Raw genomic sequence first — 55,372 nt, forward strand, 5'->3', positions numbered from 1 at the left:
AAGGTCTTGTTGACGAACGACCCCTTCACGGTCCCCGCGAGAAGGGCCGGGACGACCTCGTGGATCTCGCGGGCGAGGCTCTCGATGTCCAGTGCCCGGAGCCGTGCCTCCATCAACGGCCGGGCTATCGCCTCGCCGGTGGAAGTCGCCGTCAACACCGTCGTGCCGTGGTAGGAGGCGGACTCGATGAGGCCGACCTGCCTGAGCGCAAAGAGCGGCCCGGACGTGTAGGCATAACAGCTCTGTTCGACCACGCCCGCCCCTTCTCCCCGGGACGACGCGCTGTTCTGGGCGATGTAGATGTAGAGGAGCGTCTCGACGATGTCGCGAACCTCCTGCAGCCGGAAGTCCCGCAGGTACTCGGTGACGGCAGGAGGGAACGATTCCATCAGGGCCGGAATCTCGACATCTGCATAGCCTGTGGCTTTGAGTGCTTTGGCAAGGTCTGTTGACACGGATTCACCAGCGGGTGCGTTCTTCTCGTGATGCCGGGCAGTGACGGCACGGTGCGCTGCACGATACCGCGTCACGTGACGCGGCCCTGCAGGCAACCGCATCGGTGAAGCGGGTAGTTGGAATAGTTTCGCTCTACGACCTATTAAACATAGGCAGTTTGAAGAAAACCGGCCGGATGCGGCAGAATGCTCCCTTACCGCGGAAGCGCTCCGTTGCCCCTCTCCGGGAGACGCGGCGGCCACAACCCGGCAGATCTCCTATTTCCGATCTCGTCAAAAATCGCCCAACAAACCCCGATTTCCGAAAAATCGTCGGAATCCCGCGGCATTGCCAATACTCACAATTATATATTATTGCAATTATATATTCATCCAGCCGAGGTGGGTACCCCGTGACTACCCTTACCGAATACCAGCGAGTGGCCGTCGTCCTGGCGCTCCTCGCAATATCGGTCTTCCTGACCTACTACTTCCACGCCATCCTGATGCTCGGGACCGTCTTTTCGCACTTCTTCTACATCCCGATCATCCTGACCGCGCTCTGGTGGGAGAAGCGAAGCATACTGGTCGCGATCTTTCTCGGCGGGCTCGTCGTCATCAGCAGTTTCCTTTATCGGCCCGATCTCCTGTCCCTGAACGACTACGGACGGGCGCTGATGTTCGTCGTCATCGCCTTCGTCGTCGCGTCCCTCTCCGAGCAGCTCAAAGGACGGGAGCAGGAGGTGAAGAGACAGAGGGATCTCGTACAGCGTTACCTGGACGTGGCAGGCGTCCTCTTCGTCGTCATCGGCACCGACCATACCATCCGGCTCGTCAACCGTCACGGATGCGAGTTGCTCGGTTACCGGGAAGAGGAACTGCTCGGGAAAGACTGGTTCGATACGGTTGTTCCCGAAGGAGTCCGGGGGACGCGGCGGCAGGTCTTTAATGAAGCGATTGCCCGGAAAACCGCCCTTCCAGGGCAGCGGGAGCACCCTGCCGTCACGCGGAGCGGCGACGAACTGATCCTCGCGTGGCAGGACACCGTGCTTACCGGCGACGACGGTCGGCCGATCGGGGTGATCGGGTCGGGAGCCGACATCACCGATCGTATCCGGGCCGAAGAGGAGATGCGGGAGGCCCACGATGAGGCGAACCTCTACCTCGACATCATGACGCACGATATCAACAACGCGAACGCCGTCGCTCTCGGATATGCCGACCTGCTGGAAGCGACGCTCCACGGAGGGGAGCAGGAGATGATCAGAAAGCTCAGGGCCGGCGTCAGCCGGAGCATCGAGATCATCCAGAACGTCACGACGATCAGACGGCTGCACTCCCGTGAGACGGCGACGAAACCCATCGACCTCGACGCTGTCGTCAGGGCCGAGATCGCCCACCATCCCGGTGCCCGGATCACCTACGGGGGAACGGCGGCCGGAGTCATGGCCGACGACCTTCTCTCCGAGGTCTTTGCAAATCTCATCGGCAACAGCATCAAGTTCGGAGATCCGGGAGTCGAGATCACCGTCAGGGTCGAGGACCAGGACGGCGAAGTACTGGTCTCGGTCGAGGATACCGGGCCGGGAGTATCCGCTGTGGTCAAGCCGATCCTCTTCACCCGCTTTGCGCGGGGGACGAGCAGCAGGAGCGGGAAAGGGCTCGGCCTCTACATCGCCCGCACCCTGATCGAACGCTACGGCGGCCGGGTATGGGTCGACGACCGGGTTCCGGGGTGTCCCGAATGCGGCGCGGCGTTCCGGTTCACCCTCCCCCGGTCGAGCCGGACACGGGAGCCGCCGGCCTCTTCCGCACCGCCGGCTGCCTGCCGGATAGTCACTGCCAGACCTTGACCGGATCGATGGCTGCGTCGATGATCAGGTCGAAGTCGAACGTATCGAGCCAGCCCATCTTCTGAAACATCCGCATGAAACAGATGCCCACCACCTTCGCCCCGGGATGGGCCGCGACGGCCGCCTGCACCGCTTCTTTCTCGACCGGGACGCCCGGCATCGAGAGCCCGCCCATCAGGACGATCACCTTCGGGTCGAGGCTGACCGCGTCGCCGGAGACCTGCATCCCGACACCCTCGACGGGGCGAACCGCCTTCGCCGCCGCCTCGTTCACGTACGGCACGTAGACCTGCTCGAGAGGGAGATCCCGGACCGCGAATCCCAGGAGTTCGATGAAGGGGGTGCAGGTGCCGGGGCAGCCGTAGTAGACGACCTGATCGCCCGCTTCGAGCCCGGCCTCGCGGAGGTATGCCTTGAACGGCCGGAGCATCCCCGGAACGCCGGAAAGTTGCTCTTTTAATTCCATAAGGGTCTGGTTGTCGCCGGGGCATATACCGTTTCCGGATGCGGCCAATACCTAAAGCATCCCGCACCCGGAGAGGTGGTAGAGCCGTTCGACCCTCCCGGCCGCCTCCTCCGATACAGCCTCCCGGATACGGACGAGAACGGTCTCGATATCCTCCTCGGGCATGCACCCGAGGTCTTCCCGGCCGGAGAGGATCTGGTCGGCGAGATATCTCCAGTCCTCGTCCGAGAGCCGGGCGACCCGCTCCGCGAAATCTTCCTCGTCCGCTGCGATGTGGTTGGAGACCGGCGGGAGGATCGAGTGGAACTCGTGCCCCGATTCCGGGCAGAGAATACCGCTGTACTCGGGCGCCAGCTTCCGCAGGATGGCAAAGTCCTTCTCGTCAAGTTCGCGTGCCATGATTCCGTCCGTTCACGGGAGGAGTCTCCCGGCAAAAAAGTATTCGACGCTCCGGGGGCTACGACTCCGAGAGGAGTTTTCCTGCCCGGGCGATGCTCTCGGTCTTGAGTTCCTCGAAGAAGATGGTGACCACCTGCGGCTCGACGCCGAACGTCTTCGTGACCGCGGCGGTGATCTCGTCTGCGAGTATCCGTTTTTGTTCAAGTGTCCGTCCTTCGGCCATACGGATGGTTATTACCGGCATGATCTCTCTCACAGGAATATGGGGCGGGGCGGTATTTATCGTTGCGTAAGATCTCGAACCGGGAACGGCGTGCCGTCAACCGGCAGGCACTTCTCCCGCCATCGTGAGCCCCACGATATCCCTGACCGCCTGCCCGAACGGTTCCCACCCTTCCGGGGGGACGCGCCGCCGTCCGGCATCCGCGATCCGGGCGGCCGCACCGCTCACCTCCCGCTCGAGAATCATTCCCAGCGTCTGCCGGGTTCCGTTACCCCCCGGGACGCACCGGAGGAGGAGCGCCTCCGACCCCGGCCGGGAGTCGCGGGCCCCCGCGCCGGGTGCGCGGAGATCCGCGATGTCGTCGGCGACCTGCATCGCCTTCCCGGCGGCGAGGCCGAACTCGCCGAACGCGGCGACGACCGTATCCTCCTTCCCCGTCGCCATGGCGCCCCAGGCGGCCGCGAGCGAGAAGAGGCACCCCGTCTTTCTGGCGATGATCGCGTCGTAGAGTTCGGCCGCCGGGAGAACCGGTCCCCCGAGCATCTCCCAGGCCACGCCCCGGGCCATCTTCCGCTGGGCCGACGCAAGCATCGTCACGTACCCGGCACCGTAAGGAGCGGCGAGCGCGTAGGGGAGGGCGAGGATGCCGACGGCGTCGAGGACGGCCCGACCCTCCCCCCGGGTGAGGTGGAGGGAGGGGACGCCCCGCCGGGCGGTATCCCCGTCCAGCATGTCGTCGAGGATGAGGCTTGCGGCGTGGGCGAGCTCGACAGCGCAGGCGAGGTCGAGCGCCTGCCGGGTGGGCGCCGCCGTACGGGCGAGACCGGCGTGGATGTAGAGGAGGAGTCCTGCCCGCATCCGCTTCCCCTTCGAGAGAAGAGGGAGGACGGCGGAGTCGATCTCGCCCTCGCCTCCTGCCGTCTCCGCGATCCGGCGGTCGACGGCAGGCCGGATCTTCTCAAGAAACTCGCGAAACGGTATCATGGCTCGTCACCCACGCCGATGCCGGTGCACCCGGTTAAGACGTCGGGACGGTAAAAAGGTGTGGGTCTGGTGCCGGGGGTACCTTCATTGCCCTGCAGAACCCCGGGACCCCCGGTGGTACGGCAGTTGATCACCAGGAAAGGATACCTGAAGGCCGACGATGCGTTCGGGAACTGGCTCGCGGAAGTCCTGGCCGACCGGTTGTCCGGGTGGAACGGTAAAACCCGGGTCTATCGGGTAGAGCCTGCATCGCATGTCGTCTGCCGGTACGAGTTTCCCGGAACGGGATTGAGCGTAGTCGGCAAATTCTTCGGCGCGCCGACCGGTGCGAGAACCCGCTACAACGCGGACACGGCGATGAAGAACGAGTTTTCGCGGCTCCGCCGTGTGTCCGGCTGGATCCGCGTCCCCCATGCCATCGCCACGAACAGCCGGTTTAACTCCGTCCTCGTGACCGAGTATGTTCCGGGCCCGACCCTGCGGGAACTCCTCGATGCAGGGGCATCCCTGTACGACCCCCTGACCGGCGTTGCACACCTGCTCCGCCGGCTCCACGACGGAACGCGGGTCTCCTGCAAACGGGAGCGCGACTTCGCCTACTTTCACGCGATTCTCGACCAGAACAACCTCCCGGATTCCCGGAGAAAGCGGTTCGACCGCCTGCTCGGGGCGTGGTGGCACAGCACGCGGCTCAACCGCGAGGGGTGCACGGTCCACGGCGATGCCACGCTCAGTAACTACCTCTTCGACGGCGGGATCTGTGCAATCGACTTCGAAGGGGCCCGGAACCACACCCACCCCGTCCGCGACCTCGGTATCCTCGCCGCGGAGCTCAGAGCATCGGGCGGAAGCATCTCGACTGCCGAAGACTACATCGGCCACCTGCTCTGGCACTACAGCCGTAGTGTTGAGGAGTTCCGGCGCCATACCGCTGTCCTCCCCTTCTTCATGGCGCTCGGGCACCTCAGAATCGCACGGCTGCCCTGGCGGGCGGCGGAACGCGACCGGCTTTTAGCGGAGGCGGAGGCATGTCTCGGCGCGATCCACCGGTAACGGGAGTCCTCTTCGACTGCTACGGGACGCTCATCGACATCCTGACCGACGAGCGGGATATCGAGACCTACCGGTGCCTCTCGCGGTGGCTCATCTATCAGGGGGTCCGGATCGCTCCCGAGGACCTGCAGGGTCTCTACACCTGCCGGGTCAGGGAAGCGATCGAGCGGACCGCAGAGCCTTACCCCGAAGTTCGGGTCGAGGAGGTCTTTGCCGGCATCTGCGTCGAACATGCCGTCTGGGAGATCGACCCGAAGCGGCTCGGCATCGAGTCCGCCCGGGCGTTCCGGGCCGCATCGCTCCGGCGTCTCGGCGTCATCGAAAAGAGCCGGAGGCTGCTCGACCTCTTCGGCGCAAAGAAGACGGGGGTCGTCTCGAACGGGCAGCGGGTATTCTCGGAACGCGAGATGCGGGCGCTCGGGCTCTACGACCGTCTCGGCTTCGCCGTCTTCTCCTCAGACCTCGGCTACCAGAAGCCGGATGCCCGGATATACGCGGCGGCGCTCGAGCGGATGGGAGTTTCCGCCCCTGAAGTTCTCTTCATCGGGGACAACGCCGAGAACGACGTCGATGCTCCACGGAGGTTCGGGATGCAGGCGCTGCACGTCGAGGAGGCGTGGGAGCGCTATGACATCTAGCGGTAGCGGACCGCTTCACCGCATGGCCGCGGGTTTCATGAGATCCCGGGGTGCATAGGCCCGAGCAATGGACGAACAACGGTGGCTGATCGGTTTGGGGACGGCCCTCATCCTCCTCTCGGTCGTGCTCTACGCCCTGCATTTCCTGATCTTTCGGGACATCTTTCACATCAGCATCTACACGCTCGGCGACATCGCGTTCCTCCCGCTCGAGATCCTCCTGGTAACGGTCGTCTTTCACCAGGTGCTGGCGTCCCGCGACCGGCGGCAGAGGATGGAGAAACTGAACATGGTCATCGGGACGTTCTTCTCGGCGATCGGGACACAGCTCCTGACTTACGTCTCCGACAACGATCCCGATCTCGACGGGGTCCGGCCGCTGCTCCTGGTCGACGACACCTGGACCGACGAGACGTTCCGGGAAGTAGAATCGCGGCTGAAGCAGCACCCGTGCCGTGTCGGGATGGAGAAGATCGACCTCCCCGCCGTCAAGCGGTTCCTCGGGTCGCGCGAGGATTTCCTCCTGCGGCTGCTGGAGAACCCCGTACTCCTCGAGCACGAGGCGTTCACCGAACTCCTCATGGCGGTCTTTCACTTCAACGAAGAACTGCAGCGCCGGCCCGGATTCTCCGATCTGCCGGAGACCGACACGGCGCATCTCGCAAGAGACCTCGAGCGAATCTACGGCCTCCTGATCCGCGAATGGCTGGACTACATGCGCTACCTGCAGAAGAACTACCCGTATCTCTTCTCGCTCGCGATGCGGACAAACCCCTTCGACGAGAAGGCATCGGCAGTTGTTGAGTAAACGACTTCCACTTTGCGCCGTCAGGTGCGAAGGGAAAGGAGTTCGAGAAGCGGTAAGGCTTCAAATGCGACGCGTGCCCCAGAGGGGCAGGCGGAGCAGGAGCACCAGAGAGTTTCGAATCCGGGAGCTCCCCCTCTACGCCATCTGCGCCCGGATGTGCTGCACCGTCTCGGGATACTGCTTCTCGAGCCGGTTCTTCTTGAGGTTCTCTCTCACGATCCACCGGATATCCTGATCGTCGAGGGTCGCAAGCTGCCGCAGGTACTCAAAGCCTATCGCGGGAAGGGCGACGACGACCACGCTGAGCGTGTAGCCGAGCGCCTTCCGGAGCGTACGGAACGCCTCGGACTGCCTCTCTTTCGCGGTGTAGACGCGGATCAGGATCTTCCGGTGGAACCGGAGCGCCGTCTCCGCGAGGTCGGGCTCGGCCAGAAGATCCGGTTCGGCAATCCCCGCGACCGCGGCCCGCATGGCAAGCCAGGAACCCCCTTCCACCCAGCCCTCCAGTTCCGGGACCACCGTGTCCCGCTGCCGGGAGAGGAGATCCTGAAGCCCCATCGCCACCGCTTCCCTGATTCGCCACCGCGGATCGACGGAGGCCTCCGCGAGGTGCGTGAGCGCCGCCTCGACGCATCCCGGCGATACCGACCCGATCGCCCCGATGCCCCGAACACCGCAGAACCCGAGAAACTCATGCGGATCGCCCGTCGGGGCATCTTCCGGAGAGACGCAGGCCAGCTCGACGCAGAGGTTCCACAGGATCCGCAGATCGCCGGGATCGGCAACGGCAAACTCCTGCACGGTCCCGGCAAACGCCGCCGCAAGCTCGAGATTCGCCCGGGGTCCGGGAAGACGGCTCTCCGCGATCAGGTAGGCAAGCAGACTCCCGGCGTCGCCGCTCGAGAGTAAACCCGTGAGCAGCCGGGCAACCTCCCTGACATGGGTCTCTTTGCGGGTCATTGTCCGTAGAGAAGAACGACCTCGAGGCAGTAAAATTGATCGCTACCTGGCGGGCAGAGTCGCGACGAAGGCGTCAAGAGCCGCATGGACGTTCTCGCCGTTCCGCGCGGAGATCGGATGCACCATCTCCCCGGGGAGGTCACGGCTGACGGCCTCGGGCACCGCACCGGGACTGTCGCACTTGTTCGCCATGAACGCGAGCGGGACCTTGAGGGCCTTCAACTGGTCATAAAGATGCCGGGTCATTGCGTCCACTCCCGTTGTGGCGTCCACGACGATGATCGCGCCGTCCATCCCGCGCGAGAGGATCTGCCGGACAAACTCGAACCGCTCCTGCCCCGGCGTGCCGAAGAGGAAGATGGACTTGTCTCCCACCATCAATCTGCCGAAATCGAACGCAACGGTCGTGGGACCCTCTTCCGAGGACGCCTCGATGTGACGGCTGCGGGGGTCGAGTGCCTGGATGAAGCTGGACTTGCCTGCATTGAAGGAACCAAAAACGACGATCTTGAGCCTGCCTTCTGCCATTAGACTTCTATCTGTATCAGGATGTTTTAGGGTTTCGTTATGGTGGCGCCGTGGCGAGGATAAAGACGTATCCGGCCAACGATGAGAAAAATAATTTCCCATTGTGCCGATAGAAACGAAACAATAATTCTCCGCTCTGCAGGGGCCTTTGCGCCCTCACCGGCGCAAGCGCCCAACATCCATATAGCCGGTAAATCCAAGGTACAGGTATGGAGCCGGACGAAGTGGATTCGGTCGCACAGGAGATCATGGCTACCCTGGACAATCTCTTCCTTGCAGAGAAACAGGCGCGGCTCCAGGTATCCGCACTCGAGGAACAGCAGTACCCCCTGGCCGCGACATTCGAGATGGTCAGCGACATGGGTACGGACACCGCCATCGAGGAGGCGCTTGCCGGATTCGGCTTCGAGTACCATACCATCGACGAAGACGCCGAACTCTGGATCTCGGACGAGCACGGGCTGATGGTCTTTCTCTTCTTCACCGATCCCGATGGGCGGTACTACAACTACAGGATCGTCGCGTTCGACGTCGTCGGCGAGGAAGAAGAGATATCAGCGTAACCGGCGCTGACGGCGGCGGGATGATGCCGTGCCAGATGCTATATACCGTAAACGACATCTGGTGTGCGGGGAGAATCTGGAGGGATTGAGATGGAGCGCTCGGTAAAACGCCTCATGGAGGACAGGGAGAAGCGGCGCGAGGAGAACATCGGCAAGTATATCGAGCAGCTCTCGGACGAGAGCACCCCCTACCGGCTGCGGGCGGCCGAGGCGCTCGGGGAGTGCGCCGATCCCCGCGCAGTCGAGCCGCTGATCGCCGCCCTCGCGGACCGCGAGAACGAGGTCAGGTGGGTCGCCGCGCAGGCGCTCGGGAGACTTCACGACGCGCGGGCGGTCGAACCGCTCCTCCTTCTCCTCGAGGACCGCGACCGGTGGGCGCGGCGCGGCGCCGCCTGGTCGCTCGGCGAACTCGGCGATCGGCGCGCGGTCGAGCCCCTCCTCCCCCTTCTTGCGGACAAAAAGAAGGACGTCAGGGTGGCCGCCGCCGAAGCGCTCGGGAAACTCCGCGACCGGCGGGCGGCAGACAACCTCTCCGCCGCGCTCGAGGACGAGGAGGAGCCCGAAGTCCGGACGGCGATCCGCCGTGCCCTCCGCGAGATCACCGGCGAGGCGGGATTTTGACCGGAGAAGGCGGAGAGCGGAGGCTCTTTCGCTACTACCCGGAGGACTTCGGGGCGCTCCCCGTCCGGGTCGTCCACATGGACCTCGTCTTCGACGTCTACGACGGCCACACCCGGGTCGTCTCCGCCCTCACCGCCGGGACCCTCGACGCACCGCTCTCGTCGCTCTCCCTGAACGCCCGCGATCTGGACATTCTCCGCGTGGAGTCCGCCGGACGTGCCGTCACCCATACCTACGACCGGGACGCGGCGACCCTCACCGTCGCCTTCGATCCCGCCGTCCCGCCCCGGACACAATTCACCCTTGAGACCGAGACGATCTGCCGGCCGAGCACCCACGTTCTCGAAGGCCTCTACTATGACGGGCTCTGTCCCGGCGGGCCGCCCACCCAGATCACCCAGTGCCAGCAGTGGGGGTTCCAGCGGCTGGTTCCCTGCCTCGACGACATGACCGCGAAGTGCACCTACACGACGACGATCGTCGCGGACAACGGGTACACGAACACCATATCGAACGGCGACCCGGCAGGAGATCGGATCCCCTGCGCTCCCGGCCGCTCCGTGCAGAGATACGAGAACACCAGAACCCCGATGGCGCCCTACCTCTTCTTCCTCGGGGTGGGGTGCTACGACACCCACCGGCGCGAGTTCGAGTACCCCGACGGACGGACGTTCGCCCTCGAACTCCTCGCGAAAACCGGCTCGGATGCAGCGGCTGCGGAGCGTGCGCTCGATATCCTCGCGGACGGGGTGATGTGGGTCCACCTCTTCACCGGCCCGGAGCAGTACCGCGATCGCGAGACCCGGGAGGAGGTGTGGCGTCTTACGCGGGTGCGCGACGAGGCGAAACGCTCCGGGGATCTTGAAGCGCTCGAAGAGACCAGGAAGACGCTCAAAGAACTCATCTCGACCATCACGCCGGGCTACGCCTACACGGGGGCGGTCTACCGGGAGATCGCCATGCAGAACTCCGACTTCGGCGGGATGGAGAACGTCGGGAACACGACGATCGCCGCGAACCGGATCATGCCCGGGCCCGATACCACCGACCCGGCCTTCGAGTACCTGATCCGGGTGAAGATTCACGAGTACTACCACAACGAGAACGGCTCCGAGGTGACCGGGTGGAGCCCGTTCGAGATCTGGCTGAACGAGGCCGTGACCGTCCACGTCAAGAACCAGCACCATGCCTTCCTCTTCGGCGAGGCCTACTCCCGTATCAAGACCGTGCTCGACCTCCTCGACCCCGCGGCCGGGACGCTCACGCTCGATCGGGGCGCAGGGTCGATGCCGATCGAGCCGGACGGTTTCAACGACCCGAACGACCTCATCACCGGCGTCACCTACGTGAAAGCCCCCGAGTTCGTCAGGATGATCGAGACGCTGATGGGGAGGGAGGCGTTCGCCGAGGCGCTCGGCCGCTACCACGACCGGTTCCGGCACGCGAACGCCTCGCGGGCTGACTGGCTGCGCTGCATGGAGGAGGTCTCGGGGCAGGACTTCTCGGGAATGGCTGCGGTCTGGCTGAAGGAGAAGGAGTACCCGGTACTCGCGGTATCCCCCGCATACGACCCGGCCGCCCGGCGGTTCACCCTCGCCTACCGCCAGAGCCGCTCGCCCGGAGGCCGTCTCCGGCAGTTCCCGTTCCGGTTCGCGCTCGTCGACGCCAGGGGCGGGGAGATCCGGGAGACGACCGTCCGGATCGCCGACGAGGCCGGAGAGATCGTCCTCGACGGCGTTGACCGCCCCGCGTTCCTCTCGCTCAACCGCGGCTACTCTTTCTATGGGAAGACGGCATACCGGGCGCCGGAGGACGAACTCTACCTCCAGGTCGAGAGAGACCCCGATATCGTCGGCCGGTTCACCGCCTTCCTCGCGCTCGCCGACCGGGAGATGCTCCGGATTCTCGAGGAACCGGGTGCAGCCGTCTCCGACCGGTTCGCCGACCTCTGCGCCGCCCTCCTCGCCGACGACTCTCTCATGAACGAGGCGGGCGGGCAGTTCCTGACCATCTTCCCCTCGGTGGAGGACGAGCGGTTCGCCCATCGTTACCGGGCGCTCCATGACGCGCGGCAGGCGATCTATGCCGCCGTCGCCGCACGTGGCGGCGAGACCCTCCTCCGCATCTACCGGCAGGCGGCAAAAGACACTCCCGCCGGGCCGGGCAGCCTGGAGGAAGAGGCCGCGGCGATCCGGAACCGGCAGAGGAAGAATACCTGCCTTTCGATCCTCGCGACACTCGACACCCCGGAGGTTCACCGGCTCCTTCTTCACCAGTTCCGGGAAGCGACTGCCGCAACCGACCGGCTCGCCGCGTTCTCGCTGATCCTCGAGAGCAGCGCTCCGGAACGGCAGGAGATCCTCGAGGCGTTCGGAGCCTTTTCGACAACGAGCCCCGTCGCGTGGGAGTCGTTCCTCGCCGCCGTCGCCGGGAGCGACTGCGACGACCTCGTTCCCATTCTCGAGCGGATCGAGTCCTCGCCCGCCTTCGCATTCGAGCAGGCCGACCAGCAGCGGGCGCTCTACGGGCGGTTCGCGCTGAACAGGAAGCGGTCGCTCGAGACCGAAGAGGGGAGGGACTACCTTGCAGAGGTGCTCCGGCGGCTCGCCCCGGTCAACGAGTACAGCACCGTCCGGGCTCTCGATGCGTTCGCGTTCATCGACAAAATGGAGCCCCGCCACCGTATTCCGGTGGTCGGGGTGCTCGCCGGCCTCCTCGCCGGTCTCGATCCCGGTGCATACCCCGCGGTCTACAACAACGCCCGCCGCTTCCTCCTCGGCGCCCCGGAGGCAGTCCGCGCCTACGAGGAGGAGCACGGAGCGATCCCGGCCCTCCGGGAACCCGGCCCCTGACCTACCCGTACTCGAGGTGCAGCCCGACACCCGTCTCCCGGACGTCCGCGACCTTTGCGAGGGCAATCTTCGCCGCGAGGTCGGTGCAGTGGCAGGGGTGGAGGGCTGCCGGCCGCACCTCTGCAAAATAGTCGAGGATTCCCCGCATCTGTTCCGGCGGCGCATCGAGGAGATGGAACCCGCCGATGACGTCGGCGACCCGATCCTCGTTGCAGACCTCGCGGGCCTGCTCGACGATCGAGCAGATCCCTGAATGAGAGCAGCCGGTCATCACGACGAGCCCTTCCGGGGTTTTGCAGGCGAGCGCGGTGTCGTCGACGACGGTGTCGTCCCGGATGCCGTCGGGGGTGTAGACGTAGCCGCACGGGAGTGTCCTCTCGAACTCGAACCGCCGCTCGATCTCGCCGAGGAAGACCAGGTTCTCGGTCAGCCGGAGGGGGGCCGGCGTGAGGAGGACTTTCCCGTGCCGGAAGAGTTCCTCGACCGAGAGGTGGCACCCGATCTCCCCGACGCCGTCGCAGCTCCGGGTGAGGAACGCATCGGGATGGGCGATGAACGTGGGTTCGACACGCTCGCGGCCCTCGAGGATAGCCTCGGTATGGAGCCGGATGAGGGCGTCGAGACCCCACGTGTGGTCGAGGTGGCCGTGGGAGATGACGATGTCGTCGACGCGGAGAAGGTCGATCCCCATCTTTCGGGCGTTGGCGACGAGGATGCCCGAGTATCCGGCATCGAAGAGAACCCGGGTCCCGCCGTCCTCGATGTGGATCGAGAGCCCCGGTTCCGCGAGGAAGTAACGGTCGGTGAGAGTGGCGTTATCCACGAGGACGGTCACCTTCATCCGCAGCGCCTCCCGAACGCTGCACCCACCGCGAACGAATCCATGCAGATAGTGGGCACAGCGCGGTTAAGAAAGTATCCCGGAGGCGTATAGAGCGTGCCACCGGAGAAAAGAAGGTAATCCCCGTGAAACGCTATGGAGGAGGAATACCATGATGGAATCGGGTTATGAGACCTTCTCGCCCGGAGAGCCGGAGGAACTCAAGGCGCTCGGGCTCGCAGTCGGCGGGCGGCTCGGGCTCGATCGCCTGAAAGACCTGCAGGAACGCCTCAATGTAGAGATCATCCTCTACTTCGACGAAGACCTCGCCCGGAACTCGACGCCTGACGCAGATTACGAGGACTTCCGGATCGTCCCGGTGCAGGCCCGGCCGTTCATGCCGTTTGCGATCTTCCTGCGGACGATGGCGGAGCACGATCCGGGGTTTGCAGACCGCATGCGGCGAGAGCCTCCGACGGCCGAGGTTCTCGAGATCGGGACGCTCGACCGCGGCTCGGGGTGCGTCGCCTGTACGCGGCCGTACGTGAAAGCACTGCTGCTGTAACTCCGGTCTACCGCCGGGCCGCCGTCCCGCCGCGCCCCCCGTGCGCCCGAAGACCGAGATCGAACACGGCAAGGATCCGTCGGCAGGTACAGTGGCTCCCGAGGTGGCAGAGAGCGGCCTTCGTCACCTCGAACCGGATGGGGAAGTCGATCCCGGGAATGATCTCCGGGAGGTCGCCGAACCCGATGGTGATGTGCGGCGAGTAGCGCTCGTACACGGAGGTCTTCGGGAACCGGAGAAGGCAGTCGACGGACGGGGCGGACGCCTCCCCGGCAAACATCTCCGGGCCGGTCGCCGGTGCCGGGTAGGGTTTCAGGGAGTTCATAACGCTCTTGTGAAAGAGCTGGAGGATCTCCGTCCGGAGAATATGAAAGACGGAGATGGTCCCTCTCGTGCTCGAACGGTGTTTCGCAACGGCGTCGATGGCCAGGGCCATGGGGGAGCACTGTCGCGTAATCCGCTCCACCTTCGCGACGATCTCCGGGATATCCCCGCTCCTTGCCGGGAACATTGCGACCGAGATGTGCGGAAGGCAGTTCTCCCTGTCGAGACGTATCCCGCCGTCCGGGTAGCCGGCGAGCAGTGTCCGGTTCGCGCCGATCGCCATATCCATGATCGGGCCGGGCGGCAGGAGAACAACATCGACGGCGATCGTTTCGGGAAGTTCATACATGGGGCCGAAGAGAGCGGTGGGGTAAAAAAGCGTTTTCCTCCGGACATTTACTTCCCGCCGCGTGACGCCCATAGACACGCCCCGGCCGCGATCACCACCTCACGCCGAAGATCGGCTCCTCCTCGACAAGGTTCGTAATCCTTCGGACGCTCGCCTCCACCGGAACCTCCTTTCCGCTGCAGAGATCCTGTTTGAGTTGTTCCAGGCCTGCAGCCACCGAGTCGTCCTTCGAACGAACGCCGCTTACCGTCACCCTGAACGTCAGCGTCACCAGCCATTGGGTCGTCTCCATCTCTTCCCCCTCACGATGTGGACGGAGTATACCGCCGGCGGGTCATAAAGACAGCTCATAACCGGGGAGGCTGTGCGCCGGATACCCCGTGCGGGAGGACGGTCTTTCGGCGGAAATAGCAAAAAACGGGGGACTGATGAGCGAGAACGGAGAGCAGCACGGGAGTATGAGAACGTACAGAGAGTGTTGAAGCGTTGCATCACGAATGGAGGTATCGTTGCAGTCACGCATCCGGTCCGTACCGGCTCACCCGTATCCCGGACGTAATATATTGTGCAGCCAATAAAAATGTTTTCGCGATACCCGGCGTATCGTCCCACCCGGAGCAGGCGAGAGCAGCCATGCACAACGATTATATATAAACACCAGGGACTCCAGGACTCCGAAGATCTGCCCGGGAGGAATGAGGGATGATTCAGGTATCCGTGGCTGCGCCCCAGAGAGACGTAAGACGGCAGACGATCGGTTGTCTCGCGGGCGCACTCATTCTCGTTCTGCTGCTCGCCCCGGCAGCGGCGTCCGCGGCCACCCCGTCGGTGATCGTCTCCAACTTCACCGTCACCCCTGCCGTCCTGATGCCCGGCGACGAAGGGACGATCACCGTGGTGCTCACGAGCACCGCCCTGCCGGCCGCGGGATCGCCGCTCAACATCATGCTTGACCCCGGCACCGGGGAGATGAACACCTCGGAGGAGACGGAAGAGAACGCCTACATCGAGAACGTGCTCCTGCACAGTACGGACGTCGAGGTCATGAGCGGGAGCTTCCAGGATATCGGCGAGATCGGCCCCGGCCAGTCCTTCCCGCTTACGTTCCGGATTCGCGCCCCGGGAGAAGAGGGGATCTACTTCCCGGAGGTCTGGGTCGGCGTGCGGGACGGGGCCGATGTGCGGTATCCCGTGCCGGTGAACGTCAACTCCGCGCACGCCCTGATCAAGAGACCCGCGCTCCGGGTGGAGAGAACCGTCCCGGCGTCCGTCGACCCGGGCGACGCCTTCAACGTCACGCTGACCATCCATAACGACGGCCAGGCCACTGCAAGCGACATCTCCATCGGCGTCAACGCCACCTCCGGCGGGATCGCCCCGCGGAACTCGGAGAACTACTACATCCCCGAGATCGAGGCGGGGAATGACGCCGTCCTGAACCTGACCTTCGAGACCGACACGAGCGCACGGCTCGGGCTTACGCCGATCCTCGTCACCGTCGATTACCGGGGCGCCGACCTCGCGCTGTCTAGAGAGGTCGCGACGATCGGGATCCCCGTCGTCGGCAGCGCCGAGATGGGCGTCGCCTCCATCAGGACCGAACCCGCCCGGATCGCCGCCGGGGACACGGTCGACCTGACGATCCGGCTGGAGAACACCGGGACGGCGGATGCGGAATCGGTCCGGGCGACCATCGAGGATCTCACTCTCCCGGGCTCAAAAGAAGCGTTCCTCGGGACGATCGAGCCGGGGAACGACGGGCCCGCCATCTTCTCACTCGTTGCCGACGAGGCCGGGGAGTTCGGCTACACCCTCGTCGTCCGGTATACCGACGACTACGGCGAACATACGACGAGACAGCCCCTGCAGGTCGTCGTTGCCCGGCAAAGCCCGGTTCCGACGATTGCGGCCGTCGCTGTCATCCTCGTCATCGCCGTCGCGGCCGCGATCTACTGGTACCGGCGGCGAAAGGAGGAGTGACCGCGGTGTTTTCGGGCATCAGGGTCTCCGCGTTTCTGGCATGGAAGTCTATCCAGCGCGGGAGCCAGGGGACGCTCGCCCTCACCATCATGATCATCGCTCTCATCTTCGTGAACCTGGTCTTCCTCCCCTCCATCATCTCCGGGGTCGTCGTGACCTTCGATACCCAGTCGATCGACTTCGACGTCGGAAACCTGGTCATCGAGCCCCGGGAAGGCAGCCGGTACATCGACGGCGTGGACGGCCTCCAGAAGAAGGTCGAGCAGATCCCGGGGATCACGGGCACATCGCCCCGCATAACCGCCGGAGCGACGTTCTTTTACCGGGGCCGCAACGCCGCGAGCACGCTCTACGGCATAACCCCGGAAGACGAGCGGTCGGTGACCAGGATCGCCGAGTACATGACTGCAGGCGAGTTCCTCTCGGGCGGCGATACCGACGCGATCATCATCGGCGCGACCCTCGCGGGGACGGAAGGGGTGGAGGAGGGGGGCCTTCCCTCGCTTGAGGGGGTCGAGGTCGGCGATTCGGTGGAGGTGGCCTACCCGAACGGCGAGACGCGAACCTACCGGGTGAAGGGGATCTTCGAAACCCAGTCGTTCGGCGTCGATACGGCGGCGTTCGTCACCACCCGCGAGATGAGCGGGGTACTCGGGCTCGATGATCAGGCGTCCGCGATCCTGGTGAAGACCGCGGTCAACGGCAGGGAAGAGGCGTACAAGAGGGAGATCCTCTCCTACGGCGTCCAGGAGGATGTCCTGACGTTCCGGGAGAAGTCGGGAGGGTTCGTCGAGCAGGCGATCCAGAGTTTCAACATCATCAACGCCATCTCGACGCTCGTCAGCCTGATCATCGCCATCGTGGTGGTCTTCATCGTGATCTTCATCAACACCGTGAACCGGCGCCGCCAGATCGGGATCCTGAAAGCCATCGGCATCGACCAGCAGATCATCATCAACTCCTACGTCCTCCAGGTGCTCTTCATCACCGCCGTCGGGGCGCTCGTCGGGATCGGGCTGAACGCCGGGGTGACGACCTACCTGACCGCCTACCCGCTCGTATTCCCCGGCGGCCCGGTCTACCCGGACGTGGAGGCGTCGGCCATCCTCCGGAGCATCGCGAGCCTCTTCGCGGTCTCGGTGGTGGCGGGCTACATCCCGGCATGGCGGATTGCACGGGAGGATATCCTCACCGCAATCAGAGGTTGAGAAGATGATCGTCGCGGAAAACCTCACGAGGGTCTACACGATGGGGAGGGTGGAGGTCCGCGCCCTTGCGGGCGTCTCGCTCGAGGTCGCCAGGGGCGAGTTCGTCGGGATCATGGGGGCGAGCGGCAGCGGCAAATCGACGCTCCTCCATATCCTCGGGCTCCTCGACCGCCCCACCTCCGGGAGGGTCACGATCGACGGGACGGATGTCCTGGCCCTCTCCGACCAGCGGCGAACCCAGTTCCGGCTGAACCGGCTCGGCTACGTCTTCCAGGACTACGCGCTCATCGGGGAACTCACCGCGCTCGAGAACGTCTACTTAACGTCGCTCGTCCGGGGAGCACCGAAAGCCGAGTATCTCGAACGGAGCACCGATATCCTCCGGCGGGTCGGCCTCGGCGACCGGATCGATCACCGGCAGAGCGAACTCTCGGGCGGCGAGCAGCAGCGTGTCGCGATAGCCCGGGCGCTCGTGAACAATCCGAGCATCCTGCTCGCCGACGAACCCTGCGCGAACCTGGACAGCCAGACCTCAAAGAGCATCCTCGACCTCTTTGCACGGTTAAACGAGGAACTCGACCAGACGATCGTGATGGTCTCGCACGAGGACTGGCACAAGGAGTACTTCTGCCGGATCGTCACGCTCCGGGACGGGCTGATCGGGGAGATGGTGGAGTGCAGGAAGGAGCCGCACCCGGGGGGAGGGGCGTAACCCTGCCATCCCCGGAAGAAGAAAAAACGGCGGGGATATTATTATATTGTTCCCGGCATACAACCCCGGCCGGTGAGAGAGATGCAGGAACAGAAGACGTTCAGGTGCAAGGACCTCGGCCTCGAGTGCGAGTTCGAGGAGAAGGCGGAGAACGAGAACGAGCTGATGAAGCGGATCGAGGGGCATGTCCAGACCGCCCACCAGATGAACCCGGAACAGCCGGACGTGCAGGAGAAGATCCGCAAGGTGATGAAGTGAGGGAGCCCCGCGCTCCCGAATCTCTTTTCCGGTTTTTGCCGTCGAGTGTCCCCGGAACTCTGCCGTAGAGATCTCCGGCACTCCCGCCGGGAGACGGCAGGTTCATCTGGGGTGCGTGCCATCGTGACCGCGTATGGTGCAACATCCGCGTTCCCAGAGACACCTGCCCGAGGATGAAGCCGCCCGCCGGCGCTGGCAGCACCCCGAGTCCATCCTCGATGGGATCGGGCTTGCTCCCGGAGCGACCTTCATCGACGTCGGATGCGGGGAGGGATTCTTCGCGCTTCCCGCCGCCCGGACGGTCGGGCCGCACGGCCGCGTCTGCGGGATCGACATCGATGCCGAAGCGCTGGATCTCCTGCAGGAAAAAGCGTTTCGCGAGGGACTCGACAACGTCGTCCTCCATAAGGGGATGGCCGAGGAGATTCTTCTCTGCGACGGCTGTGCGGACGTCGTCTTCTTCGGCATCGACCTCCACGACTTCGTCGATCCGGTTCGGGTGCTTGCAAACGCGAGAAGGATGGCAGCACCGGAAGGCCTGATCGTAGACGTGGACTGGAAGAAGGAGCCGCTCCCTCTCGGCCCGCCGACGGCAAAGAAATTCAGCCCGGAGCATGCGGCGGCGCTGATGGCAGAGGCGGGGCTCCGGGTCAGGACGGTCGCGGAGTCGGGGCCGTACCACTACATCGTCACGGCCGTACCGGGGAATAAAAAGAAGGGTTAGGGGTTACTTCAGGTTCGCGATGCCGCCGTAGTTAACGGCGTTTACGAACGCATCGAGGTCCTGCTTGGCACCGCCTTCGACGCTGACATAGACCATGAACCGTTCGTTCACGCCGATCCAGGTGCCGTAGGAGTCGGGTTTGCTGTAGTACTCCCAGGACGGGTGGCCGCTGACCGTGCGCTGCTTGTAGTAGCCCTCGGTCGTCTCGAACGAAACAAACGAGTCCCAGGACTCCCAGTAGCCCACGTCGTAGTGGGCCGAGTCCTGAATTATGATTGTCGCCCAGGCATCGTCCTTGCTGTAATCACGAGACGCCCAGGTCCACTGGCCGTCCTCGACTGTCCATGACGCCCCTACAGGCTCTTCTGCAGTCCATCCCGCGGGCGCATTCGGGAGGAACGGGATCAACGCCGTATACGGAACCGCGGTCACGCTGCCCGCTGTGGCCCCGGAGGCGGTGGTGCTGGCGGCGGCAGGAACCGTCGTGCCGGTCGCCTGCGGCGTGTCCGTATCCGACGAACTCGACGTACAGCCCGCCGTCATGAGACAGAGCGCGAGTACCGCGACGAGTGCCAGAATTATTGCTGGAGAGTTGTTTCTCACAATAGTTCCCTCAAAACGTCCTAAAGGAAAGATAAATATTTATATGTTGCCGTTTTGCAGCACCGACCGTTTAAATCAGCCTGAAACCGTTTTGGAGCGTGCATGAATTTCGCGTTAAATGGCCGGTTACGAAACGATCGGATCAGGATGCGCCAAAAGAGTGAATGGCATCTCCATGGGTTTAAGAAAAGTATTTAACAATTCCGGGAGACCTTATCGCATGGTTCAGAGAAAGAGCATCTTTAGCGTCCTGGTGGCAGGATTGCTGGTCCTGTGTCTCCTCGGTGCCGGCTGCACGTCGCAGCCGACGGAGGAAGGGACCCCGACCGCGACGCCCACTCCGGCAGAGACCGCGACGCCCGCGCCCGCCGCAGAGTACGTCTTCAACGAGACGAACAACAACGAGACCGTCACCCTCCCGGCAGGGAGCGAGATCACGATCAGCCTTGACGAGAACCCGACGACCGGCTACGAGTGGAACGTCACCTCGTCCGCCGGACTCGAATACGTGAACGACACCTACATCGCGCCGGAGACCGGACTCGTGGGCGCCGGGGGCGTGCACGTGTGGGAGTACACCGCGGCTGAGAAGGGCGCCGGTGAGTTCTCCGCGATCTACAAGCGGTCCTGGGAAGAGACGACCGGAAACGAGACCACCTTCTCGATGACGTTCACCATCGAGTAACAACCCACCCCCTTTTTGCACATCCCCCGTCACCGGCCGTTCCCGAAACGCCCTGACACTTCCGCCCCCGACCACGGGCCGCCGTGCGCCGCGTAGATCCGTTCCACCCCCAATGCAAGAAGTCCCCGGATGCTTCTCCTCGCCGCGGCAGGGTCGCCCGTCCTGAACGGCAGCCGGGCCCTCCCCCCCGGAAACAGGGCAGAGAGCAGGTCGCCGACGATGGCGGTCCCGCCGGCGACGAAGACCGAGACCGAGCCGGGAGTATGCCCCGGCGTGGGGATGACCCTGCCCCTGATCCCGAAGGCCGCAAGGTCGGCAACGCCCCCGATGACGATATCGGGGTCAACGCCACCCGGGCCGGAGGCGACGTTGCCGCCCGCAAGCCCGATCAGGCGCGGGACGACCCCGCCGGGAAAGCGCAGGCCGCCGACCCCGAGGCGCATGGCACCGGCATCGGCCTCGTGAACGGCGACCGGGGCCCCGGTCAGTTCCCGGAGCGCGTCGGCACTCCCGTAATTCTCCTGATGCCCGTGCGTGACCAGGATCAGGGTAATTTCATCAGGCCCGATGCCCGCCTGCTTCATCGCGGCCAGAACGGCCGCCTCATCCCCGGGTTTACCGGTATCGACCAGGAGCACGCCCCGGTCCCTGACGATGAACGCAGAGGTCACGCCAAGCGGCACGGCGACGACCGCCGGAAGGCGGCGGACGGCGGGACTCTTCGTCTTCTGTCTCATAACCCGCCCGCTCCCGGCAGGATCTCCCGCATCCGGACCGTCGGCTTTCATGGCATCCTCACCATGGGATGCCCTCGCCCTACATCAATGATTCGGTCGGGAAAGGAGAGAATAGATGGGGCAGAGGATAAAACGGCTGGATAGCGTGGAGATTCCCCGGAGGGGGAACGAGAGCCCCGACAGCATTTCAATATACATATATATAGTAAAAACAAGTTTGGAATTATGGCGTATGAGAAACTGACACCCCGACATCTCCTCGCGATCCTCGTAGTCCTCTCCCTGGCGCTCGTCGTCCCGGCAGCCGCACAGGAGACCGGTATACGGCTGGTGAAGCCCGGCGACACGATTGAGGTGGGAGCCGAACCGATCGTCCTCGACCTCATCGGCCTCCGCAATGCGGATTCGTTCAACGCAATCTCGGAACTCCGGAAGTACCAGGACGATAACCCCGCAAAACCGGTCCAGCGGGTCATCGGCGTGGCGAAAGACAGTCACTTCACGATCAACGTCTATACGTTCAAAGGACATTACGGACGGTATTTCGCGTACAGCAGGTCGGACGGCGTGCTCCATGATAACAGCATCGTGTTCGTCCATGCTTCAACGCCGACGCCCACGGAGACCGTTGCCGAGGTAACGGCGACGGCCACGGCCACGGCGACGGTCACGGAGACACCGGAACCAACGCAGGCGGCGCTCCCGGGAGTTATCGCGATCGCCGCCCTCGGCCTCTGCGGGCTGCTTGCAGCGGCACGGAGACAGTAAACATATTCGCGGCGGGACGGTCCCGCACTATTTTTTATCGAAATCACCGCGCGCCCGTCGACGGGCGGGGGAAAAATGAAAAGGGAGGGTATATCGATACTCGTTACGCCAGGTAGTCGTCCGGGCGCGGAATCTGCTCTTTGAGACCCTTGCGCCGGCGGATGCCCTTGACGACTTCGTCGACGATGCCGGCGGGAACCAGTTCGAACCCGGCGAACTCGGTGCTCCACATCGCGCGCCCTTCGGTTGCGGACCGAACATCGCCGGCAAACCCGAAGAGCTCGGCGACCGGGGCCTTACCGACGATCGTCATCGTGTCGCCTTCGCTCAGCATATCGAAGACCTGACCGCGCCGACCCTGGATCTGCGAGGTCGCCGCGCCCATCTGCTCGCTCGGAACCGTGATCTGGATCTTCTGGACGGGCTCGAGGAGCGAGTCGCCGGCCATCAGTATGCCGGCCTTGACGGCGCTCCTGACCGCCGGAATGACCTGTGCGGGGCCGCGGTGGATGGCGTCCTCGTGGAGTTTCACGTCCACCAGCCGGATCTTCAGGTTCTGGACCAGCTCGTCGGCGAGCGGCCCGCCGCGGAGCGCTTCGCGCCAGCCGTCGAGGACCAGTTCCATCGTCTCGTTCAGGTACTGGATACCCTTCGTCATGTCGATGAACATGTTGGTGCCCTCGATCGCCTTGACGTTCTTGGCCTCGTCCTTGTCCATGCCCGCCGCAGCGAGGGCGTCACGCCGCTCGATCGCCTGCTGGTTCATCGAGACCTCGCCGTCCTGGATCAGCTTCACGATTGCCGGGTCCATCGGCTCGAGCTCGATATAGAACCGGTTGTGGCGGTTCGGCGACTTCCCTTCGACCGGGCCTGCCGAGCCCGTGGCCGTCTCGCGGTAGACGACGATCGGCGGGGATGTGATGATGTCGACGCCCTTGTCGCGCTTGATACGGCCGGTGATGATCTCGAGATGGAGCTCGCCCATGCCGCTGATCAGGTGCTCGCCGGTCTCCTCGTTGATCGAGACCTGCACCGTCGGGTCTTCCTTCCCCACCTGGCGGAGAACCTCGACGAGTTTCGGGAGGTCCTTCATGCTCTTCGCCTCGACGGCGACGGTCATGACCGGCTCGGAGTAGTGCTTCAGCGACTCGAACGGGGTCATCTCAAGGAGCGTCGTGACGGTCGAACCGACGATAGCGTCCTTTAAGCCCGTCACGGCGGCGATGTTGCCCGCCGGGAGCGCTTCCACCTCGATCCGCTCGGCACCCATGAAGATGCCGACCTGGGCGAGACGGTTGGCGCGCTTCGCGGCGCCGATGATGTAGCACTCGGTGCCCCGGCGCAGCGTCCCCGAGAAGAGACGGCCGGTGGCGACCTCGCCCGCGTGCGGGTCGAACGAGATATCGGTGACCATCAGGCAGGCGGGGCCGTTCGGATCGCAGTTGACCATGGCCTTGCCCTCGGCGGAGGTATAGTCGCCGTGCCAGATGATGTGGATACGCCGGTCCTGGGCCTGAAGGGGGTTCGGGAGGTGCTTGACCACCATATCGAGGAGGACGGCGTGCAGCGGGCTGTTCTTCCCCAGCCACTTCATGTCGCCGGCGTTGCACTTGTCAAAGACATCCTTGAACGAGACACCGCTCTTCTTCATGAAGGGAACGGAGACGGCCCAGTTGTAGAGCGCGGAGCCGAAGGCGACGGTGCCCTTCGCGGCGTCGAGCTTCCAGCCGTCGTTGTACATCTTCTCGTTCATGCCCTTGATCAGCTTGTTGACCTTGTCGATCACCTTCGCAAGGCGGATCTGCATCTCCTGCTCGTCCACCTTGAGCTCGTTGACCAGCCGGTCCACCTTGTTGATGAAGAGAACCGGACGGACGCCCTCCTTCAGGGCCTGCCGGAGCACGGTCTCCGTCTGGGGCATGGTGCCCTCGACCGCGTCCACCACGACGACGGCGCCGTCCACCGCACGCATGGCGCGGGTCACGTCACCGCCGAAGTCCACGTGGCCGGGGGTATCGATCATGTTGATGAGATACTCTTCCCCGCCGTACTCGTGGACCATCGAGACGTTGCTCGCATCGATGGTGATACCGCGTGCCTGTTCCTCCTCGTCGGAGTCCATGAAGAGCTGCCGGCCGGCGAGCTCCTCGCTGATCATCCCTGCGCCGGCGAGCAGGTTGTCCGAGAGTGTTGTCTTTCCGTGATCGATGTGGGCGACGATACCGATGTTCCGGATGCGCTCCGGTTTGTCCATCAGCTCCGTCACCCGCTCTACCATCTTCTTTCGTCTGGTCATGAAAATACACCGAAAAAATAATAGGGAATTTTAGCGGGCTGCCTTTGCAATACGTTCTCTTTCTTCTTTCTTTGAGACGGCATACGAGCGGGTATCCCCGTTCGCCGCAGCGATCAATTCATCGGCAAGCGCTTCGCTCACGCTTCTCTTCTTCTTGTGGCTCGCCTGCAGAACACCGGCGGTGATGAACCGGAGCGCGGTATCGACACGGCGCTGGGGTGCGGTATCGACCGACTTCGGGACGTTGATGCCGCCGTATTTCAGCCGGACGGTCTCCTCGCGGGGGCCGGTGTTCGCGACCGCGTCCACCAGCACCTGAACCGGGTTCTTCTTGGTCTTCTTGTTGACGATCTCGAAGGCGTCCCGGACGATGCGGATGGCAAGTTCTTTCTTGCCGGTGTTGTTCTCGGTCTGCATCATCTTGTTGATCAGCCGCTCGACGATCAGCATGTTGCTCTTGTTGAACTGCTGGCCGACGAGCTTGCCGCAGGAGTGCGGCACGATCATCGTGTGCAGGTTCACGTAACGGGCAAGGCTCGGATCCTGGATCTCCACCTCGCTCATGTCCCAGCGATTGAAGAGGAGCTGCTGGGGCTGCTCTGCTCCTGCCTCTGCTTCTACCATACCACTTACCTCCGCGGCTTCTCCTTGCGGCCCACGACCATTTCGTGCAGGCTGACGTTGTTCACCTTGGTCACGACGAACCGGACGCCGGGGATATCGCCCATCGACCTGCCCAGTCTGCCGCCGATGCCCTCGATCTCGACCTCATCGTGCTCGTCGATGAAGTTGATGGCGCCGTCGCCGACGGCGAACGCCGTTACCTGGCGGCCGTTCTTGATCAGCTGCACGCGGACGCACTTCCTGATCGCAGAGTTCGGCTGCTTTGCCTCGACACCCACCTTCTCGAGAACGATCCCGCGGCCCTGCGGTGCTCCCTCAAGGGGGTCGGATTTCACGTCGAGCCCGAGCTGACGACGCGCGTAGTTGGTGTCGTGCCATCTGTTATTGTTTGCATCGCGCTTCAGTTTTCGGGCTGCAAATTTACCATTTCCCATCGAATACCCTCGAATTAGTTGAATTTGTGGATAGGAGCAACTCCTGGTGTGCTATAAAACAACGCGCGTTACGGATTTATATATTGTGGAACCCGCTTGCACGCCGATCTTCCGCCTTAGATATTTGATCGGGAGCTGATATAATATTATATCCTGGCGGGCAACCTTCATTGATGACAACCCGGATATACAAAGAGGTTTTTTTCGAGGCGACCCACCGCCTGATCCATTACCGGGGGAAATGTTTCCGGCTGCACGGCCACCAGTGGCGCGTGGAGGTCTGGATCGATGGGACGGCAGATGAGCGCACGGGGATTGTTCTCGACTACAACTGCATCAAAGAAGTCGTCGGGCGGTTCGACCACCAGGTAATCCTGAACAGGGACGACCCCATGGCGACGTGCATCGAGGAGTTCCACCCGGTCGTCACCACCGAGGGCGACCCGACGAGCGAGCACCTCGCGGGGCTGATCGCGGAGTTGATCGACGCCGAGGCCGCGCGGCAGGGGCACGACGCCCGCGTCGCAAAGATCCGGGTCTGGGAGTCGACGACCTGTTACGCAGAGCGCACCTATGATCGTCAGTGAGATCTTCCGGAGCCTCCAGGGGGAGGGGAAGAACCAGGGGCGGCCCTGCACGTTTATCCGGCTTGCCGGGTGCAACCTCAGGTGCGCCTGGTGCGACACCCCCTACGCCCGGGAAGGCGGGGAAGAGATGACCGTTACGCAGGTTCTCGACCGGGTCTGGCTGCTCCGGGGGACGCACATCTGCATCACCGGCGGGGAGCCGCTCCTGCAGCGGGAGGAGGTATTGAAACTCCTCGAGAAGTTCGATCTCCACGGATACACCGTCGAGATCGAGACGAACGGTACCCGGGACTTCCGCGAGATGCAGCCGTATGCCTCCATCTGCATGGACGTCAAGTGCCCCTCGTCCGGAGAGAAGAGCGATCTTGCGCTCCTCGCCTTCATCACCCCGCGCGACTGCGTCAAGTTCGTGGTGGCGGACGAGGACGACCTCCTCTACGCCCGGGCGGTGATGAGCCGGTGCGAGATCCGGGGTGAGATCTTCATCTCGCCGGTGGAGGGATCCGACTACCGCGCCGTCGCGGACCAGATCGTCGAGGAGAACCTCCCGGTGAGGTTCCAGTTGCAACTCCATAAGATCCTGGAGATAAAATGAAGAAAGCAGTATGCTTACTCTCGGGCGGCATGGACTCCACCACGCTCGCCTACGTCGCAAAGGACATAGGATTCGAGATCATCGCGCTTCACTTCACCTACGGCCAGCGGACGGAGGCAAAGGAGCGGGAGTGTGCCCGCGCCGTTTCCCGGAACCTCGACGCTCTCGAGTTCGTCGAGATCAGCCTCGAACACTTCAGGAAGATCGGCGCCTCGAGCCTGACGGATGAGAGCATCCCGGTCGAGGAATACGCCGGCGAGGAGGAGGGCGTCCCGAGCACGTACGTTCCTTTCCGGAACGCGAACCTGCTCGCCATCGCGACCAGCCTCGCGGAAGCCCGCCGGGCGGAGGCGATATTCATCGGTGTCCAGACCGGGGACTACCCCGGATACCCCGACTGCCGGCCGGAGTTCATCGAGGCGTTTCAGCGGGCGGTCGACCTCGGAACGGCGGCGGAACCGCGCATCACCCTGATGACGCCGTTCGTCCGGATGTCGAAGGTGGATATCGTCAGGAAGGGGCTCGCGCTCGGCGTTCCCTACGAGCGGACCTGGTCGTGCTACCAGAACGACGACCGGGCCTGCGGGGTCTGCTCCTCCTGCCACTACCGGAGGGAAGCGTTCCGGGAACTCGGGATCGAGGATCCAATCGAGTACGAGAGATAACCATGGAGATCTACCGCGGCAAACGGCTCACCATCGAGAAAAAAGTGTTTCCGCTCCCGAACGGCAGGACGAAGGAGAAGATCGTCGTCCATCCCGGCGGCGCGGTCGCGATCCTCCCGATCGAAGGGGACGACTGCTACCTCATCCGGCAGTACCGGTTCGCCGTCGACGACTACATCTATGAAGTGCCGGCGGGCACCATCGACGAGGGCGAGGAGCCGCACGAGACCGCATACCGGGAACTGATCGAGGAGACCGGGATGAAAGCGGAGACCTTCGTCCCGAAAGGCTGGATCTACCCCTCTCCAGGCTACACCGACGAGCGGATCTGGCTCTACCAGGCCGAAGGACTCTCCCCCTGCTCCGATTACGGGATGGACGACGACGAGGTGATCGAGGTCGTCCGCGTCCCGGGAAGGGATCTTCAGACCATGATTGCGGACGGAAGGATCGTCGATGCAAAGACGATCTGCCTCATCTGCCGGTGCCTGGGGTGAGGGGGCGAGGGAGATCGGCGTCTGTGCGCAGATTTATGCCGTCCCCGAAGAAACATCTAGTAGCTCCGATTCATGAACAACATTCATCTGGCCTGGTGAAACCCCCATGGAAGAGACGCAAGAGATGGATACCGCGCGAAAGCGCTACGAATTTAAAAAGACGCTCGAGAGGCTTGCGGAGAAGGAGGGGAGCGGCACCGAGCTGATCACACTCTATATACCTCCGGACAAGCAGATATACGACGTGACCGCCCAGCTCCGCGACGAGTTCGGGCAATGCGCGAACATCAAGAGCAAGCAGACCCGGACCAATGTCCAGAGTGCCATATCCTCCATCCTCTCCCGCCTGAAATACTACAAGAACCCGCCAGGGCACGGCATGGCGGTCTTCTGCGGCACGATCAACATCGGCGGCGACCGCACCGACCTCGAATGCGAGATCATCGAGCCGCCCGAGCCGCTCAACACCTACATGTACCGGTGCAGCTCCTCGTTCGAACTCGAACCGCTGGAGCAGATGCTCGGGGAGAAAGAGGTCTACGGCCTGATCGTCCTCGACCGGCGGGAAGCCTACGTAGGATTCCTCCGGGGCAGCCGGATAGAGCCGGTCCGCGGAGTCACCTCGACCGTACCCGGCAAGCAGCGAAAAGGAGGGCAGTCGAGCGTTCGTTTTCAGCGGCTGCGGCTGATCGCCATCAACGAGTTCTACAAGAAGATCGGCGACCTTGCAAGCGAAGTCTTCCTCGCCGAGAAGGACTTTTTCGAGCGGTTCAAAGGCGTGCTGATCGGCGGCCCGACACCGACCAAGGAGGAGTTCGAGGCCGGCGGGTTCCTCCACCACGAACTGCAAAAGCGGATCATCGGGCTCTTCGACGTCTCCTACACGAACGAGTCCGGGCTTGCCGAACTCGTCGAGAACGCGTCGGACGCCCTGAAGGGCCTCGAGATCATCAAGGAGAAGGCCGTGATGAACCGGTTCCTCCAGGAACTGGTCAAGGACGACGGAGCGGCAGCTTACGGAGAAGAGAGCGTCAGGAAGAACCTGGAACTCGGTGCCGTCGACACCCTCCTCCTCTCCGACAAGCTCCGGAGAGCCCGGCTGAAACTCGCCTGCCCGAACGGCGATTACACCGAGGAGAGGACGGTCAGCATCGAGCCGGGCATGCATATCAAAGACCTCGACCTCGGCACCTGCCCCAAAGACGGCGGATCGCTCTACGTGGCCGAAGAGGCCGATATCATCGACGAACTGACCACGCTCGCCGACCAGAGCAGCACGACGGTCAGGATCATCTCGGACGACTTCGAAGAAGGTTCGATGCTCTACAACGCATTCGGCGGGATCGCTGCAATCCTGCGTTACAGGACAGGATACTGATGTATCAGGAAAATTATCACCAGATCGAGCGCATGCTCCGGGCATGCACCGGCGAGGAGGAGGTACTCCTCACGACAGGCGGGGATCACGCCGATCTTGCCTCGACGATAGCATTCAAACTCGCGAAGATCGAGAAGCGGGCACCCCAGAAGATCGCCGCCGAGATCGCGGAGAAACTCTCGGGGAACCCCGAACTCGGCGACGTCATGGTCGAGGCGACCGGACCCTACGTCAACTTCCGGTTCGGCCCGGCGCTTCTTTCGGAAGCGGTCAGGGAGGCGATCGAGCCCGGATACGGAGGCCTCCCGCGCCGTTCCGGAAGGGTCGTTCTCGAACACACGAGCGCGAACCCGAACGGCCCGCTCCACGTCGGGCATATCCGGAACACCGTCATCGGCGACACCCTTGCCCGGGCGTTCCGGAAGGCCGGGCACCCGCTCGAGGTGCAGTATTACTTGAACGACATGGGCCGCCAGATCGCCATCGTCTCGTGGGGATTCGACCACCTCGATATCGCCCGAAACGAGGGCGAAAAGGAGGATCACTACGTCGCCCGCGTCTACGTCGCGGCGAACCGGGAGATCGAGAAAGATCCCGCCATCACCGGGGAGATCGACCGCCTCATGCAGAAGGTGGAGCGCGGCGACGCCGAGACCGTCGCGAAGTTCCGGAGAGCCGTCTCCCTCTGCGCGGAGGGTATCAAGGCGACCCTCGCCGCCTTAAACGCCCGTCACGACCGGTTCGTCTGGGAGAGCGACTTCATCAGGATCGGCGACGTCGACCGGGTCGTCGAGCAGATCCGGCGGCTGCCGCAGGCCCACGAGGACGAGACGCTCTGGGTCGACCTCTCCGAACAGGGGTTCGAGAAGAAGTACATCCTCCGCAGGAGCGACGGCACCTCGGTCTACAGCACCCGCGACCTCGCCTACCACACCTGGAAAGGGCGCAACTACGACCGGATGATCGACGTCCTCGGGGCGGACCACAAACTGATCGGCGCCCAGCTCCGGGCCACCCTCGAACTCCTCGGCGAGAAGCCGCCCGAGATCGTCTTCTTCGAGTTCGTCTCCCTCCCCGAAGGTTCGATGAGCACCCGGGCGGGCAAGTTCGTCTCGGCGGACGAACTGATCGAGGAGGTTGCCGCGAAGGCCTACGACGAGGTGACCGCCCGCCGGCCGGAACTCTCCCTTGAGGAGCGGTGCGCCATCGCAAAGTCGGTCGCCATCGCCGCCATCCGCTACGACATCGTGAAGGTCTCGCCCGAGAAGAGCACGGTCTTTAACTGGAAGGAGGCGCTGGACTTCGAGCGGCAGAGCGGACCCTACATCCAGTACGCCCACGCCCGGGCCTGCAGCATCCTCGAGAAGGCCGGCGAGTTCGAGCGGGCCTACACGTTTGAGACCGACCACGAGGTCGCGCTCGCCCGGCACCTTGCCCGGTTCCCGGCCGTCGTCGAGCAGACCGTGCAGGAACTCCGCCCGCACCTGCTCGCCGCTTACGCCCGCGAGCTCGCCGACCTCTTCAACGCCTTCTACCACTACGACCCGGTCCTGAAGAGCGAGGGTGAGACCCGCAGCAGCCGCCTCGCGCTCGTGGATGCGGTCAGGAACACCTTGCAGGAGTCGCTTGAGACTCTCGGGATCGATGCACTCAGAAGCATGTAAGGCTCTGCGGAAGCAGGGCTACCAGTTCATCACCCCGAATTCGTCGGCGGCCGTAAAACCCTGCATGTGGAACAAGCGGGCGCTCAAGGGCGGGGAGATGTGCTACAAGGCGCAGTTCTACGGCATCGAGAGCCACCGCTGTGTCCAGATGACCCCGACCCTCAAATGCAACCAGCAGTGTCTCTTCTGCTGGCGGTCGTTCGAGCACGAGGTCGTGGAGGAGGAGGAGTGCCCACCGGACGTCATCGTCGCAAACCTCCGGCGCGTCCAGAAGAAGGCGCTCTCGGGCTACAAGGTCTCGCCCAACGTCGCACCCGAACAGTTCGCCGAGGCCCTCGACCCCACGATGGTCGCGATATCCCTCTCGGGGGAGCCGACCTGCTACTCGCGGCTTGCGGAGCTCGTCGACGCCCTCAACGCGGACGGATACACGACGTTCCTGGTCTCGAACGGCACCCGGCCCGACGTCCTCGCCCGGTGCCGCCCCTACCAGACCTACGTCTCCCTCGACGCCCCCGACCGGGAGACCTATCTCTCCCTCTGCCGGCCGAGGGAAGATTACTGGGACTGCATACAGGAGAGCCTTGCCGGACTCCGGGAACGCCGGTCGGCCGTCCGCACCACGGTGGTGCGCGGCTACAACGACTTCTCCCCCGAGCGATACGCGGCGATCTACCAGGACTCCGGCGCCCGGTTCGTGGAGGTAAAGGGTTATATGTATCTGGGGTACAGTAGAAATCGACTGCAGAGGACCCAAATGCCCGAACACCGCGAAGTAAGGGCATTTTCAGAGCTTATTGCAAAACACTGCGACTATAGTATCAGGGACGAGAGCCCGGTGAGCCGGGTCGTCTGCCTGGAGCGAGACGTATGAGATTCGATGTGGAAGAGTTCAAAAAGAGGGCGAGAGAGGACTTCGAGCATGCCTGGCACGAAGGGCCGTCGGTTCTGACGCCGGCCGGGGTCTCCGGCAGGTATCCCCGGCTGCGGTACACCCGGGCGACACCGCACCCGATCTTCGAGATCGTGCAGCGGCTCCGCGAGACCTATCTCGCGATGGGGTTTGACGAGGCGATCAACCCCCTGATCGTCGAAGAATCGGACATTTACCGGCAGTTCGGCCCCGAAGCCATGGCCGTCCTCGACCGGGTCTTCTACCTCGGCGGGCTGCCCCGTCCGAACGTCGGGATTGCAAGAAAGCAGCTCGATGAGATCGAGGCCATCCTCGGCCGTGCGGTTCCGTCCGGCACCGAGGAGAAACTCCGCGAGACCCTCCACGGCTACAAGAAGGGCACGATCGACGGCGACGAACTGACGCACGAACTCGCGGCCGTCCTCGAGGCCGACGACGCCGCCGTGGTGCACATCCTGGATGCGGTCTTCCCCGAGTTCCGGGAGCTGGCTCCCGAATCGTCGCGCAACACCCTCCGGAGCCACATGACGAGCGGCTGGTTCCTGACGCTCTCCTCCCTCTGGGAGAAGCGCCACCTCCCGATACGGCTCTTCTCGATCGACCGGTGCTTCCGGCGGGAGCAGGAGGAGGGGCCCACCCGCCTGATGACCTACCACTCCGCCTCCTGCATCGTCGCGGGGGAGGACGTCACCCTCGAGGAGGGAAAAGCCGTCAGCGAAGCCCTTCTCTCGGCCTTCGGGTTTACCGAGTTCCGGTTCCAGCCCGACGAGAAGCGGTCGAAGTACTACATGCCCGAGACCCAGACGGAGGTCTACGCCCGCCACCCGGCCCTCGGCTGGGTCGAGGTCGCCACCTTCGGCATCTACTCGCCCTCGGCGCTCGCGGAGTACGGGATCGGCGTGCCGGTGATGAACCTCGGCCTCGGGGTGGAGCGGCTCGCGATGATCGCCTACCAGTCAAACGACGTCCGCCAGCTCACCTACCCGCAGTTCTTCCCGCAGGAGATCTCCGACCGCGAGATCGCCGGCGCCGTCCATCTCCGTGAGGAGCCGGCATCCGCGACCGGGAAACGGATTGCGGAGGCGATCCGCGATACGGCCGCCGAACACGCAACCGCCCCCGGGCCCTGTGCATTCACCGCGTGGAAGGGCGAGATCGCCGGAAGGGAGATAGAGGTGATCGTCGAGGAGCCCGAATCCAACACGAAACTCTGCGGCCCGGCCTGCGCAAACGAGGTCTATGTTCACGACGGCTCGGTGCTCGGTGTCCCGGACATCGAGAAGTGGGCGACCGTCCGGCAGGAAGGCGTCTCCACCGGGATAACCTACCTCGACGCGGTATCGAGCCTCGCCGCCGCCCGGATCGAGGAGGCGGCGCGGTGCGGACAGGAGGCCCACGTCCAGGTGAAGATGTCGAAACTCCCCTCGGACGTCAACCTGCGCATCGAGGAGTACGCGATGCGGCACATCACCGACCACAACAAAAAGGTGGACCTCCGGGGCCCGGTCTTCCTGACGGTCAGGTCCGTCATCCCGGAGCAGCCGACTCGATAACGCTCTTCTCCCTTCCGGGCCTCTCTTTTTTCCCGGAAACACCTTTCTTATCGCGCTCGATGCACTTCTTCAAGAGGGGCAGCACGTCCCGCTGGGCGATCAGGTTGAACCGGGCCCTGCTCGGGGCGAGCCCGACCTTGATCGAGTAGGCTTCCGGCGGCATCGCCTCGAAGAGGTCTTCGTCCGTCCGGTCGTCTCCGATGGCGAGGATGAAATCCCAGGCGTGTCGGGATACCCAGTTCAGCGCCGCTCTGCCCTTGTTGACGACGTTGTTCTTGATCTCGATGACCTTGTTCCCGTCCATGACCCCGACGTTGAGGTTGGAAGTCAGGTGCAGGAGGTCGTCTTTGAGATCTTTCGCCCGTTGCGCCCCGAGCAGCGGCTCGGTTCTCCGGTAATGCCAGACGAGGGAGTAGTCCTTCTCCTCGATGAAGGAGCCGGGTGTGCGGTCGGTGTAGAGTTCGAGAAGCGGGTAGATCTCCCCTTTCCACTCGTCCGAGAGCGCTTCGGGCATCCGCCACTCCCCGGAGCGCTCCCTGACCCAGACACCGTGCTCGGCGATGATCCCGATGTCCAGCTCCCCGAACCAGTCGTCCAGCGTGGCCCGGTCCCTGCCGCTGATCACCACCACCTCGTTTCCGGGCGTCCCGGAGAGCGACTTGAGCACCTCCCGCGTCGCGTCGCCGGGAACCGCCTTCTGCGGTCTGGCGGCAAACGGAACCAGGGTGCCGTCGTAGTCGAGGAGGAGAAGCCGGTCGTTCGCGGCGACATAGTCCGCGACCAGTTCGTCGCGGATGGCAGGGGTGACGATCTGTTCGGAGCGTTCGACCCGGACCGCCCGGGCGTCGCCGAGGCGTACCAGGAAGTCGCCGACCCAGTGCTCGATGTCGTAGCGCATCAACCTCCTCTGCATCGTCCGGTTCCGCTCGATCTGCTCCTTCTCCGGCATGGCGAGCGCCGTCTCGATCGCCTCGATCACCGCGTCCTGGTCGTTCGGGTTGACGATGATCGCTTCGCCGAGTTCCTCGGCCGCCCCCGCCATCTCGGAGAGGATGAGGACGCCCGTGCCGTCGGTTCTCGTGGCGACGTACTCTTTCGCCATCAGGTTCATGCCGTCCCGGAGCGGCGTCACCAGGGCGACGTCGGCGGCGCTGTAGAACGCCACCAGCGTCTCGAACGGGAGGAAGTTGTAGAAGTAGCGGACGGGAACCCAGTCGGTCGTCCCGTACTTCCCGTTGATGCGGCCGACGAGCTCGTCGATCCGCTTCTTCAGCGCCTGGTAACTGCTGACGCTGGTCCGGGACGGGACCGCGACGAGGACAAGGGAGACCTTCCCCTGATAATCCGGCTTCTTCTCAAGAAGCGCGTCGAACGCCTCGAGCCGGAGCGGGATCCCCTTCGTGTAGTCCATACGATCGAAGGAGAGGATGATCTGGCGCTTCCCGTACTCCTGCCGGATCCGGGCGATCTCTTTCTGGACCTGGGTGCTGCCCGCGGAGTCGGCGAACCGGTGGTAATCGATGCCCATCGGGAAGAGGTCGGTCCGGACCACCCGGGTGCCGGTCCTGACCTCCCCGAAGGTGTGCTCGTAGCCGAGGAGCCGCCGGACGCTGGAGAGGAAATGGCGGACGTAGCCGTAGGTGTGAAAGCCGATGAGGTCCGCTCCAAGGAGGCCGGTGAGGATCTCCTCTCTCCAGGGCAGGTGCCGGAATATCTCGAACGACGGGAAAGGGATGTGATGGAAGTAGCCGATCTCGGCATCGGGCAGGCGCTCCCGGAGCATCTGCGGCAGGAGCATCAGGTGGTAGTCGTGGACCCAGATGACGTCGTCAGGCCGGGCCACTTCCATCACGGCGTCGCAGAACTTCTCGTTCACCCGCTGATAGACCTGCCATGTCTTCGGGTCGTACTCCGCAGAGAGGTTGAAGTAATGGAGGAGCGGCCAGAGGGTGTTGTTGCAGAACCCGTCGTAATAGTTCTTGATGTCGTACGGGGAGAGGAAGACCGGATGGCACTGCTCTTTTCCGAGCGTCTCGAGGATCCTGTCTTTCTCCTCTTCCTGCTTCTTCTGGATGTTTATACCAGGCCAGCCGACCCAGAGGCTCTCGTAGGACTTGTAGAAAGAACCAACCCCCGTCGCAAGACCGCCGACACTCCGTTGCAGGCGAAGATCGCCGTTCTTCCGGGCAACGCTGATCGGAAGCCTGTTTGAAACTATCAGTAATCGGTTCATGGTTCGACCCTGTTCATGATGGGATATGATCAGCACCCAAAGAATCTCAACCAAAATTAAGGTTTTGGAGAAATCTCAAGAAATTGCAGACATCGAAGATCGGGGGGACAACCCTTCCTCCCGGCTCCGCCGTTACCCGGAGACCCCATGCATGCCGTGCACGCCCGAACGCGGCGATCCCGCCGGGGCATCCCCGGCAGCGGCGCTCTGCCGGACCGCGGATTCTTTGAAGACGTGAGTGGGCAGGGTATTTACGGCCTATCCGGCGTCTCGTCTCCGGAACCTGTCCGCTCAAGACCGATAAAGTTATATTTTTCTAACACCATGTTAGATATACATAACAGGTGCGACGATGAAGAGACGATACTTGGTTCAGATTGCGGCGGGAGCGGTTCTCGGCGCTGCAGGCATCCTCCTGCCGTTCCTCGTAGACGGGACGGAGGCTCTCTCCTCGCTTATGGTGACGATCGGTCTCGTGATCCTCGCGGTGGCCGTGGTTCGGCACTGGAGGTTCCGGGACGAGCCGGAGAGAGACGAGCGGACGCAGAAGATCGGGGCATACGCCATCTCCTACTCCTGGCTTCTCACCATCGTCTTCCTCGCGCTCCTCTTCTGGGTGGACTATCTCGGCGTGCTCGCCCTCACGGTCGAGGCCGTGCTGCTCTCCGCCATCCTGCTGATGGGGCTCTCCGCACGGCTATTCCAGTGGTACCTCTTCCGGCAGGGGGACGTGGCGTGAGACCGACGAGCGTTGCCGAACAGCGCCTGCTCCGGAAGGGGGACGCGGGGTGAAGACGCGGATCCGGGAACTCCGGGCAAAGACGGGGATTACCCAGGAGGAACTGGCGCGGCAGGTAGGGGTCAGGAGGGAGACGATCGTCTTCCTCGAGAAGGGAAAGTACAACCCCTCCCTGAAACTCGCCTACAGGGTGGCCCGGACGCTCGGCTCCACCATCGAGGAGGTCTTCATCTTCGAAGAGGAGGATCTGGCATGACCGTATCATGCGGTGGCTGCACGGCAGGATACGTCGGAACGAAGAACAAACTGCGAAAAAAGATATTGGGGGCAGTTTCTAATGTCTGAACCCGGGCTTAAAAAACATTTTGTTCTTATTTTTCGAGCCAAAGGCTCCAAATTCAGGAAATTACAACATATCGAACGTTTTTAGAGGGTCTGCCTTTTTAATCGCTCCATAAATATAATATCTGCCGATGTTCTTATCATTCGGGATGTGCGCGGTACGAAGGAAGTATTTTTTCGGCATCCTCCTGATCCGTCTCGATATGTTCCGTCCTGCTGCCCCTTCCCGGCCGGTCCCGGCCGGGTGCCGCACCGCCGCCATCACCCCGGAGAAGCGCGAATAATCGGGCAAGCGAGACGATATCCTGCCGGTTATGCTCCACGACCGGGACGAGCGGGCCGGGACTTCCGGTCCGGCGGTAGGTCTCGTAGAACTCCGGCACCATCCGGCTCGGGACGTCGTCCGCCCGGGCGAGGCCGAGAACCCCCGTCTCGAGCGCACCAAGCCGGCAGGAGGGGAGCGAGTCCCTCCAGCGCCGGCGTGCGAAGTGGAGAACGTCGAAGTGAGGAACGGCGAGGTCTGCCGGGATGCCGTGGCAGGCGAACCGATCCCGGAGGTACGGAACGTCGAACGCCCGGCCGTTGAAGGTGACGAGGGCCGTCCCCTCCGCCTCCAGGTCGGGCAGAATAGAGGCGAGCGCCGCCTCCTCTTCTTCGACCGATCTCGAGAGGTACTGGCGGACGGCGATCGACCCGCCGCTCACCCGGGCGAGGCCGATGAGAATGATCGGCCGCGAGAAGAGTCCCAGCGTCTCGATATCGAGGAAGACGAACTCTTCGGGTGCGTGAAACCGGCTGGCATCGAGGAGGAGCGGATCGCTCCTTCGCCGCCGCCGCTCGATCAGTCCCAGGATATCGCGGGTATCCCCTCCCGTTATCGAATCGAGGAGCCGGGCGGCATCGCGGCGGTAGAGAGGGTGCCCCATAAGATCGGCGACCGATCGGCAGCCCCGCTCCCCCAGCCGCCGCCGGGTCGCTTCGCCGATGCCGCGGACCAGGGTGAGGTCCCCGAGAAGGGCAGCTGCCGCCCGGCCGGGATCCCGGGCATCGAGGCTCATGGGACTTTCGGACTCGATGACGTAGCACGTCCCGGAAGGGCACAGCGTTTCACGGCCGCAAAAGACGTCTTCAAGCGCCCGGCCCCGGTATCCGGCAACGAGGTCGTCCCGGAGTCTCCGGGCTTCCTCGTCATCCGGGCGGGCGACGAACGGCGACCGGATGCCCGGAGCGTACCTCCCCGCCCGATTAAATGCGCGAACCATCCTTCCGGCAGGGTTTGAGCTCCGCCCGCATTCAAGATAACCGCCGCACGGTGAAAGTGAACGGGGCATGCCCCTCCCGCGTCACTGCCGTGCAGGTCCCACCACGATCGAGCACGCTGCGTCGCCGGCACAGATCGCGCTCCGGTAATTCGGGGCGTAGTTCCGGTTCAGGCCGGGTATCGCGGCGTTCGTGTAGGCGTGACAGGCGTTGCAGGCGGCGAGCGGGTTCTCTCCCTGCTCTTTTGCCCGGGCGGTCATCGCACACCCCCTGACGGTCAGGATCGCCTCTCCCGGCGCCGAGTCACCGATCTCGTACCGGTATTCCGGCCCGAAGAGCAACCTCGTCGCCGCCGCAAACGCTTCCGCAACCTCCCGGGCGTTTCCGAGCGGCATCCCGAAAGCACGGGCTATGACGCCCGCTTCCCGGCCCTGCTCGCGCCACACCGCCCGCTCGACCTCGTTGTAGAGGTGATCGTCGGCGCCGTCCCTGATGGCTCTCCGGTAGGCAAGCGGCAGCGCGGAGACTTCGCGGGCGGCGAGTTTCCATCGCACGTCCACCGGTATCCGTTCGAATGCATCCATCTCTTCATCCCCTCCTCATGACGATCTTCGGATCGGGGGCGGGTACACCTGCAACCCGATGAAGGTTCTCACGGATGTGCCGCCCCTCCCGGGCACCGCATAAATACTCCCCCGGACAACAGAAGGAGAGATATGAAGATCGGAGCAGTCCTGATCGACATCGACGGCGTCCTCTACGTCGGCGACCGGCCGGTCGACGGAGCCGGGGAAGCGCTCCGGGAACTCGACCGGCGGGGGATACCCTACCGGTTCGTCTCCAACACCACCCGCCGCTCCCGCCGTTCGGTCACCGGGCGCCTCGAGAGCCTCGGCTACGCCGTCCCGGAACCCTGGGTCATCACCGCCCCGGTCGCTGCCGCCGCACACCTGCGGGAAGGGGGCCGGACCCGGTGCTTCCTCCTCACCACTCCCGACGCCCGGACGGACTTCGAGGTGGCCGGCATCACGGCCGTGGAGGAGGGAGCCGATGCGGTCGTGGTCGCCGACGCAGCCGACGATCTCTCCTACGGGCGCCTGAACCGGGCGTTCCGCCTTCTTGTGGAGGGCGCGGACCTCGTCGCGCTCGAGAAGGACCGGTACTGGATGGGGACGGACGGGCTGATGCTCTCCGCCGGTCCCTTCGTGGCCGCGCTCGAGTACGCCGCCGGAAAAGAGGCGGAGTTGATCGGAAAACCCTCATCGGCGTTCTTCCTGCGTGCGCTCCGGGATATCGGGGCCGGGCCCCGCGACGCGGCGATGGTCGGCGACGACATCGTCACCGATATCGGCGGCGCCCGGGCCTGCGGCATGAAGGGCATCCTGGTGAGGACCGGCAAGTACCGGGAAGAGACCGTTCGTCGGTCGGGCATCGAGCCCGACCTCGTCATCGACTCGCTCGCGGACCTCCCGGAGTATATCTGATCCTATGCGGCGACGAATCCTCACCGCGCTCGTCCTCGCCGCCGCGATCCTCGCGGCCGGGTGCCTGGGCGGCCTCCCCGGGCCTGGAGAGCCCGGGGGAGAGGTCGTCCCACCGGCGATCGTGCCGGTCGAGGGGGCGGCCCCGGGGGAGGCGCCGGTCTACGCCTTCCCCTTCGGGGATCGGGAGGAGACGATCCGGATCGAGCCCGACCCCGCGGTCTACGCCGGTGCGAAAGAGGCCGACCGGCAACTCTACCTCCATGAAGACCTCGCCGAGGAGGAGTGGATCCCGATCTATTACCTGGCGTTCGTCAATGAGTCTCACCAGATACCCTTCTATACCGACCTGCTCGCGGGTCTCCGCGAGATCCGGGACCGGGAAGAACTCGACGACGACCGTTACCTCGAACTGATCGCGGTGTTCGTGCAGTCGATCCCCTACAGAACCGATGCCTCGATGATAGAACCGAAGTTCCCGATCGAGACCTACGTGGACGCCGAGGGCGACTGCGACGACAAAAGCCTCCTCCTCGCCGGGCTCCTCGCACGGGAAGGCTACGGGGTCGCGCTCCTCTACTTCGGGGAAGAGAAGCACATGGCCGTCGGGGTGAAGAGCGCCGGGTGCCGCTACCGTAACACAACATATGCCTACATCGAGACCACGAACAGGAGTTACGTCGGCATCCCGCCTGCGGCGCTCGCGGACGGGACGGTTCTCTCCTCCGATCCGCTCGTGATACCGGTCGGGGACGGAGACGGACTCTATGCGGCCTGTGAGGAGATCGAGACGATCGAACGTGCCCTCTCCGCATCGCGCGACCGGGTCGGGGAACTCGAAGAGGAACTCGCGGTGTGCACCCGCGAGCTCGAAGCGGACCGGGAGGCTCTCGTGGCCCTCGACGCAAAGATGGCGGATCTCCTACGGTCGGGGGAGACCGGGAAGTACAACCGGCTCGTCCCGGAATACAACAGGATGGTCGGGGACTACAACGATGCGGTAGAAGCCTGCAACGTCATGCTCGATGAGGCGGAGGCTGCCGTGAACCTTCACAACCATCTCGTCGGCCACGCACACGACCGGCCCGGGTCGTACCTCCGGGCCCGGGAGTATCTCGCGAGGTGACCGGGAGAGGGCTTACGCGAGGCTCTCTACCCGGAGAGGAGTGCGGTTTGCCGGGGCGCCGGAGGCGAAGTACGCCGCCTTACGCATCTGGCTGCGCCGAACAACGGTCGGATACCGGGCGGCCCGCTCGGCGAGGCTGGCAAACGTGGTGAATTCGGATCGTTCCATACAACAAACGGAGCGAGGGCGCTACTTAACCGTAGGCCGTGTGCGGGGTGAAAGTGAACCGCCGGGATTCCACCTCCAATCCCGACCCTGTTTCGAGGACCCAGATAACAATGCCGGCAAATCCCAAAAAGCGCCGCCAACCATACGGGGATCGACCTCCCGGCGGCCGAAACGAGAACTGTTCCGTTGGCAAGTGTTAATGTATCCCCTGACAAATACATGGAACGGAGTGCCGTATGCTGGATATCAGTGATTTGCACGTGGAAGTGGATGGCACCGAGAAACTCCACGACATCAACCTCCATATCGGGCAGGGGGAGACCCATATCCTGATGGGGCCGAACGGCTCGGGGAAGAGCACGCTGCTCAAAGCCATCATGGGCTTCGGCGGCTACACGATCACGTCCGGGTCCATCGTTTTCAAGGGAACGGATATCACCAGGATGCCGATCCACGAGCGCGCCCATCTCGGGATCGGTATGATGTTTCAGCACCCGCCCGCGATATCGGGGCTGAAACTCGGAAAACTCCTCGGCGCCACGTCTCATCTCGGCAACGACGCGATCGAGGCGCTCGCGCAGACGGTCAACATGGAGCACTTTCTCGCCCGGGACACCAACGTCGGGTTCTCCGGCGGCGAGATCAAACGGAGCGAGGTCCTGCAACTTAAAGTCCAGCAGCCCGATTTCCTCATGCTTGACGAGCCGGAGAGCGGTGTCGACCTCGAGAACATGGGCCTGATGGGCAAAGAGATCGCGAACCTCCTCGAGAAAGATGTCCATATCGTCAACCGCCGCCGTAGCGGCCTCATCATCACCCACACCGGCTACATCCTCGACTACCTCGAGGCCGACCAGGGGCATGTGCTCATCGACGGCCGGATCCGGTGCCACGGAAACCCCCGCGAGATCCTGCGCGTGGTCAAGGAAAAAGGATACGGAGAGTGTCTGCGTTGCAAACAGATGTAGGGGACATCGAACGGCTCCCGGAGAAAGACCGGGAACGCCTCGCCCTGACCGGTCTCGAGGTCGGGATGCAGAACCGGTGCGGGAGTTTCTTTCAGATCGACCAGAACGTGATCCAGACCACCTGCGGGGCCGAAGGGATCGAGATGATCCCCATCAAGGCCGCCCTCGAGAAGTACGACTGGGTCGGGGACTACTACTGGAACGCCGTCTCGCGTGACAAGGACAAATACACACAATACCTTGCGAAGCAGGAGAACCCGCAGGGCCTCGTCGTCATCGCCCACGAAGGCGTGAAGGTCGAGATGCCTCTCCAGGCCTGCCTCTTCCTGCGCGACGAGCCGGTGCAGCACGTCCACAACCTCTTCATCGCAAGAGAAGGATCGGAGATCAACATCATCTCCGGCTGCGCGAGTTCCTGGCAGAAGGAGCACGGGGCGCATATCGGGGTGACCGAGATCTACGTCGGCAAAGGCGCCAAGGTCACGTCCACGATGATCCACAACTGGAACCCGGGGATCAGCGTCTTCCCGCGGAGCGCCACCGTCGTCGAGGAGGACGGAACGTTCCTCTCGAACTACGTCTGCATGCAGCCGGTCAACCGGATCGACATGTACCCGACGGCCCGTCTGGTCGGGAAGAACGCCGTCGCCCGGTTCTCGAGCATCGTCGTCGCGACGCCGGGTTCGACCCTCGACCTCGGCTCCCGCGCCATCCTCGGCGCCGAGAACGCGAGCGCCGAACTGATCACCCGGGCGATCACCACCGGCGGCACCATCATCTCCCGCGGCCACATCCTCGGCGAGAAGGACAACACCCGCGGCCATATCGAGTGCAAGGGCCTGATCTTGAAGGACGGCGTCGTCCACGCCATCCCCGAGATCGAGGGAACGCTGACCGGCACCGAACTCTCCCACGAGGCCGCCGTAGGAAAGATCGCCCGCCACGAGATCGAGTACCTCATGGCCCGGGGACTCTCCGAGGAGGAGGCCACCGCAACCATTATACGCGGGTTTCTGGATGTGAAGATCAGCGGTCTGCCTGCGGTCCTGCAGGAACAGATCGACGCCGCGATCGACAAAGCTGAATCGGGATTCTGATTCGGGAGACGGGAGGATGGAGGCCGATCCCTATAGACGGGAACGCGAGGAGATGGTGGAGTTCCAGGTCCGGGCACGGGGAATCGGTGACGAGCGGGTGCTCGCCGCGATGCAGAAGATCCCCCGCCACCTCTTCGTGCCCAGAAACCTCGAACGTGCGGCCTACGAAGACCGGCCGCTCCCCATAGGCGGGGGGCAGACCATCTCCCAGCCCTACATCGTCGCCGTCATGACCGAACAACTGGAGATCCGCTCCCACGACCGCGTCCTCGAGATCGGGACCGGCAGCGGCTACCAGGCGGCGCTCCTCGCCGAACTCACCGGGAAGGTCGTCTCCGTCGAACGCCTCCCGGACATCGCCGAACGGGCGCGGGAGAACCTCGCGCGGGCAGGGGTCACCGGTGTCGAGGTGGTCGTCGGCGACGGCACGCAGGGCTATCCGCCGGAGGCGCCCTATGACGCTATCATCGTCACGGCGGCAACGCCCGAGATCCCCCGCCCTCTGATCGACCAGCTTGGCAAGGGAGGGCGGCTGGTCGCCCCCGTCGGGCCGCGGGAATGCCAGGATCTCGTCAAACTCATCAAACGTGAGGGGAGAGTGGAGACGATCCCGCTCGGCGGCGTCTGCTTCGTGCCGCTGATCGGGCAGTTCGGGTGGCAGGGAGAGGTGTCCCCGTGACGGTCTACGACATCACCCGGGCCCTCTCCGAAGACGGCATCCTCTACCCGGGTGACGTCCGACCCCGGTTCCGCGAGATCGACAACGGGCAGTATCGCGTGACCGAGATGACCATCGGGAGCCATACCGGAACGCACATCGACGCCCCGTCGCATTACATCGAAGGAGGAATGACGGTCGACGAGATCCCGCCCGCGGTGCTGATGGGGCCCGCACGGGTGCTCGACTGCAGCGACGTAAGGGAGGTCATCGAACCCGGCCATCTTGCCGGCCGCCTCGACGGCACGGGAACGATCCTCGTAAAGACCTGGTTCTCGGGGCGGCGGGAGTTCGATCCCGGGTACCCGTCACTCTCCCCCGAAGCGGCGGAGATGATCGTCGGGGCCGGGATAACCTGCCTCGGGACCGACGCTCCGTCGATCGAGTCATATAACTGCGACGGTTCCGTCCACCGCCGGCTGCTCGGGAGCGGGCTGGTCATCCTCGAACTGCTCGATCTCTCTGCCGTGCCGGAAGGGGACTACTTCATGACGGCGCTTCCGATGCGGCTCAAAGGTGGCGACGGGTCGCCCGTGCGGGCAATTTTATCGGATACGGAGGAAAAATCATGAGTTTCTGGCACGATGCAATCGAGAGACTGGAAACAGTCCTCGCGGACAGCGGGTGCGAGGACGGGATCGTAACGCTCACCGTGAACCACGACGCGGATGCCTGTCAGTACCCCAAAGGCGTCACTCTGGAAGGACGCTTCGGCGGGCGGAGCGGGCAGTTCGTCACGAGCGAGCCGGTCCGGGCGAACACCCGGATCTCCTTTATGTTCGGTGCGCCGCTCACGAATCAGAAGCAGCGGGGCGCGGCGGGCGCGATCGTCAACACCGTCTCGGCGTTCCTCTGCCTGGCGCGGAGACTCCGGCCCTGCACCCCCGACTGCTACGCCCCCTGCCTTGCGGAACTCTCCCGCGAGGTCGCGGGAAAGAAGATCTATCTCGTCGGCCCGATGCCGGTGCTCGAGCGGGCGCTTCAGAAACAGATCGTCGGCGCACCGGAGGCGGCCGACATCCTCCTGGTCGGCGGGGACGGCATGGCGAGCGATGCGGGGGTCGCCTGCATCGACGAGTACCGGGAGAAGAAACGGATGATATTCCTCGGACCCTCGGCCGCCGGGGTCAGCGGCCTTATAAATCTCGAGCACTGGTGTCCCTACGGACGATGAATACCTTTTTTTAGGAAAGAAAGGATTATACAGGAGTATGCTTTTCGGCTCTTCCGGCATCCGGCAGGAGTTCGGCCCCGGCCTCGTCGACCTCGCGCTCCGCGTCGGAGCGGCGATCGCAGCCGGAGCCCCGGGGATCGCCGTCGGCCGGGACACCCGCACGACCAGCGAACTGCTTGAGCACTGCGTCGTCTCCGGGATGCTCTCGTCCGGTGCAAGCGTTTATTCCTGCGGCATCGCGCCCACGCCGACGGTCGCGCACGCTACGCGGAACACGGACGCGGGATGCATGATCACCGCCTCCCATAACCCCGAGTCCTACAACGGGGTCAAACTCCTCAACCCGGACGGGTCGTCGTTCACCCTCCGGCAGCAGGCGGCGATCGAGGACGGAGTCACGGGCACACACTGGAGAACCTGGGACAACCAGGGGCACGTCCGGCCGATAGACGCGGTTGACGCACACCGGGAGGCGATCCTCGATAAGGTCAGCCTCTCGCGCCCCATCACGGCCGTGCTCGACTGCGGCAACGGTGCCGGAAGCGTCATCACCCCGGACCTCCTCACCGCGGCCGGGGCAACCGTGATCGGCCTGAACTGCAACGTCATGGGAAGGTTCGCCCGGCCGTCGGAACCGCTCGAGGCAAACCTCCCCTACATCGGCGAGATCGTCCGGCAGCGGGACGCCGCGTGCGCGGTGATCCACGACGGCGACGCCGACCGGATGATGGCGTTCGACGAGCGCGGCCGCTATATCGACGGAGACCACCTCCTCATGCTCTTTGCAAAGTATCTCGACCGCAAGCGCGTCGTCACTACCGTGGACGCCTCGATGGCGATCGAGGAGGTCGCGGAAGTCCGCCGCACGCCGGTCGGCGACAGTTTCGTCTCCGAAGAACTCCTTTCCTGGGGAGACTTCGGCGGCGAAGCATCGGGAAGCTGGATCTTCCCCGAGCACTCCTACTGCCCGGACGGGGTCTACGCCGCGGCCCTCCTCTGCGAGATCGCGTCGGAGTGGTCGATTGCCGAGGAACTCGACCGGATGCCCCGCTACACCCTTCTCCGGGAGTCATATCGCATCGCCTCCCCGCGGGAGGTCATGGGGGCGATGGGAGCAGACGAGCCGACGCACGGAGTCCGGTGCGAGGATGAAGACGGCTGGTACCTGATCCGGGCAAGCGGCACCGAGCCGAAAGTCCGGATCACGGCCGAGGGAAAAACACCCGCAAAGGCAAAAGAGATGCTTGAAGCGGGGCATGCCGCCCTTGAACGGGCGAAACGTAATCTGGAGTAGATGTATGCAGTGTGTCGTACTGGCAGCAGGAGAGGGGAAACGGATGCGGCCCCTGACCGCCCGGCGTCCGAAGGTGATGCTTCCGATCGCGAACCGCCCGATGATGGAGCACCTGGTCGTTGCGGCCCGCGATGCAGGAATCACCGACTTCACCTTCGTCGTAGGGTACTTCGAACGCGAGATCCGGAACCACTTCGGGGACGGCAGCAGCCTCGGCGTGAATATCGCCTACGTGACCCAGCGCCACCAGCTCGGCACCGCCGACGCCCTGCGGGCGACGGCAGGGATGATCGACGACCGGTTCCTCCTCTTGAACGGGGACATGATCCTCAAATCCGACGATATCGGGAAGTTTTGCCGGATGGATGCTCCGTGCGTGGGGATCCACGAGACCGACCACCCGCAGGACTACGGTGTCGTGACCGTCGAAGGGAGCCGCATCACCGGCCTCGAGGAGAAGTCCGAGGACCCGAAGAGCAACCTGATCAACGCGGGTGCCTACCTCTTCGAACCCGGCGTCTTCGACCTCCTTGCGGGGCTCAAGGTCTCGGGCCGGGGCGAGTTCGAGCTGACCGACGCGCTCGACACCTATATCGGGGAAGGGACGCTCAGGGCATACCCGCTGGACTACTGGCTCGACGTGGGGCAGCCGTGGGATCTCCTCGACGCAAACGAGGGGCTTCTCACCTCGATCCGCCACGAACGGCACGGAACCGTCGAGGACGGATGCACCGTCCCGGAGACGGTCAGCATCGGGAAAGGGACGATCATCCGGGCCGGAACCTACATCGAGGGGTCCTGCATCATCGGCGAGAACTGCGTCATCGGCCCCCACGCCTATATCCGGGGCTCCACCGCCGTCGGGGATAACTGCCACATCGGGCACGCGACCGAGCTCAAGAACTCCATCATCATGTCGGGGACGAAGATCCCCCACTTCAACTACATCGGCGACAGCATCGTCGGGAGCGGGTGCAACTTCGGAGCGGGCACCAAGGTCGCGAACCTCCGGCACGACAACGGAGCGGTGAAGGTCTGCGGGAAGACGACCGGGCGGAGGAAGTTCGGCGCCATCATCGGCGACGACGTCCTCTTCGGGATCAACTGCTCGGTCAATGTCGGGAGCCTCGTCGGCAGCGGCACCCGGGTAGCTCCTCACTCCCTCGTCGAAGGATGTATCGAGGACAACTCAATCATCAGGTGATATGATGCAGGCAGTCATTCTAGCAGCGGGAGAAGGGAGCCGTCTGCGGCCGCTGACGAGAAGCCAGCCCAAGGCCATGCTCCCGGTCGCAAACCGGCCGATCATCGAGTACGTCATCGACGCCCTCCTGGAGAACGGAATCCGCGACATCGTGGTGGTGGTCGGCTACCGCAAAGAGGAGGTCATCCGGCACCTCAACAGGCTCGAAGCCCCGATCCAGGTCGTCGTGCAGGAGCGGCAGCTCGGGACCGCGGATGCTCTCCGGGCGGCCGAGTCGGAGATCACGGACGACTTTCTGGTTCTTCCCGGCGACAATTACATCAACGCCGAATCGATAGCCCGGATCAAGGAGGAGCGAAACGCCATGCTCGTCGCCGAGCACCCGAACCCCTCGAACTTCGGGGTCGTGGTGATCAGGAACGGCATCGTCCGCGAGATCGTCGAGAAACCCGAAGACGCCCCGACGTTCACGGTATCGACCGGGATCTACTCTTTCACCCCCGACGTCTTCTCCTACCTCCAGACGAACGAGATCCCCGACGCCCTCGCCGCCATGATCGCGTCGGGCCGACGGATACGGGCGATCCCGGCAGACGACTGGCAGGACGCCGTCTACCCCTGGGATCTCCTGAAACTGAACAGCCGGATGCTTCGGGGGATCACGCACGGGATCGCGGGAGCGGTCGACGCATCCGTCACCCGCCGGGGCACCGTGCGTATCGGCACCGGGACGACCGTGGGGCCGAATACCGTCATCTGCGGCCCCGTCACCATCGGAAACAACTGCACCATCGGCCCGAACACCGTAATCATGCCCGATACGAGCATCGGCGACGGGGTCGTGCTCGAACCGTTCACCTACGTCGCCGACTCGCTCATCATGAGCGACGTCACGATCGGGTCGCATTCGAGGATCGTCTCGGCGGTCTTCGGCCAGGGATGCATCCTTGCCGACCACACCACCACCTACCCGTCCGCGAGCCTCATCGAGGTCGGGGGCCTCGTTCAGAAGGAGGAATTCGGCGCAGTCCTCGGCGAGGGAGTCCGCGCGGCACCATTCACAACGTTTAAGAATTGTATCGCCGGTAACAGTGTCACCATCGGGGAGGGGAAGACGGTGATCGGCATCCTCGAGGACGGCACGCGGGTGATGTAGATGTGCGGAATTGTTGGCTATATCGGGAGACGGGATGCAACCCCGGTCCTGATCCAGGGCCTGAAGCGGCTTGAGTACCGGGGCTACGACTCCTTCGGCATCGCGACGGTCGGGAGCGCAATCGAGATGTACAAGAAGACCGGCCGCATCTCGGACGGCGAGGCCGGGGCGGCCGATCTCCGCGGATGCACCGGGATCGGGCATACCCGGTGGGCCACCCACGGCGAACCGAACGATCTCAATGCCCACCCGCACACCGACTGCTCGGGAAAGATCGCCGTGGTGCACAACGGGGTCATCGAGAACTACGGCGAACTGAAGCGGCAGCTCGCAGGGCGCGGCCACATCTTCCGGTCGGAGACCGACACCGAGGTGATCGCCCACCTCATCGAGGAGCACTACGACGGCGACCTCCTCGCGGCGGTCAACGCGACCCTCCCCCTGCTCAAAGGCTCGTACGCCGTTCTCGCGATCGCGGAGGATACACAGAGAATCGTCGCAGCCCGCGACGCGAGCCCGCTCGTTCTCGGCGTCGGGGATGGCGAGGTCTTTGCCGCCTCGGACATGACGCCGCTCCTCGAGTACACCGAACGCGTCATCTTCCTCGAAGACGGCGACGTCGCCGATCTCGCGCCCGGCCGCTACACCGTCTACCATGACGGCCGGACAGTGGAGCGCCCGATCGAGCTGATCAACTGGTGCGTCGAGGATACCCGGAAGGGCGGGTTCGCCCATTACATGTTAAAGGAGATCTACGAGCAGCCCCAGTCCTTCTACGAGACCATCAGGGCGGGGATCGACGAACGCGTGCAGCGGATGGTCACGGAGGCCGACGAGATCACCCTGGTCGCGTGCGGGACGTCCTACCACACCGCCCTGGCCTTCAAGTACCTGGCCGAGCCGCTCTGCAACATACCGGTACGGGTCGAGATGGGGTCGGAATTCAAGTACTTTACCCCGCCCCTCCGCGGCCTCGTGATCGCGGTCTCGCAGTCGGGAGAGACGGCGGACACGATCGCCGCCCTGAAGATGGCGAAGGCCCGCAACTGCCCGACGCTCGCCATCACCAACATGCAGGGGAGCACGGTCACCCGGATTGCGGACGAGACCCTCCTGATGCGGGCCGGGCCCGAGATCGGCGTCGCCGCGACCAAGTCCTACACGGCGCAGCTTGCGGCGCTGATGGAGCTCGTCAACCTGCGCTGCGAGGGGGCGTTCGACGATATCCTCTCGCACGCGCACCTGGCCATCGGCGACGTCCTCCTCCAGGACATCAAGGAGGCGGTCGCCCTCTGTTCGAAGGCCGAACACGTCTTCTTCGTGGGACGGGGGCCGTTCTACCCGGTCTCGATGGAGGGCGCCCTGAAGATGAAGGAGATCAGTTACGTCCACGCCGAGGGGTATGCGGCGGGAGAACTCAAGCACGGGCCGTTCGCCCTGCTCACACCCGAGACGCCGGTGGTCGCCGTCTGCACCCCCGGTTCGACCTACGGCGTGATGGCCTCGAACATCAAGGAGATGAAGGCACGGAAAGCCCCGGTCATCGCTCTCGGGGTTGCCGGCGATACGGAACTCGCCGATATCGTGGACATCTTCATCCCTATTCCGAACACACACCTTCTGGTGCAGGTGCTGACCGCATCGATCGTCCTGCAGCTGCTGGCCTACCACACCGCGTGTGCCCTGCAGCGGGACGTCGACAAGCCGCGAAACCTGGCAAAGAGCGTGACCGTTGAATGATTGAGTATGGACACAACGCCCTCGCCGAGGGGGCGACGATATTCGAGCCGGTGACCATCGGGTTTCCCTCCCGTGACCGGATGGGAGAGGAAGACTACCCGGGCGCCACCATCGGGAGGAACGCAGTCCTCCGGTCGGGCACGATCATTTACTGCGACGTCGTGATCGGCGACGGCTTCCAGACCGGCCACAACGTGCTGATCCGCGAAAAGACGACCATCGGCAATCGCGTGGCGATCGGGACCGCGGCGGTGATCGAGGGCGACTGCACGATCGGCGACGACGTCCGGCTCCAGAGCCTGGTCTACATCCCCACCGGCGCCCGGATCGGCGACCGGGTCTTCGTGGGCCCGAACGCCGTGCTGACGAACGACCGCTATCCGCCCGGCCCGCACGAGTCCCTCCGGGGACCGGTGATCGGGGACGATGCCGTCATCGGCGCGAACGCGACGATCCTCCCCGGCGTCACCGTAGGGAAGGGAGCGTTCGTCGCCGCGGGCGCGGTGGTGACGAAGGACGTCCCGCCCGCGATGCTCGCGGTGGGGGCTCCGGCACGGTTCCGGCCGCTCCCCCCTGAAGCGAGGCGGTGCCGGTGAAGGTTCCCATCGCCCGGCCGCTCGTCGGCGAGGAGGAGATCGCGGCCGTCGCCGAGGTGATGCGGTCGGGGATGCTCGCCCAGGGGTCGGTCGTCACGGAGTTCGAGTCGCGGTTCGCGGACTACTGCGGTGCCGCCCACGCCGTCGGCGTCAACTCGGGCACCGCGGCGCTCCATGCGGCTCTCCTCGCCGCCGGCATCGGGCCGGGGGACTCGGTGGTCGTCCCGGCATTCACGTTCTTTGCGACGGCATCGAGCGTCTCGATGTGCGGGGCGACGCCGCTCTTTGCGGATGTCGATCCTGCGACGTTCAACATCGACCCGGACTCGGTCGCGGCTCTCATCCGGCCCGACACCCGGGCGGTCGTCGGCGTCCACCTCTTCGGGCAGCCGTTCGACGTCGGTGCGGTTCGCGAGGTCTGCGACGACCATAACCTCGTCCTCGTCGAGGACGCGGCCCAGGCGCACGGCGCGGAGTACCACGGGAGACGGGCGGGGAGTCTCGCCGACCTTGCCTGCTTCTCGTTTTACCCGACGAAGAACATGACCACCGGCGAGGGGGGTATGGTCACGACCGACGATGATGCCCTTGCGGAACGCGTCCGGCTCCTCATCAACCACGGCCAGAGCCAGAAATACCTTCACTCGGCCGTCGGCTACAACTACCGGATGACGAACATCGCCGCCGCCATCGGCCTCGTGCAGCTCGGGCGGGTCGATGGGTTCAACGTGCGCCGGATCGAGAACGCCCGCTACCTCGACCGCCACCTCGCGGGCACGGGGCTCGCGACGCCACGCGTCGCGCCGGGCGTCCGGCACGTCTACCACCAGTACGTCGTGAAACTCCCGGCCGGCTACCCGCTCACGCGAGACACGTTCATGAGCGCTCTCGGCGGTAAGGGGATCGGGACCGCCGTCCATTACCCCATCCCCGTCAACCGGCAGCCGGTCTACGAGAACGAGCACGCTTCCTGCCCGGTATCGGACGACCTTGCGGCATCGGTTGTGAGCCTGCCCGTCCACCCGTCGGTGACGGAAGAAGAACTGGCGTACATCTGCGACGCGGTCCGGGAACTCCAGGCCGCATAGCCCACCATCTACGATGACAATGAAGATCCTCCTCGTCTCTACCCAGGACTACATTCACCACCCGATTCCCTCGAGGCACCACAACATCTTCGAGGAACTCGCGACACGGCACGAGGTTCACGTGCCACACTTCCACGTCAGCCGGGGCAAGGAACGCGAGACCCTTCTTCACGTCCACGAGGCGACGCGGTTTCCCGTCGAGAGCCCGTTCCTCCACTACACCCTGAACGCACCCCGCCACTACCGGGTCATCAGCAAGATCATCCGCGACCACGATATCGACGTCGTCGTCGGGGCTCACGTCCTCGCGGGAACGGCGATGATCAGGGCGGCGAAGAAGTACGGAGTCCCGGTTGTCTTCGACCTCAAAGACTGGTTCCCCGACTCCGCCGCCGCCTACTACAAGAATCCCGGCGTTCAGTGGCTGCTCCGGGAAGGCGTCCTCGCCATAACCCGCTACAATCTGGACCACAGCGACGTCGTCACGACGGTCTCGCCCGGACTCGTGGAGAAACTCCACCGATACGGCTACGATGCCGAGCTGATCACAAACGGTGTCGATACCGACCTCTTCCGCCCGACTGACGATGGGGCGATGCGTTCCGCCCTCGGGATCGCTCCCGACGCCTTCGTGCTCGGGTTTGCGGGGGCGGTCGAGCGGTGGTACGCCCTCGACGAGGTAATCCGGGCGTTCCCGCAAATCCTCGAGAAGCACCCGAATACGGAACTCCTGATCGTCGGCGGTTCGCTCTTCACCGGCTACCTGGACGAACTGCGGGCGCTTGCGGCCCGGCTCGGGGTCGCCGACCGGGTACACTTCACCGGCGCCGTCGACTACCGCGACCTCCCCGGCTACATCGCGCCGATGAACCTCTGCCTCATCCCGCTCTCTCCCCCCCAATGGATCGATATCGCGCTCCCGAACAAGTACTTCGAGTACTCGGCGTGCGGGAAACCGATCCTCTCCACCCCCATCCCCGACATGCTCCGGATGGGCGGCGACCATATCGCCGTCTACCGGGATAGAGATGAGTTCCTGGAGCGGGTCGACGAACTGGCTCTCTCCCCGGGGCAGTGCCCGGCCGGGATCGAGGAGCACAGCTGGAAGAAGAAGGCGGAGGCGTTCGAGAAGATCTTTGAGCGGGTGACCGGAACACGCTGAAATTCATTCTTTTTCCGGCATCACGGATACGCCAAGGTTATTAATGGTTCGAAGGGAAACAGATTCGTAACAAGGAGTGTCCGATGGCTCATATGGATCTCAAAAAATACCAACCATACATCATCATTGGTATCATCATTCTGTTCGCCCTGCTCACGCTCTGGACGCGGGGCATCCCTTCGGAAGGTCTGGTGACCGCCGAAGGCGTCAATCTCCTGGGCAACGACCCCTGGTACAAGGTTCGCCAGGTCGAGCAGGTCGTGGCCAACTACCCCGGCTACGCCTGGTTCGAGACGATGACGCTCTACCCGACCGGCGACGTCATCTACTGGGGGCCGCTCTTTGTTCAGATTGCCGCAGCGCTCTGCGTCCTCACCGGCGCAGCGACGCGCCCCGAGATCATGCTGGTCGCGTCCTGGGTTCCGCCGCTGATGGCTGTCGCGATGGTGCCGGTCACCTACCTGCTTGCAAAAAAGATCGCCGACTGGAAGACCGGCCTCATCGCAGCGGGCCTCATCGCGGTCATCGGCAGCAACTACGCCTACCGATCCCTCTTCGGTTTCGTCGACCACCATATCGCGGAGACGCTCTTCTCGACGATCTTCGTCCTCGCCTACGTTGCGGCGCTGCTTGCGACGCGTGACCGGCCGCTCTCCCCGAGAAACTTCGAGACCCTGAAGATACCGGTGGTAATGACGGCTCTCGCCGGTATCGCGTACCTCCTCGGGTTCTTCAACATGCCGACGATGATCCTCTTCGCGCTCATCGTGGCAGCCTTCACCCTGGTCCAGTTCATCCTCGACTTCTTCCAGGAGAGGTCGAGCGAATACCTGGTTCTCATAAACGCCGTCGTCTTCGGCGTCGTCATCGTTGGGATGGCGGCATCGGGATTCCCGCACCCCGGCCTCGACCTCTCCCGCTACACCATCGGGCACGTCATCGCCTACGCCGGCCTCATCGCGGGGACGCTCGCACTCTACGGGCTCTCGGTCTTCCTGAAGGGGCGGCCGAAGTACTACTTCCCGGCAGCGCTCGCAGGCGTCGCGGCACTCGCCGTCGCGGTGCTCTACATCGCCCTGCCCGACATCTACAGCCTCCTTATATCGAGCCTTGTCTCCTTCTTCGGCGAAGCGGCGGTCACCACGACCGTCCAGGAGGCGCGGGCCTGGTCGTTTGCCGCCGCCTGGGCGACATTCCACTGGGGCCTCGTCCTCGCGGCCGGCGGGGCTGCCGCCCTCATCTGGCAGAACCTTGAACGGGTGAACCCGGCCCACGTCTTCGTCCTGATCTGGTCGGGGGTCATCCTGGCATCGACCGCCGCACACGTCCGGTACGAGTACTACCTCGCCGCTAACATCGCCCTGCTCTCGGCGGTTTTCGCAGGAGCGGTCATAGATGCGGCCTGGAAAGATGTTTCACGCCTCCTCGGAAGAGGGAGCGGCAGCAAGGCATCCTCCGACCCGGCGACCACCGAAAAGCAGGAGGAGCCGGTAAGGAAGGGAAAGAAAGGCGGCAAGAACCCCGACACCCGGAAGGCAAAGGTTCCCCCGAAGAACCAGCCGGACTACCTCAAAGTCGGGGCCTTCGCCGGGGTCATCGCCGTCACGCTCCTCTTTGCCGGAACGTCCCTCATGGGGAATCTCGCTCTCGCCAACAGCGCGAAGTACGGCGGCATGGACTCACAGTGGATGGAAGCCCTGGAGTGGATGGGCGAGAACACCCCCGACCCCGGTGTCGATTACTATGCGATCTACGACAGGGAGACCTTCGTCTACCCCGAAGAGGCCTACGGCGTCATGTCCTGGTGGGACTACGGCCACTGGATCACCTTCCTCTCGAAGCGGATCCCGAACAACAACCCGTTCCAGCACGGGGTTTCCGGCCCGAACGGCTCCGCGCCCTACTTCGTTTCGACCTCCGAGGAGACTGCCAATCGGATCCTCGACAACGTCGGCACCCGCTACGTCATCACCGATATCCAGCTCGATACCTCGAAGTTCCACGCCCCGGTGACCTGGGCCGACCCCGACGTGGGGCAGGAGCCCTTCCAGCCCTACTTCCTCGTCCCCGTGAGCGCGGGATCGACGAACTACCAGCCGATGCCGTTCAACACCCAGGAGTACTACCTGACAATGGTTTCCCGGCTCCACAACTTCGACGGGTCCATGACCGACCCGACATCGCAGGTGATCTATGCCGAGTATCTGGAACCGGCCGCGGCGAACACCTCCCTCCCGGTCATCACGCGCACCGAGCAGATGAACGCCACCGCAGGCGCGGCCGCGGTGGAGGCCTATAACCAGAACGCGCCGGCGGGTTCGGGCGCAACGCTCCTGAACATGTACTACCAGTTCCGGGGAGACTCGATCCTCCAGCCGCTCGAGCGGGTGCCGGCGCTCCAGCACTACCGGCTCGTCCACGAGACGCCCCGGAACGTCTACGGCAACGTCGGTGAAGGCGGGCCCGATCTCAAGACGGTCAAGATATTCGAGTACGTTCCCGGAG

The 55,372-nt window shown here is 64.0% G+C and carries 59 protein-coding genes (2 of these 59 running past the window's edge); 40 read left to right on the forward strand and 19 right to left on the reverse strand.

The window, feature by feature from the left end; genetic code table 11:
• Window positions 1-455: the start of an ATP-binding protein gene (locus SZ63_RS05220; protein ID WP_048182225.1), read on the reverse strand. It extends 1,882 nt beyond the left edge of the window; the window shows 455 of its 2,337 coding nt (coding positions 1-455); it begins with the start codon at window positions 453-455; its stop codon lies off the left edge, out of view.
• A 392-nt stretch (window positions 456-847) separates the two neighbouring features.
• Here SZ63_RS05220 and SZ63_RS05225 point away from each other — a divergent pair, with 392 nt between their 5' ends.
• Window positions 848-2,287, forward strand: a complete 1,440-nt coding sequence (locus SZ63_RS05225) for a sensor histidine kinase (RefSeq protein WP_241481248.1) — start codon at window positions 848-850, stop codon at window positions 2,285-2,287.
• On the opposite strand, the gene SZ63_RS05230 is transcribed toward SZ63_RS05225, so the two are convergent.
• The 4 genes from SZ63_RS05230 to SZ63_RS05245 form a co-directional block, all read right to left on the reverse strand.
• On the reverse strand, window positions 2,271-2,753 hold the full coding sequence (locus SZ63_RS05230; protein ID WP_048182229.1) for a DUF2124 domain-containing protein: 483 nt from the start codon (window positions 2,751-2,753) through the stop codon (window positions 2,271-2,273). The two genes, SZ63_RS05225 and SZ63_RS05230, sit on opposite strands and share 17 nt — an antisense overlap.
• Window positions 2,754-2,804: 51 nt before the next feature.
• Window positions 2,805-3,152: a hypothetical protein gene (locus tag SZ63_RS05235; protein WP_048182232.1), complete on the reverse strand. Its 348-nt coding sequence runs from the start codon at window positions 3,150-3,152 to the stop codon at window positions 2,805-2,807.
• 58 nt (window positions 3,153-3,210) lie between these two features.
• Window positions 3,211-3,396 (reverse strand): 2-hydroxymuconate tautomerase, encoded by a 186-nt coding sequence (locus SZ63_RS05240; RefSeq protein ID WP_048182235.1) that lies wholly within the window; start codon window positions 3,394-3,396, stop codon window positions 3,211-3,213.
• A 75-nt stretch (window positions 3,397-3,471) separates the two neighbouring features.
• The gene (locus SZ63_RS05245; protein ID WP_048182238.1) at window positions 3,472-4,359 is read right to left on the reverse strand and encodes a polyprenyl synthetase family protein; all 888 of its coding nucleotides are present in this window, start codon (window positions 4,357-4,359) and stop codon (window positions 3,472-3,474) included.
• A 114-nt stretch (window positions 4,360-4,473) separates the two neighbouring features.
• On the opposite strand from SZ63_RS05245, the gene SZ63_RS05250 reads away from it, so the two are divergent.
• The 3 genes from SZ63_RS05250 to SZ63_RS05260 all read left to right on the forward strand — a co-directional run bounded on the left by SZ63_RS05250 (window position 4,474) and on the right by SZ63_RS05260 (window position 6,858).
• Window positions 4,474-5,412, forward strand: coding sequence for a phosphotransferase (locus tag SZ63_RS05250; RefSeq protein ID WP_052959065.1), 939 nt, complete (start codon window positions 4,474-4,476; stop codon window positions 5,410-5,412).
• Window positions 5,388-6,050: an HAD family hydrolase gene (locus SZ63_RS05255; RefSeq protein WP_048182239.1), complete on the forward strand. Its 663-nt coding sequence runs from the start codon at window positions 5,388-5,390 to the stop codon at window positions 6,048-6,050. Before SZ63_RS05250 ends, SZ63_RS05255 begins: the two co-directional genes overlap by 25 nt.
• A gap of 67 nt (window positions 6,051-6,117) precedes the next feature.
• Window positions 6,118-6,858: a hypothetical protein gene (locus tag SZ63_RS05260; RefSeq protein WP_048182242.1), complete on the forward strand. Its 741-nt coding sequence runs from the start codon at window positions 6,118-6,120 to the stop codon at window positions 6,856-6,858.
• A 135-nt stretch (window positions 6,859-6,993) separates the two neighbouring features.
• Here SZ63_RS05260 and SZ63_RS05265 read toward each other — a convergent pair whose 3' ends face one another.
• Both SZ63_RS05265 and SZ63_RS05270 read right to left on the reverse strand, forming a co-directional pair.
• The gene (locus tag SZ63_RS05265) at window positions 6,994-7,818 is read right to left on the reverse strand and encodes a hypothetical protein (protein WP_052959066.1); all 825 of its coding nucleotides are present in this window, start codon (window positions 7,816-7,818) and stop codon (window positions 6,994-6,996) included.
• Between the two features lie 42 nt (window positions 7,819-7,860).
• Window positions 7,861-8,346: a GTP-binding protein gene (locus SZ63_RS05270; protein ID WP_048182244.1), complete on the reverse strand. Its 486-nt coding sequence runs from the start codon at window positions 8,344-8,346 to the stop codon at window positions 7,861-7,863.
• 209 nt (window positions 8,347-8,555) lie between these two features.
• Between SZ63_RS05270 and SZ63_RS05275 the strand changes: the two genes are divergently transcribed.
• The 3 genes from SZ63_RS05275 to SZ63_RS05285 all read left to right on the forward strand — a co-directional run bounded on the left by SZ63_RS05275 (window position 8,556) and on the right by SZ63_RS05285 (window position 12,382).
• Window positions 8,556-8,909, forward strand: a complete 354-nt coding sequence (locus SZ63_RS05275; RefSeq protein WP_048182247.1) for a hypothetical protein — start codon at window positions 8,556-8,558, stop codon at window positions 8,907-8,909.
• Between the two features lie 90 nt (window positions 8,910-8,999).
• Window positions 9,000-9,530, forward strand: coding sequence for a HEAT repeat domain-containing protein (locus SZ63_RS05280; RefSeq protein WP_048182250.1), 531 nt, complete (start codon window positions 9,000-9,002; stop codon window positions 9,528-9,530).
• Window positions 9,527-12,382 (forward strand): M1 family metallopeptidase, encoded by a 2,856-nt coding sequence (locus SZ63_RS05285; protein WP_048182253.1) that lies wholly within the window; start codon window positions 9,527-9,529, stop codon window positions 12,380-12,382. The genes SZ63_RS05280 and SZ63_RS05285 overlap by 4 nt, the downstream gene beginning before the upstream one ends.
• 1 nt (window position 12,383) lies before the next feature.
• On the opposite strand, the gene SZ63_RS05290 is transcribed toward SZ63_RS05285, so the two are convergent.
• The gene (locus SZ63_RS05290; protein WP_048182256.1) at window positions 12,384-13,223 is read right to left on the reverse strand and encodes an MBL fold metallo-hydrolase; all 840 of its coding nucleotides are present in this window, start codon (window positions 13,221-13,223) and stop codon (window positions 12,384-12,386) included.
• A 151-nt stretch (window positions 13,224-13,374) separates the two neighbouring features.
• Between SZ63_RS05290 and SZ63_RS05295 the strand changes: the two genes are divergently transcribed.
• A complete protein-coding gene (locus SZ63_RS05295; RefSeq protein WP_048182259.1) occupies window positions 13,375-13,767 on the forward strand; it encodes a hypothetical protein in 393 nt (130 codons plus the stop codon).
• A 7-nt stretch (window positions 13,768-13,774) separates the two neighbouring features.
• Here SZ63_RS05295 and SZ63_RS05300 read toward each other — a convergent pair whose 3' ends face one another.
• Window positions 13,775-14,440 (reverse strand): 2'-5' RNA ligase family protein, encoded by a 666-nt coding sequence (locus SZ63_RS05300; protein ID WP_241481249.1) that lies wholly within the window; start codon window positions 14,438-14,440, stop codon window positions 13,775-13,777.
• 91 nt (window positions 14,441-14,531) lie between these two features.
• Entirely contained in the window at window positions 14,532-14,732 is a 201-nt protein-coding gene (locus SZ63_RS05305) for a hypothetical protein (protein ID WP_048182264.1), read from the reverse strand.
• A 410-nt stretch (window positions 14,733-15,142) separates the two neighbouring features.
• Here SZ63_RS05305 and SZ63_RS05310 point away from each other — a divergent pair, with 410 nt between their 5' ends.
• The 5 genes from SZ63_RS05310 (at window position 15,143) to SZ63_RS05325 (ending at window position 19,322) form a co-directional block, all read left to right on the forward strand.
• The gene (locus tag SZ63_RS05310; RefSeq protein ID WP_048182267.1) at window positions 15,143-16,420 is read left to right on the forward strand and encodes a COG1361 S-layer family protein; all 1,278 of its coding nucleotides are present in this window, start codon (window positions 15,143-15,145) and stop codon (window positions 16,418-16,420) included.
• On the forward strand, window positions 16,417-17,628 hold the full coding sequence (locus SZ63_RS05315; RefSeq protein WP_241481250.1) for an ABC transporter permease: 1,212 nt from the start codon (window positions 16,417-16,419) through the stop codon (window positions 17,626-17,628). Before SZ63_RS05310 ends, SZ63_RS05315 begins: the two co-directional genes overlap by 4 nt.
• Window positions 17,629-17,632: 4 nt before the next feature.
• The gene (locus SZ63_RS05320; RefSeq protein ID WP_048182270.1) at window positions 17,633-18,340 is read left to right on the forward strand and encodes an ABC transporter ATP-binding protein; all 708 of its coding nucleotides are present in this window, start codon (window positions 17,633-17,635) and stop codon (window positions 18,338-18,340) included.
• An 81-nt stretch (window positions 18,341-18,421) separates the two neighbouring features.
• Complete coding sequence (locus SZ63_RS12630; protein ID WP_082122658.1) at window positions 18,422-18,598, forward strand: DUF1059 domain-containing protein; 177 nt, start codon at window positions 18,422-18,424, stop codon at window positions 18,596-18,598.
• Between the two features lie 133 nt (window positions 18,599-18,731).
• Window positions 18,732-19,322, forward strand: a complete 591-nt coding sequence (locus tag SZ63_RS05325; RefSeq protein WP_048182274.1) for a class I SAM-dependent methyltransferase — start codon at window positions 18,732-18,734, stop codon at window positions 19,320-19,322.
• A 3-nt stretch (window positions 19,323-19,325) separates the two neighbouring features.
• Here the strand turns inward: SZ63_RS05325 and SZ63_RS05330 are convergent, their stop codons facing one another.
• Complete coding sequence (locus tag SZ63_RS05330; protein ID WP_156168383.1) at window positions 19,326-19,925, reverse strand: hypothetical protein; 600 nt, start codon at window positions 19,923-19,925, stop codon at window positions 19,326-19,328.
• A gap of 220 nt (window positions 19,926-20,145) precedes the next feature.
• Between SZ63_RS05330 and SZ63_RS05335 the strand changes: the two genes are divergently transcribed.
• On the forward strand, window positions 20,146-20,610 hold the full coding sequence (locus SZ63_RS05335) for a protease inhibitor I42 family protein (protein WP_048182278.1): 465 nt from the start codon (window positions 20,146-20,148) through the stop codon (window positions 20,608-20,610).
• 29 nt (window positions 20,611-20,639) lie between these two features.
• Here the strand turns inward: SZ63_RS05335 and SZ63_RS05340 are convergent, their stop codons facing one another.
• Window positions 20,640-21,347, reverse strand: a complete 708-nt coding sequence (locus tag SZ63_RS05340) for an MBL fold metallo-hydrolase (protein WP_241481251.1) — start codon at window positions 21,345-21,347, stop codon at window positions 20,640-20,642.
• A 225-nt stretch (window positions 21,348-21,572) separates the two neighbouring features.
• On the opposite strand from SZ63_RS05340, the gene SZ63_RS05345 reads away from it, so the two are divergent.
• The gene (locus SZ63_RS05345) at window positions 21,573-22,115 is read left to right on the forward strand and encodes a hypothetical protein (RefSeq protein WP_048182284.1); all 543 of its coding nucleotides are present in this window, start codon (window positions 21,573-21,575) and stop codon (window positions 22,113-22,115) included.
• A 103-nt stretch (window positions 22,116-22,218) separates the two neighbouring features.
• Here the strand turns inward: SZ63_RS05345 and SZ63_RS05350 are convergent, their stop codons facing one another.
• The 3 genes from SZ63_RS05350 to SZ63_RS05360 are packed head-to-tail and all read right to left on the reverse strand — an operon-like array spanning window position 22,219 to window position 25,469.
• On the reverse strand, window positions 22,219-24,411 hold the full coding sequence (locus SZ63_RS05350) for an elongation factor EF-2 (protein WP_048182287.1): 2,193 nt from the start codon (window positions 24,409-24,411) through the stop codon (window positions 22,219-22,221).
• A gap of 30 nt (window positions 24,412-24,441) precedes the next feature.
• A complete protein-coding gene (locus SZ63_RS05355; protein WP_048182292.1) occupies window positions 24,442-25,035 on the reverse strand; it encodes a 30S ribosomal protein S7 in 594 nt (197 codons plus the stop codon).
• Window positions 25,036-25,040: 5 nt separating this feature from the next.
• Window positions 25,041-25,469, reverse strand: a complete 429-nt coding sequence (locus SZ63_RS05360; protein ID WP_048182296.1) for a 30S ribosomal protein S12 — start codon at window positions 25,467-25,469, stop codon at window positions 25,041-25,043.
• 173 nt (window positions 25,470-25,642) lie between these two features.
• Between SZ63_RS05360 and SZ63_RS05365 the strand changes: the two genes are divergently transcribed.
• The 8 genes from SZ63_RS05365 to sepS all read left to right on the forward strand — a co-directional run bounded on the left by SZ63_RS05365 (window position 25,643) and on the right by sepS (window position 33,321).
• A complete protein-coding gene (locus SZ63_RS05365; RefSeq protein WP_048182301.1) occupies window positions 25,643-26,056 on the forward strand; it encodes a 6-carboxytetrahydropterin synthase in 414 nt (137 codons plus the stop codon).
• Window positions 26,043-26,651, forward strand: a complete 609-nt coding sequence (locus tag SZ63_RS05370) for a 7-carboxy-7-deazaguanine synthase QueE (protein WP_048182303.1) — start codon at window positions 26,043-26,045, stop codon at window positions 26,649-26,651. Before SZ63_RS05365 ends, SZ63_RS05370 begins: the two co-directional genes overlap by 14 nt.
• Window positions 26,648-27,316 (forward strand): 7-cyano-7-deazaguanine synthase QueC, encoded by a 669-nt coding sequence (gene queC / locus SZ63_RS05375; RefSeq protein WP_048182306.1) that lies wholly within the window; start codon window positions 26,648-26,650, stop codon window positions 27,314-27,316. The genes SZ63_RS05370 and queC overlap by 4 nt, the downstream gene beginning before the upstream one ends.
• Window positions 27,317-27,318: 2 nt before the next feature.
• Complete coding sequence (locus tag SZ63_RS05380; RefSeq protein WP_048182309.1) at window positions 27,319-27,813, forward strand: NUDIX hydrolase; 495 nt, start codon at window positions 27,319-27,321, stop codon at window positions 27,811-27,813.
• A gap of 106 nt (window positions 27,814-27,919) precedes the next feature.
• A complete protein-coding gene (gene prf1, locus SZ63_RS05385; RefSeq protein WP_048182312.1) occupies window positions 27,920-29,191 on the forward strand; it encodes a peptide chain release factor aRF-1 in 1,272 nt (423 codons plus the stop codon).
• Window positions 29,191-30,855: an arginine--tRNA ligase gene (argS, locus tag SZ63_RS05390; RefSeq protein ID WP_048182314.1), complete on the forward strand. Its 1,665-nt coding sequence runs from the start codon at window positions 29,191-29,193 to the stop codon at window positions 30,853-30,855. The genes prf1 and argS overlap by 1 nt, the downstream gene beginning before the upstream one ends.
• Complete coding sequence (twy1, locus tag SZ63_RS05395) at window positions 30,836-31,729, forward strand: 4-demethylwyosine synthase TYW1 (RefSeq protein WP_048182318.1); 894 nt, start codon at window positions 30,836-30,838, stop codon at window positions 31,727-31,729. The genes argS and twy1 overlap by 20 nt, the downstream gene beginning before the upstream one ends.
• Window positions 31,726-33,321 (forward strand): O-phosphoserine--tRNA ligase, encoded by a 1,596-nt coding sequence (sepS, locus tag SZ63_RS05400; protein WP_048182321.1) that lies wholly within the window; start codon window positions 31,726-31,728, stop codon window positions 33,319-33,321. The genes twy1 and sepS overlap by 4 nt, the downstream gene beginning before the upstream one ends.
• On the opposite strand, the gene SZ63_RS05405 is transcribed toward sepS, so the two are convergent.
• Complete coding sequence (locus SZ63_RS05405; protein ID WP_048182325.1) at window positions 33,296-35,554, reverse strand: bifunctional alpha,alpha-trehalose-phosphate synthase (UDP-forming)/trehalose-phosphatase; 2,259 nt, start codon at window positions 35,552-35,554, stop codon at window positions 33,296-33,298. The two genes, sepS and SZ63_RS05405, sit on opposite strands and share 26 nt — an antisense overlap.
• A 352-nt stretch (window positions 35,555-35,906) precedes the next feature.
• On the opposite strand from SZ63_RS05405, the gene SZ63_RS05410 reads away from it, so the two are divergent.
• Both SZ63_RS05410 and SZ63_RS05415 read left to right on the forward strand, forming a co-directional pair.
• A complete protein-coding gene (locus SZ63_RS05410) occupies window positions 35,907-36,293 on the forward strand; it encodes a hypothetical protein (RefSeq protein WP_048182328.1) in 387 nt (128 codons plus the stop codon).
• A 49-nt stretch (window positions 36,294-36,342) separates the two neighbouring features.
• Window positions 36,343-36,549: a helix-turn-helix transcriptional regulator gene (locus SZ63_RS05415; RefSeq protein ID WP_048182330.1), complete on the forward strand. Its 207-nt coding sequence runs from the start codon at window positions 36,343-36,345 to the stop codon at window positions 36,547-36,549.
• A 226-nt stretch (window positions 36,550-36,775) separates the two neighbouring features.
• Here SZ63_RS05415 and SZ63_RS05420 read toward each other — a convergent pair whose 3' ends face one another.
• Together SZ63_RS05420 and SZ63_RS05425 are read right to left on the reverse strand one after the other, a co-directional pair.
• Complete coding sequence (locus tag SZ63_RS05420) at window positions 36,776-37,897, reverse strand: ribonuclease H-like domain-containing protein (RefSeq protein WP_052959067.1); 1,122 nt, start codon at window positions 37,895-37,897, stop codon at window positions 36,776-36,778.
• Between the two features lie 81 nt (window positions 37,898-37,978).
• Window positions 37,979-38,479: a hypothetical protein gene (locus SZ63_RS05425; protein WP_048182333.1), complete on the reverse strand. Its 501-nt coding sequence runs from the start codon at window positions 38,477-38,479 to the stop codon at window positions 37,979-37,981.
• 132 nt (window positions 38,480-38,611) lie between these two features.
• Between SZ63_RS05425 and SZ63_RS05430 the strand changes: the two genes are divergently transcribed.
• On the forward strand, window positions 38,612-39,379 hold the full coding sequence (locus SZ63_RS05430) for a TIGR01458 family HAD-type hydrolase (RefSeq protein ID WP_048182336.1): 768 nt from the start codon (window positions 38,612-38,614) through the stop codon (window positions 39,377-39,379).
• Window positions 39,380-39,383: 4 nt separating this feature from the next.
• Window positions 39,384-40,502 (forward strand): hypothetical protein, encoded by a 1,119-nt coding sequence (locus SZ63_RS05435; protein ID WP_048182339.1) that lies wholly within the window; start codon window positions 39,384-39,386, stop codon window positions 40,500-40,502.
• A gap of 12 nt (window positions 40,503-40,514) precedes the next feature.
• On the opposite strand, the gene SZ63_RS12915 is transcribed toward SZ63_RS05435, so the two are convergent.
• Window positions 40,515-40,670, reverse strand: coding sequence for a hypothetical protein (locus SZ63_RS12915; protein ID WP_156168385.1), 156 nt, complete (start codon window positions 40,668-40,670; stop codon window positions 40,515-40,517).
• A 236-nt stretch (window positions 40,671-40,906) separates the two neighbouring features.
• Here SZ63_RS12915 and SZ63_RS05440 point away from each other — a divergent pair, with 236 nt between their 5' ends.
• The 13 genes from SZ63_RS05440 to SZ63_RS05500 form a co-directional block, all read left to right on the forward strand.
• Complete coding sequence (locus SZ63_RS05440; protein WP_048182344.1) at window positions 40,907-41,638, forward strand: ABC transporter ATP-binding protein; 732 nt, start codon at window positions 40,907-40,909, stop codon at window positions 41,636-41,638.
• The gene (locus tag SZ63_RS05445) at window positions 41,614-42,735 is read left to right on the forward strand and encodes a SufB/SufD family protein (RefSeq protein WP_394298773.1); all 1,122 of its coding nucleotides are present in this window, start codon (window positions 41,614-41,616) and stop codon (window positions 42,733-42,735) included. Before SZ63_RS05440 ends, SZ63_RS05445 begins: the two co-directional genes overlap by 25 nt.
• 16 nt (window positions 42,736-42,751) lie before the next feature.
• Window positions 42,752-43,414: a protein-L-isoaspartate(D-aspartate) O-methyltransferase gene (locus SZ63_RS05450; protein WP_048182352.1), complete on the forward strand. Its 663-nt coding sequence runs from the start codon at window positions 42,752-42,754 to the stop codon at window positions 43,412-43,414.
• Window positions 43,411-44,025: a cyclase family protein gene (locus SZ63_RS05455; protein WP_048182355.1), complete on the forward strand. Its 615-nt coding sequence runs from the start codon at window positions 43,411-43,413 to the stop codon at window positions 44,023-44,025. Before SZ63_RS05450 ends, SZ63_RS05455 begins: the two co-directional genes overlap by 4 nt.
• On the forward strand, window positions 44,022-44,627 hold the full coding sequence (locus SZ63_RS05460) for a hypothetical protein (protein ID WP_048182359.1): 606 nt from the start codon (window positions 44,022-44,024) through the stop codon (window positions 44,625-44,627). Before SZ63_RS05455 ends, SZ63_RS05460 begins: the two co-directional genes overlap by 4 nt.
• A 37-nt stretch (window positions 44,628-44,664) precedes the next feature.
• The gene (gene glmM / locus SZ63_RS05465; RefSeq protein WP_048182362.1) at window positions 44,665-45,921 is read left to right on the forward strand and encodes a phosphoglucosamine mutase; all 1,257 of its coding nucleotides are present in this window, start codon (window positions 44,665-44,667) and stop codon (window positions 45,919-45,921) included.
• 4 nt (window positions 45,922-45,925) lie between these two features.
• Window positions 45,926-47,125 (forward strand): bifunctional sugar-1-phosphate nucleotidylyltransferase/acetyltransferase, encoded by a 1,200-nt coding sequence (glmU, locus tag SZ63_RS05470; protein ID WP_048182365.1) that lies wholly within the window; start codon window positions 45,926-45,928, stop codon window positions 47,123-47,125.
• 1 nt (window position 47,126) lies between these two features.
• Entirely contained in the window at window positions 47,127-48,281 is a 1,155-nt protein-coding gene (glmU, locus tag SZ63_RS05475; protein ID WP_338151813.1) for a bifunctional sugar-1-phosphate nucleotidylyltransferase/acetyltransferase, read from the forward strand.
• The gene (gene glmS, locus SZ63_RS05480) at window positions 48,282-50,021 is read left to right on the forward strand and encodes a glutamine--fructose-6-phosphate transaminase (isomerizing) (protein ID WP_048182367.1); all 1,740 of its coding nucleotides are present in this window, start codon (window positions 48,282-48,284) and stop codon (window positions 50,019-50,021) included. It abuts the gene before it with no gap.
• A complete protein-coding gene (locus SZ63_RS05485; protein WP_048182371.1) occupies window positions 50,018-50,617 on the forward strand; it encodes an acyltransferase in 600 nt (199 codons plus the stop codon). Before glmS ends, SZ63_RS05485 begins: the two co-directional genes overlap by 4 nt.
• Window positions 50,614-51,705 (forward strand): DegT/DnrJ/EryC1/StrS family aminotransferase, encoded by a 1,092-nt coding sequence (locus SZ63_RS05490; RefSeq protein WP_048183677.1) that lies wholly within the window; start codon window positions 50,614-50,616, stop codon window positions 51,703-51,705. The genes SZ63_RS05485 and SZ63_RS05490 overlap by 4 nt, the downstream gene beginning before the upstream one ends.
• A 13-nt stretch (window positions 51,706-51,718) precedes the next feature.
• Entirely contained in the window at window positions 51,719-52,867 is a 1,149-nt protein-coding gene (locus SZ63_RS05495; protein WP_241481252.1) for a glycosyltransferase, read from the forward strand.
• Between the two features lie 83 nt (window positions 52,868-52,950).
• On the forward strand, window positions 52,951-55,372 hold the 5' portion of the coding sequence (locus tag SZ63_RS05500) for an oligosaccharyl transferase, archaeosortase A system-associated (protein ID WP_048182374.1). 224 nt of this gene lie beyond the right edge of the window; 2,422 of the gene's 2,646 nt are visible here — the first part of the coding sequence; the start codon lies at window positions 52,951-52,953; the stop codon falls past the right edge of the window.

Origin of the sequence: Methanoculleus sediminis, assembly GCF_001017125.1 — an archaeon.
GTDB lineage: Archaea > Halobacteriota > Methanomicrobia > Methanomicrobiales > Methanoculleaceae > Methanoculleus > Methanoculleus sediminis.

Bases quoted from the DNA above. Each gene is read 5' to 3' on its own strand.
- SZ63_RS05230 (WP_048182229.1), bottom strand. From the start codon at position 2,753: ATGGAATTAAAAGAGCAACTTTCCGGCGTTCCGGGGATGCTCCGGCCG.
- SZ63_RS05235 (WP_048182232.1), bottom strand. From the start codon at position 3,152: ATGGCACGCGAACTTGACGAGAAGGACTTTGCCATCCTGCGGAAGCTG.
- SZ63_RS05240 (WP_048182235.1), bottom strand. From the start codon at position 3,396: ATGCCGGTAATAACCATCCGTATGGCCGAAGGACGGACACTTGAACAA.
- SZ63_RS05245 (WP_048182238.1), bottom strand. From the start codon at position 4,359: ATGATACCGTTTCGCGAGTTTCTTGAGAAGATCCGGCCTGCCGTCGAC.
- SZ63_RS05255 (WP_048182239.1), top strand. From the start codon at position 5,388: ATGTCTCGGCGCGATCCACCGGTAACGGGAGTCCTCTTCGACTGCTAC.
- SZ63_RS05260 (WP_048182242.1), top strand. From the start codon at position 6,118: ATGGACGAACAACGGTGGCTGATCGGTTTGGGGACGGCCCTCATCCTC.
- SZ63_RS05265 (WP_052959066.1), bottom strand. From the start codon at position 7,818: ATGACCCGCAAAGAGACCCATGTCAGGGAGGTTGCCCGGCTGCTCACG.
- SZ63_RS05270 (WP_048182244.1), bottom strand. From the start codon at position 8,346: ATGGCAGAAGGCAGGCTCAAGATCGTCGTTTTTGGTTCCTTCAATGCA.
- SZ63_RS05275 (WP_048182247.1), top strand. From the start codon at position 8,556: ATGGAGCCGGACGAAGTGGATTCGGTCGCACAGGAGATCATGGCTACC.
- SZ63_RS05280 (WP_048182250.1), top strand. From the start codon at position 9,000: ATGGAGCGCTCGGTAAAACGCCTCATGGAGGACAGGGAGAAGCGGCGC.
- SZ63_RS05290 (WP_048182256.1), bottom strand. From the start codon at position 13,223: ATGAAGGTGACCGTCCTCGTGGATAACGCCACTCTCACCGACCGTTAC.
- SZ63_RS05295 (WP_048182259.1), top strand. From the start codon at position 13,375: ATGATGGAATCGGGTTATGAGACCTTCTCGCCCGGAGAGCCGGAGGAA.
- SZ63_RS05300 (WP_241481249.1), bottom strand. From the start codon at position 14,440: ATGTATGAACTTCCCGAAACGATCGCCGTCGATGTTGTTCTCCTGCCG.
- SZ63_RS05305 (WP_048182264.1), bottom strand. From the start codon at position 14,732: ATGGAGACGACCCAATGGCTGGTGACGCTGACGTTCAGGGTGACGGTA.
- SZ63_RS05310 (WP_048182267.1), top strand. From the start codon at position 15,143: ATGATTCAGGTATCCGTGGCTGCGCCCCAGAGAGACGTAAGACGGCAG.
- SZ63_RS05320 (WP_048182270.1), top strand. From the start codon at position 17,633: ATGATCGTCGCGGAAAACCTCACGAGGGTCTACACGATGGGGAGGGTG.
- SZ63_RS12630 (WP_082122658.1), top strand. From the start codon at position 18,422: ATGCAGGAACAGAAGACGTTCAGGTGCAAGGACCTCGGCCTCGAGTGC.
- SZ63_RS05325 (WP_048182274.1), top strand. From the start codon at position 18,732: ATGGTGCAACATCCGCGTTCCCAGAGACACCTGCCCGAGGATGAAGCC.
- SZ63_RS05335 (WP_048182278.1), top strand. From the start codon at position 20,146: ATGGTTCAGAGAAAGAGCATCTTTAGCGTCCTGGTGGCAGGATTGCTG.
- SZ63_RS05340 (WP_241481251.1), bottom strand. From the start codon at position 21,347: ATGAGACAGAAGACGAAGAGTCCCGCCGTCCGCCGCCTTCCGGCGGTC.
- SZ63_RS05345 (WP_048182284.1), top strand. From the start codon at position 21,573: ATGGCGTATGAGAAACTGACACCCCGACATCTCCTCGCGATCCTCGTA.
- SZ63_RS05350 (WP_048182287.1), bottom strand. From the start codon at position 24,411: ATGACCAGACGAAAGAAGATGGTAGAGCGGGTGACGGAGCTGATGGAC.
- SZ63_RS05355 (WP_048182292.1), bottom strand. From the start codon at position 25,035: ATGGTAGAAGCAGAGGCAGGAGCAGAGCAGCCCCAGCAGCTCCTCTTC.
- SZ63_RS05360 (WP_048182296.1), bottom strand. From the start codon at position 25,469: ATGGGAAATGGTAAATTTGCAGCCCGAAAACTGAAGCGCGATGCAAAC.
- SZ63_RS05365 (WP_048182301.1), top strand. From the start codon at position 25,643: ATGACAACCCGGATATACAAAGAGGTTTTTTTCGAGGCGACCCACCGC.
- SZ63_RS05370 (WP_048182303.1), top strand. From the start codon at position 26,043: ATGATCGTCAGTGAGATCTTCCGGAGCCTCCAGGGGGAGGGGAAGAAC.
- queC (WP_048182306.1), top strand. From the start codon at position 26,648: ATGAAGAAAGCAGTATGCTTACTCTCGGGCGGCATGGACTCCACCACG.
- SZ63_RS05380 (WP_048182309.1), top strand. From the start codon at position 27,319: ATGGAGATCTACCGCGGCAAACGGCTCACCATCGAGAAAAAAGTGTTT.
- prf1 (WP_048182312.1), top strand. From the start codon at position 27,920: ATGGAAGAGACGCAAGAGATGGATACCGCGCGAAAGCGCTACGAATTT.
- argS (WP_048182314.1), top strand. From the start codon at position 29,191: ATGTATCAGGAAAATTATCACCAGATCGAGCGCATGCTCCGGGCATGC.
- twy1 (WP_048182318.1), top strand. From the start codon at position 30,836: ATGCACTCAGAAGCATGTAAGGCTCTGCGGAAGCAGGGCTACCAGTTC.
- sepS (WP_048182321.1), top strand. From the start codon at position 31,726: ATGAGATTCGATGTGGAAGAGTTCAAAAAGAGGGCGAGAGAGGACTTC.
- SZ63_RS05405 (WP_048182325.1), bottom strand. From the start codon at position 35,554: ATGAACCGATTACTGATAGTTTCAAACAGGCTTCCGATCAGCGTTGCC.
- SZ63_RS05410 (WP_048182328.1), top strand. From the start codon at position 35,907: ATGAAGAGACGATACTTGGTTCAGATTGCGGCGGGAGCGGTTCTCGGC.
- SZ63_RS05420 (WP_052959067.1), bottom strand. From the start codon at position 37,897: ATGGTTCGCGCATTTAATCGGGCGGGGAGGTACGCTCCGGGCATCCGG.
- SZ63_RS05425 (WP_048182333.1), bottom strand. From the start codon at position 38,479: ATGGATGCATTCGAACGGATACCGGTGGACGTGCGATGGAAACTCGCC.
- SZ63_RS05430 (WP_048182336.1), top strand. From the start codon at position 38,612: ATGAAGATCGGAGCAGTCCTGATCGACATCGACGGCGTCCTCTACGTC.
- SZ63_RS05435 (WP_048182339.1), top strand. From the start codon at position 39,384: ATGCGGCGACGAATCCTCACCGCGCTCGTCCTCGCCGCCGCGATCCTC.
- SZ63_RS12915 (WP_156168385.1), bottom strand. From the start codon at position 40,670: ATGGAACGATCCGAATTCACCACGTTTGCCAGCCTCGCCGAGCGGGCC.
- SZ63_RS05440 (WP_048182344.1), top strand. From the start codon at position 40,907: ATGCTGGATATCAGTGATTTGCACGTGGAAGTGGATGGCACCGAGAAA.
- SZ63_RS05450 (WP_048182352.1), top strand. From the start codon at position 42,752: ATGGAGGCCGATCCCTATAGACGGGAACGCGAGGAGATGGTGGAGTTC.
- SZ63_RS05460 (WP_048182359.1), top strand. From the start codon at position 44,022: ATGAGTTTCTGGCACGATGCAATCGAGAGACTGGAAACAGTCCTCGCG.
- glmM (WP_048182362.1), top strand. From the start codon at position 44,665: ATGCTTTTCGGCTCTTCCGGCATCCGGCAGGAGTTCGGCCCCGGCCTC.
- glmU (WP_048182365.1), top strand. From the start codon at position 45,926: ATGCAGTGTGTCGTACTGGCAGCAGGAGAGGGGAAACGGATGCGGCCC.
- glmU (WP_338151813.1), top strand. From the start codon at position 47,127: ATGATGCAGGCAGTCATTCTAGCAGCGGGAGAAGGGAGCCGTCTGCGG.
- glmS (WP_048182367.1), top strand. From the start codon at position 48,282: ATGTGCGGAATTGTTGGCTATATCGGGAGACGGGATGCAACCCCGGTC.
- SZ63_RS05485 (WP_048182371.1), top strand. From the start codon at position 50,018: ATGATTGAGTATGGACACAACGCCCTCGCCGAGGGGGCGACGATATTC.
- SZ63_RS05495 (WP_241481252.1), top strand. From the start codon at position 51,719: ATGACAATGAAGATCCTCCTCGTCTCTACCCAGGACTACATTCACCAC.